Source organism: Bifidobacterium sp. LH_426 (assembly GCF_056356875.1).
This window is the reverse complement of record NZ_JBKEVB010000001.1, coordinates 230,687-288,357: the sequence shown is the minus strand read 5'-3', so window position 1 is coordinate 288,357 and position 57,671 is coordinate 230,687. Positions and strand designations below refer to the sequence as shown.

At 67.7% G+C, this 57,671-nt stretch carries 47 protein-coding genes and 1 other RNA gene (2 of these 48 running past the window's edge); 17 read left to right on the top strand and 31 right to left on the bottom strand.

From position 1 onward, the window contains the following. From AC1AYD_RS01175 to AC1AYD_RS01165, 3 genes are all read left to right on the top strand, one after another. Window positions 1-124 carry the 3' portion of a hypothetical protein gene (locus tag AC1AYD_RS01175; protein ID WP_476501861.1) on the top strand. 5 nt of this gene lie to the left of the window's left edge, so the window shows 124 of its 129 coding nt (coding positions 6-129); its start codon lies off the left edge, out of view; the stop codon is at window positions 122-124. A 195-nt stretch (window positions 125-319) separates the two neighbouring features. Next, entirely contained in the window at window positions 320-1,465 is a 1,146-nt protein-coding gene (locus AC1AYD_RS01170; RefSeq protein ID WP_476501862.1) for a 4-hydroxybutyrate dehydrogenase, read from the top strand. Window positions 1,466-1,467: 2 nt separating this feature from the next. Continuing rightward, complete coding sequence (locus AC1AYD_RS01165; RefSeq protein ID WP_476501863.1) at window positions 1,468-1,896, top strand: hypothetical protein; 429 nt, start codon at window positions 1,468-1,470, stop codon at window positions 1,894-1,896. 15 nt (window positions 1,897-1,911) lie between these two features. Here the strand turns inward: AC1AYD_RS01165 and AC1AYD_RS01160 are convergent, their stop codons facing one another. From AC1AYD_RS01160 to AC1AYD_RS01150, 3 genes are all read right to left on the bottom strand, one after another. Further along, complete coding sequence (locus AC1AYD_RS01160; RefSeq protein WP_476501864.1) at window positions 1,912-6,765, bottom strand: DEAD/DEAH box helicase; 4,854 nt, start codon at window positions 6,763-6,765, stop codon at window positions 1,912-1,914. 74 nt (window positions 6,766-6,839) lie between these two features. Further along, window positions 6,840-7,046 (bottom strand): helix-turn-helix domain-containing protein, encoded by a 207-nt coding sequence (locus AC1AYD_RS01155; RefSeq protein ID WP_476501865.1) that lies wholly within the window; start codon window positions 7,044-7,046, stop codon window positions 6,840-6,842. Continuing rightward, entirely contained in the window at window positions 7,047-7,625 is a 579-nt protein-coding gene (locus AC1AYD_RS01150) for a DUF2975 domain-containing protein (RefSeq protein ID WP_476501866.1), read from the bottom strand. It lies immediately after the preceding gene. Between the two features lie 222 nt (window positions 7,626-7,847). Between AC1AYD_RS01150 and AC1AYD_RS01145 the strand changes: the two genes are divergently transcribed. Further along, the gene (locus tag AC1AYD_RS01145) at window positions 7,848-9,245 is read left to right on the top strand and encodes a DUF4153 domain-containing protein (RefSeq protein ID WP_476544549.1); all 1,398 of its coding nucleotides are present in this window, start codon (window positions 7,848-7,850) and stop codon (window positions 9,243-9,245) included. Window positions 9,246-9,248: 3 nt separating this feature from the next. On the opposite strand, the gene AC1AYD_RS01140 is transcribed toward AC1AYD_RS01145, so the two are convergent. The 5 genes from AC1AYD_RS01140 to AC1AYD_RS01120 all read right to left on the bottom strand — a co-directional run bounded on the left by AC1AYD_RS01140 (window position 9,249) and on the right by AC1AYD_RS01120 (window position 16,837). After that, window positions 9,249-10,478 carry an MFS transporter gene (locus AC1AYD_RS01140; protein WP_476501868.1) on the bottom strand — a complete coding sequence of 410 codons (1,230 nt, stop codon included), beginning with the start codon at window positions 10,476-10,478 and terminating at the stop codon, window positions 9,249-9,251. Window positions 10,479-10,617: 139 nt separating this feature from the next. Beyond that, window positions 10,618-11,592, bottom strand: coding sequence for a ribokinase (locus tag AC1AYD_RS01135; protein WP_476502025.1), 975 nt, complete (start codon window positions 11,590-11,592; stop codon window positions 10,618-10,620). A gap of 637 nt (window positions 11,593-12,229) precedes the next feature. Continuing rightward, window positions 12,230-14,518 carry a DNA gyrase/topoisomerase IV subunit B gene (locus AC1AYD_RS01130; protein WP_476501869.1) on the bottom strand — a complete coding sequence of 763 codons (2,289 nt, stop codon included), beginning with the start codon at window positions 14,516-14,518 and terminating at the stop codon, window positions 12,230-12,232. Window positions 14,519-14,559: 41 nt separating this feature from the next. Beyond that, window positions 14,560-15,978, bottom strand: a complete 1,419-nt coding sequence (locus AC1AYD_RS01125) for an RNA polymerase sigma factor (RefSeq protein ID WP_476501870.1) — start codon at window positions 15,976-15,978, stop codon at window positions 14,560-14,562. Between the two features lie 154 nt (window positions 15,979-16,132). Next, window positions 16,133-16,837: a DUF4192 domain-containing protein gene (locus tag AC1AYD_RS01120; protein ID WP_476501871.1), complete on the bottom strand. Its 705-nt coding sequence runs from the start codon at window positions 16,835-16,837 to the stop codon at window positions 16,133-16,135. Between the two features lie 185 nt (window positions 16,838-17,022). Here AC1AYD_RS01120 and AC1AYD_RS01115 point away from each other — a divergent pair, with 185 nt between their 5' ends. Together AC1AYD_RS01115 and AC1AYD_RS01110 are read left to right on the top strand one after the other, a co-directional pair. Next, on the top strand, window positions 17,023-18,120 hold the full coding sequence (locus AC1AYD_RS01115; RefSeq protein WP_476501872.1) for a polyprenyl synthetase family protein: 1,098 nt from the start codon (window positions 17,023-17,025) through the stop codon (window positions 18,118-18,120). A gap of 95 nt (window positions 18,121-18,215) precedes the next feature. Beyond that, window positions 18,216-20,717 (top strand): Stk1 family PASTA domain-containing Ser/Thr kinase, encoded by a 2,502-nt coding sequence (locus AC1AYD_RS01110; RefSeq protein WP_476501873.1) that lies wholly within the window; start codon window positions 18,216-18,218, stop codon window positions 20,715-20,717. Window positions 20,718-20,902: 185 nt separating this feature from the next. Here AC1AYD_RS01110 and AC1AYD_RS01105 read toward each other — a convergent pair whose 3' ends face one another. Then, complete coding sequence (locus AC1AYD_RS01105; RefSeq protein ID WP_476501874.1) at window positions 20,903-21,607, bottom strand: lysophospholipid acyltransferase family protein; 705 nt, start codon at window positions 21,605-21,607, stop codon at window positions 20,903-20,905. Between the two features lie 51 nt (window positions 21,608-21,658). On the opposite strand from AC1AYD_RS01105, the gene AC1AYD_RS01100 reads away from it, so the two are divergent. Continuing rightward, the gene (locus AC1AYD_RS01100; protein ID WP_476501875.1) at window positions 21,659-22,273 is read left to right on the top strand and encodes a hypothetical protein; all 615 of its coding nucleotides are present in this window, start codon (window positions 21,659-21,661) and stop codon (window positions 22,271-22,273) included. 183 nt (window positions 22,274-22,456) lie between these two features. Here the strand turns inward: AC1AYD_RS01100 and trpD are convergent, their stop codons facing one another. The 3 genes from trpD to hpf all read right to left on the bottom strand — a co-directional run bounded on the left by trpD (window position 22,457) and on the right by hpf (window position 27,591). Continuing rightward, window positions 22,457-23,503, bottom strand: a complete 1,047-nt coding sequence (gene trpD, locus AC1AYD_RS01095) for an anthranilate phosphoribosyltransferase (protein WP_476501876.1) — start codon at window positions 23,501-23,503, stop codon at window positions 22,457-22,459. A gap of 200 nt (window positions 23,504-23,703) precedes the next feature. Then, window positions 23,704-26,625: a preprotein translocase subunit SecA gene (gene secA / locus AC1AYD_RS01090; RefSeq protein WP_476501877.1), complete on the bottom strand. Its 2,922-nt coding sequence runs from the start codon at window positions 26,623-26,625 to the stop codon at window positions 23,704-23,706. Window positions 26,626-26,922: 297 nt separating this feature from the next. Next, window positions 26,923-27,591, bottom strand: a complete 669-nt coding sequence (gene hpf / locus AC1AYD_RS01085; protein ID WP_476501878.1) for a ribosome hibernation-promoting factor, HPF/YfiA family — start codon at window positions 27,589-27,591, stop codon at window positions 26,923-26,925. Between the two features lie 268 nt (window positions 27,592-27,859). Here hpf and rnpB point away from each other — a divergent pair. Then, window positions 27,860-28,236: RNase P RNA component class A (rnpB, locus tag AC1AYD_RS01080), an RNA gene on the top strand. A 77-nt stretch (window positions 28,237-28,313) separates the two neighbouring features. Here the strand turns inward: rnpB and AC1AYD_RS01075 are convergent. From AC1AYD_RS01075 to AC1AYD_RS01045, 7 genes are all read right to left on the bottom strand, one after another. Continuing rightward, window positions 28,314-28,889 (bottom strand): regulatory protein RecX, encoded by a 576-nt coding sequence (locus tag AC1AYD_RS01075; RefSeq protein WP_476501879.1) that lies wholly within the window; start codon window positions 28,887-28,889, stop codon window positions 28,314-28,316. Between the two features lies 1 nt (window position 28,890). Beyond that, complete coding sequence (gene recA, locus AC1AYD_RS01070; protein WP_476501880.1) at window positions 28,891-30,102, bottom strand: recombinase RecA; 1,212 nt, start codon at window positions 30,100-30,102, stop codon at window positions 28,891-28,893. Between the two features lie 295 nt (window positions 30,103-30,397). Further along, window positions 30,398-30,631: a DUF3046 domain-containing protein gene (locus AC1AYD_RS01065; RefSeq protein WP_476531868.1), complete on the bottom strand. Its 234-nt coding sequence runs from the start codon at window positions 30,629-30,631 to the stop codon at window positions 30,398-30,400. A gap of 4 nt (window positions 30,632-30,635) precedes the next feature. Then, entirely contained in the window at window positions 30,636-31,151 is a 516-nt protein-coding gene (locus AC1AYD_RS01060) for a helix-turn-helix domain-containing protein (RefSeq protein ID WP_476544548.1), read from the bottom strand. Between the two features lie 93 nt (window positions 31,152-31,244). Then, window positions 31,245-31,841 carry a CinA family protein gene (locus tag AC1AYD_RS01055; RefSeq protein WP_476544547.1) on the bottom strand — a complete coding sequence of 199 codons (597 nt, stop codon included), beginning with the start codon at window positions 31,839-31,841 and terminating at the stop codon, window positions 31,245-31,247. 1 nt (window position 31,842) lies between these two features. Then, entirely contained in the window at window positions 31,843-32,487 is a 645-nt protein-coding gene (gene pgsA / locus AC1AYD_RS01050; RefSeq protein ID WP_476531864.1) for a CDP-diacylglycerol--glycerol-3-phosphate 3-phosphatidyltransferase, read from the bottom strand. A 141-nt stretch (window positions 32,488-32,628) separates the two neighbouring features. Beyond that, window positions 32,629-35,457 (bottom strand): FtsK/SpoIIIE family DNA translocase, encoded by a 2,829-nt coding sequence (locus AC1AYD_RS01045; protein WP_476544546.1) that lies wholly within the window; start codon window positions 35,455-35,457, stop codon window positions 32,629-32,631. A 125-nt stretch (window positions 35,458-35,582) separates the two neighbouring features. On the opposite strand from AC1AYD_RS01045, the gene AC1AYD_RS01040 reads away from it, so the two are divergent. Beyond that, window positions 35,583-36,374 carry a Fic/DOC family protein gene (locus tag AC1AYD_RS01040; RefSeq protein WP_476544545.1) on the top strand — a complete coding sequence of 264 codons (792 nt, stop codon included), beginning with the start codon at window positions 35,583-35,585 and terminating at the stop codon, window positions 36,372-36,374. A gap of 83 nt (window positions 36,375-36,457) precedes the next feature. On the opposite strand, the gene miaA is transcribed toward AC1AYD_RS01040, so the two are convergent. Both miaA and miaB read right to left on the bottom strand, forming a co-directional pair. Then, window positions 36,458-37,498 (bottom strand): tRNA (adenosine(37)-N6)-dimethylallyltransferase MiaA, encoded by a 1,041-nt coding sequence (miaA, locus tag AC1AYD_RS01035; RefSeq protein ID WP_476544544.1) that lies wholly within the window; start codon window positions 37,496-37,498, stop codon window positions 36,458-36,460. Then, window positions 37,485-38,933, bottom strand: coding sequence for a tRNA (N6-isopentenyl adenosine(37)-C2)-methylthiotransferase MiaB (miaB, locus tag AC1AYD_RS01030; RefSeq protein ID WP_476502026.1), 1,449 nt, complete (start codon window positions 38,931-38,933; stop codon window positions 37,485-37,487). Before miaB ends, miaA begins: the two co-directional genes overlap by 14 nt. 168 nt (window positions 38,934-39,101) lie before the next feature. Between miaB and AC1AYD_RS01025 the strand changes: the two genes are divergently transcribed. Further along, entirely contained in the window at window positions 39,102-39,842 is a 741-nt protein-coding gene (locus AC1AYD_RS01025; protein ID WP_476502027.1) for a GTP pyrophosphokinase, read from the top strand. Window positions 39,843-39,867: 25 nt separating this feature from the next. Here the strand turns inward: AC1AYD_RS01025 and AC1AYD_RS01020 are convergent, their stop codons facing one another. From AC1AYD_RS01020 to AC1AYD_RS01010, 3 genes are all read right to left on the bottom strand, one after another. Then, the gene (locus AC1AYD_RS01020) at window positions 39,868-40,812 is read right to left on the bottom strand and encodes a DMT family transporter (RefSeq protein ID WP_476544631.1); all 945 of its coding nucleotides are present in this window, start codon (window positions 40,810-40,812) and stop codon (window positions 39,868-39,870) included. Window positions 40,813-40,992: 180 nt separating this feature from the next. Further along, window positions 40,993-41,907, bottom strand: coding sequence for a Bax inhibitor-1/YccA family protein (locus tag AC1AYD_RS01015; protein WP_476501888.1), 915 nt, complete (start codon window positions 41,905-41,907; stop codon window positions 40,993-40,995). Between the two features lie 96 nt (window positions 41,908-42,003). Further along, window positions 42,004-42,141 carry a hypothetical protein gene (locus AC1AYD_RS01010; protein WP_476501889.1) on the bottom strand — a complete coding sequence of 46 codons (138 nt, stop codon included), beginning with the start codon at window positions 42,139-42,141 and terminating at the stop codon, window positions 42,004-42,006. A gap of 211 nt (window positions 42,142-42,352) precedes the next feature. Between AC1AYD_RS01010 and AC1AYD_RS01005 the strand changes: the two genes are divergently transcribed. Next, on the top strand, window positions 42,353-43,036 hold the full coding sequence (locus tag AC1AYD_RS01005) for a response regulator transcription factor (RefSeq protein WP_476502029.1): 684 nt from the start codon (window positions 42,353-42,355) through the stop codon (window positions 43,034-43,036). A gap of 218 nt (window positions 43,037-43,254) precedes the next feature. Beyond that, complete coding sequence (locus AC1AYD_RS01000) at window positions 43,255-45,363, top strand: GmrSD restriction endonuclease domain-containing protein (RefSeq protein WP_476501890.1); 2,109 nt, start codon at window positions 43,255-43,257, stop codon at window positions 45,361-45,363. A 117-nt stretch (window positions 45,364-45,480) separates the two neighbouring features. Here the strand turns inward: AC1AYD_RS01000 and acnA are convergent, their stop codons facing one another. Continuing rightward, window positions 45,481-48,183, bottom strand: coding sequence for an aconitate hydratase AcnA (acnA, locus tag AC1AYD_RS00995; RefSeq protein ID WP_476501891.1), 2,703 nt, complete (start codon window positions 48,181-48,183; stop codon window positions 45,481-45,483). Between the two features lie 139 nt (window positions 48,184-48,322). Continuing rightward, entirely contained in the window at window positions 48,323-50,935 is a 2,613-nt protein-coding gene (locus tag AC1AYD_RS00990; protein WP_476501892.1) for an HAD-IC family P-type ATPase, read from the bottom strand. 125 nt (window positions 50,936-51,060) lie between these two features. On the opposite strand from AC1AYD_RS00990, the gene AC1AYD_RS00985 reads away from it, so the two are divergent. From AC1AYD_RS00985 to AC1AYD_RS00965, 5 genes are all read left to right on the top strand, one after another. Next, a complete protein-coding gene (locus AC1AYD_RS00985) occupies window positions 51,061-51,888 on the top strand; it encodes an aldo/keto reductase (protein WP_476501893.1) in 828 nt (275 codons plus the stop codon). A gap of 203 nt (window positions 51,889-52,091) precedes the next feature. After that, entirely contained in the window at window positions 52,092-52,700 is a 609-nt protein-coding gene (locus AC1AYD_RS00980; RefSeq protein WP_476501894.1) for a hypothetical protein, read from the top strand. Between the two features lie 151 nt (window positions 52,701-52,851). Beyond that, complete coding sequence (locus AC1AYD_RS00975) at window positions 52,852-53,160, top strand: DUF7724 family protein (RefSeq protein WP_476544543.1); 309 nt, start codon at window positions 52,852-52,854, stop codon at window positions 53,158-53,160. Further along, window positions 53,153-53,386 (top strand): DUF7723 family protein, encoded by a 234-nt coding sequence (locus AC1AYD_RS00970; protein WP_034530146.1) that lies wholly within the window; start codon window positions 53,153-53,155, stop codon window positions 53,384-53,386. Before AC1AYD_RS00975 ends, AC1AYD_RS00970 begins: the two co-directional genes overlap by 8 nt. Then, window positions 53,379-53,660: a DUF4160 domain-containing protein gene (locus AC1AYD_RS00965; RefSeq protein WP_476544542.1), complete on the top strand. Its 282-nt coding sequence runs from the start codon at window positions 53,379-53,381 to the stop codon at window positions 53,658-53,660. The genes AC1AYD_RS00970 and AC1AYD_RS00965 overlap by 8 nt, the downstream gene beginning before the upstream one ends. A gap of 60 nt (window positions 53,661-53,720) precedes the next feature. Here the strand turns inward: AC1AYD_RS00965 and AC1AYD_RS00960 are convergent, their stop codons facing one another. From AC1AYD_RS00960 to AC1AYD_RS00940, 5 genes are all read right to left on the bottom strand, one after another. Beyond that, entirely contained in the window at window positions 53,721-53,981 is a 261-nt protein-coding gene (locus AC1AYD_RS00960) for a hypothetical protein (protein ID WP_476501896.1), read from the bottom strand. A 464-nt stretch (window positions 53,982-54,445) separates the two neighbouring features. Continuing rightward, window positions 54,446-55,099, bottom strand: coding sequence for a type 1 periplasmic-binding domain-containing protein (locus AC1AYD_RS00955; protein WP_476501897.1), 654 nt, complete (start codon window positions 55,097-55,099; stop codon window positions 54,446-54,448). Then, window positions 55,096-56,367: a class I SAM-dependent RNA methyltransferase gene (locus AC1AYD_RS00950; protein WP_476501898.1), complete on the bottom strand. Its 1,272-nt coding sequence runs from the start codon at window positions 56,365-56,367 to the stop codon at window positions 55,096-55,098. Before AC1AYD_RS00950 ends, AC1AYD_RS00955 begins: the two co-directional genes overlap by 4 nt. Window positions 56,368-56,427: 60 nt before the next feature. Beyond that, window positions 56,428-57,156 (bottom strand): DUF3159 domain-containing protein, encoded by a 729-nt coding sequence (locus tag AC1AYD_RS00945; RefSeq protein WP_476501899.1) that lies wholly within the window; start codon window positions 57,154-57,156, stop codon window positions 56,428-56,430. A 13-nt stretch (window positions 57,157-57,169) separates the two neighbouring features. Beyond that, window positions 57,170-57,671, bottom strand: the 3' portion of a protein-coding gene (locus tag AC1AYD_RS00940) for a DUF3710 domain-containing protein (RefSeq protein ID WP_476501900.1). The gene runs 368 nt beyond the window's last position; 502 of the gene's 870 nt are visible here — the last part of the coding sequence; its start codon lies beyond the right edge, outside the window — the gene reads right to left on this strand; its stop codon occupies window positions 57,170-57,172.

Sequence of the window (57,671 nt, the reverse complement as noted above, 5' to 3'; positions counted from 1 at the left end):
GGATCTCACCATGCTGGATTTCGCGGAACCGTGGCTCATCGGCGCGACCGGGCCGACGACCGACGCCTACGATCCGAGCGTCGACGCCTATACCGCCTATGGCGACGCCGACGCCGGCAACTAGCACCGGCACCGGCGTCGACTAGAACCGCGGGGCGTCGTGCCGGAACCGCAATCCGCCCCCGGCACGACGCCCACCGCAACATGGCCGATACGTCACGGCATTACCATCACGCGCCAGCGGGGCGGTTCGCGCAGACCACGACGCACCGGACATAACCGGACACATACGGCACGCAAAGGAAAGGCAGGCACATCCATGAAGATGCTCACCGTAGGCCCGAAGGACATCCACCAGTTCGACACGGTCGAGGAGTTCGCCAAGGAGTTCGGGCTCGGCCCGCGCGACCTGGTCGTCACCATCGGCATGATTCACGACGCGTTCCTCGAGCCCCATCTCAACGGCGCGCACGTGCTGCTCGTCGACAAGTACGGCAACCAGGAGCCGACCGACGTGATGATCGACGCGATCATCGAGGACGCGAAGGCGTTCGATTATGACCGCATCGTCGCGATCGGCGGCGGCGCCGTCATGGACATGTCGAAGATCGTGGCCGTGGCGGGCGGCGCGTCGATCGACGAGGTCATCGACCATCTGCCCGACTTCAAGCGCACGGTGGGTCTCGTGCTCGTGCCCACGACGTGCGGCACGGGCAGCGAGGTCACGGAGATCGCGGCCATCAACCGCACGCGTCTCGGCTGCAAGGCGGGCATCGCCGGCCCGGAGATGTTCGCCGACCATGCGGTGCTCATCCCCGAACTCCTGTACGGTCTGCCCGACCACGTGTTCATGACCAGCTCGCTCGACGCGCTCGTGCATTCGGTCGAATCCACGCTCTCCCCGAACGCGACCCCGTACACGCGCCTGTTCGGCTATGAAGCGATGCGCATGATCGTGGGCGGCTACCAGGCGATCGTCGAGGCCGGCGGCCCGGAGGGCGACGTCGACAAGCGCCGTGTGAAGCGCAACGAGCTGATGACCGACTTCCTCATCGCCTCCGACTACGCGGGCATCAGCTTCGACACGGGCGGCTGCGCGGCCGTGCACGCGCTGAGCTACCAGCTGGGCGGCAAGTACCATGTGCCGCACGGCGAATCGAACTACGCGATGTTCACCGGCGTGCTGCGCAACTACATGGAGATCAAGCCGGACGGCGAGATCGCGAAGCTCAACGGCGTGCTCGCCGGACTGCTCGGCTGCGACGTGGCCGACGTGTACGACGAGCTGGAGAGGCTCATCGACCAGCTGCTGCCGAAGAAGGCGCTGCACGAGTACGGCGTGACCCGCGAGGACCTGCCCGAGTTCACGGACCGCGTGATGACCACGCAGGCCCGCCTCATGCGCAACAACTACGTGCCGCTCGACGCGGCTCGCGTGCGCAAGATCTTCGAGGAGCTGTACTGACGATGACGCCCATCGAACTGACGACGCGCAGGCGGGTCACGGGATTGACTTCGGGCGAGTTCGCCCGCTTGTTCGTGACCATCGAACGCAAGGTTGGCGGCGAGTCCGCGCACTGGGACGCCTCCGACGTGGAGTCGTGGGAGCTGGTCGGCCCGCCCGTGACCGCCGACCAGCATCTCAACGACACGTTCGCCGCCGCGAACGAGTTCGTCGCGACGCTCGCGAAACGCCTGTACCGGATGATCACCCCGGCCGAGGAGGATATGGTCGTCACCGTGTTCGACGACGACGTGACCTTCTGGGCGGAGCAACCCGATCTGGGCGGCATCCCGCACGCCCTGTGGAATATCGCCGCGTTGCAGGCCATCGAATGGGTGCGCCGGGAGACGGGCGTCGTCTGCACGCTCGACGTGCGTCCCGCAATCGGCTGAGCTCGCCCGTCCCGTTCAGTACAATCGCATGCCCTGCGGCACGGGGGTGAAACCGGCCTGGTGGAGGACGTGCGTGTACTGGTTGCGTGCGTTCAACGGCACGCCGTTCACGTCGGCGAACGTGACCGTGCGCGCGGCCACGCCTCCCGCACCATCCGCGCCGCCGCGGCGCAGCGCGTAGGCGAGTTCGGTCAGACCGAGACGCAGCCTCGCGTCGGCCCCGGCGTCCGGCACGCCGCCGGCGAACACCGTCAGATGCTTCGATTTCGGTGTCGCATAGGCGACCGGCCCGCCGGCGGCCAGCACGACGATGCCGCCTTCGCGCCGCACCGGCTTGGATGCGTCCGCCGGCGCGGACGGCCAAGGCAATGCCGAGCCGTACAGGTTCGCCGGGTCAAGCACGGACAACGCCGCCGGCGAGCGCATATGCCCGAACGCCACGCCCGGCTCCCCCGGTCCACCCGACACCTCCGACGCACCAGTTCCACCGCGCCCGTCGTCTCCGGTCCGCCGCAGTTCGTCGACCGTCTCCCGTTCGGCGAATTGGGCGGCACCGAATCCTTCGACGAACATGCCGCGTGCGAGACGCCCGTGCTCCTCCATGCGTTTGAGCAACGGATACAGCGCGGGGAATCCGCCGGGCAGATTCTCCTTGTCGACCAGCGGCTGGGCGATGACGCCATACCTGTCGAGCAGAATCTCCACCAGTTCGAGCGCGCGCCGCTCGTCGCCGGCCGTCGGCGAAGGCTCCACGGTTCCCGTATCGTTCACGTCATCCTCGCCCGCCGCGGCGACCACGGACCACAGTCCGCTCATCGTCATCGGCGTCGCGGGCCGTATGCGGATGCGCCGACGCGACGAGCGCGACGGTGTGCGCACCTTGCGCGCGCCCGCGCCCAATGCGCGCACGGGTGCGAACGAGCTGTTGGTCACCTTCCCCTGCCAGACGAGCGACCACAGCACTTCCTCGAAGCGTGTCATATCCCACTCGGGCAGGAGGATCTCGCCAGTCGCGGCGTCGATGTCCGGCTCGGCGATCGTGGTCCAGACGCGTTTTGCGGCGTCGGCGAGCTGGGTCGCATGGTAGGCGCCGCCGGAGGATAGTGCGGTGAGGATGGCCGCGGCATAAGGATTCTTTCCGGTGGTCTCTCCCCCGGACTCCTGTTCCAGCAGGGGGGAGTCGGCGGGGTGGAAGGCGATGAGGCCGGGATCGGTGGGTTTCGTGCCGCTGGTCTTGGAACCGACCCATACCGCTTCGCCGCCGGCGAGCAGTTCGTCGAGCATGGCCGGCATGTATCCGGCGACGCGCGCCGGGAACACCGATGATTCCCAGACGGCGGCGGGCAGAGCCACGCCTTCGAGTTGTTCGATGACGCGCATCAGTCCGTCCGCGCCCTCGTATGTCTCGCCGCCGACCGGCCCGACGCCCTGCCGTTGCAGCAGGAACGACTGGAACGCCGCAGCCGGCACGGGCCGTATCGCCTCGCGCGCCTTGGCGAGCGACCGTGCGCGGATGCGGCGGAACACATCGCGGTGCAGCCATTGCGTCGGCCTGTTTCCCGCACGCTCCGGCATGTCCGCATCACCGTCGGCGTCCCCGGCATCCCCAGCATCATCCATGAACCGCCCGTGCAGCAGTTCGCCGCGCTGTTCGAGTTCGTCCAGCGCGTGCACGGCTTCGGTCGCGTCGATGCCGAGGTCGGCGATCATCCGGTCCGCGGTGAACGGCCCGTGGGTCTTCGCGTAGCGGGTGACGCGTCCAATCACGTCGTCGGCGGCGAGTTCGTTCCAGAACGTGCGTCCGGCGAGTTCCCGCGAGACGTCGGCGATCACGTCCGGGTCGAGCACGGCGCTCATGTCGGTGTTGCCGAGCAGCCGTTCGAGCACATCGGGGTCCATGGACAGCATGCGCACGCTGCGTTCGGCCTGCGGCACGTCGTACTGGTACATGACGGATCCGACGAAGCCGAACAGCAGGTTCTCGGCGAACGGGGACGGCGTTTCGGTGGCCGTGTCCTTCATGACGATGGTTCCGGCGTCGAGTCCGGTCATCAGGTCGCGCAGCGCCTTGAGGTCGTAGACGTCCTGGAGGCATTCGCGCGCGGTTTCGAGCAGCAGCGGGAAGTTGCGTCGCGTGCGTGCGGCGGCGAGCAGTTGGGCGGCGCGGAGCCTCTGCTGCCACAGCGGCACGCGCCGGCCGGGTTCGGTGCGCGGCAGGTAGAGGGAGCGTGCGGCGCATTCACGGAACCGTGCCGCGTAGAGCACGCTCTCCCCCACCTCGCGTTCGACGATGCGCGTGAGCTCGTCGGGGTCGAACAGGAGCAGGTCGCGTGCGGGGATGTCGCCGACGCCGTCGGGGATGCGGATGACGATGCCGTCGTCGGCCGCGTAGACTTGCCCGTCGAATCCGTAGCGTTGCTTCAGACGCGTGGTGATGGCCATCGACCATGGTTCGTGGACGCGTCTGCCATATGGCGAGTGGATGATGACGCGTTGGTCGCCTTCCTCGTCCGGGCATCGTTCGATGACGATCGTGCGGTCGGAGGGGATGACGCCGGTGGCCGCCTGCTGTTCGGCGAGCAGCCGGGCGAGGTTGCCGACGGCGTTGCGGTCGAGGCCGTCGGCGGCGAGGCGCGCGAGGACGGACGGGGCGAAGGATGGGGACGACGGTGATACCCTCTCAGTCCGCTTTGCGGACAGCTCCCCCTCGAAGGGGGAGCAATGTTGGTCGGTCGTCGTCATTGCTGTCCGCTTCGCGGACAGCTCCCCCTCACGGGGGGAGCGGGAAATGGTGAGGCCGGCGGCGAGGTCGCGGATGAGGCGGCCTTTGGCTTGACCGAAGCCGGCGTCGCGTCCGGATTCCTCGCCGTGCCAGAACGGCAGGCGCGCGGTGCGGCCGGAGGCGGGCGTGACGACGACCCGATCGCGCGTGATCTCCTGGATCTGCCAGGTGGAGGTGCCGAGCGTGATGACGTCGCCGACACGTGATTCGTACACCATCTCCTCGTCGAGTTCGCCGACCCTCCGTCTCCCTTGGTTGCCGTCCGCTTCGGGCAGGACGACCGTGTAGAGGCCGCGGTCCGGGATGGTGCCGCCGGAGGTGACGGCGAGCCGTTGCGCGCCGGGCCGCGCCGAGATGCGGTTCGCCTCGTGGTTCCACATGAGCGGCGGGCGGAACGCGGAGAACTCCTCGGTGTCGTAGGCACCGGTGAGCATGCCCATGACCGCGTCGAACATGCTCCGGTCGAGTTCGGCGAACGGCGCGGCACGGCGTACGGCCGCATACCAGGCGTCCGGATCGAGGTCGTCCATCGCGGCGGCGGCCACGGTCTGCTGGGCGAGGACATCAAGCGGGTTGCGCGGTATGGCCAATGGTTCGAGGCCGCCGGCGCGCATGCGTTCGATGGCGGCGGTGACGCCGATGATCTGTTCGCGCGTCAGCGGGTAGAACAGGGCGTGCGAGACGCCGCCGACGTGGTGGTCGGCGCGACCGACGCGCTGCAGTCCGGATGCGACGGACAGGGGCGGCGCGATCTGGATGACGAGGTCGACCGACCCCATGTCGATGCCGAGTTCGAGGCTGCTCGTCGCGACCACACATTTGAGTTCGCCGCGCTTCAGCCGTTCCTCGATCTGTTTGCGCCGGTCCTTCGACACGGAGCCGTGGTGCGCCATCGCGATTACGTCGTCCGGCTTGTGCGAGCCGACGAGCTGCGTGGTGCCGCCGACGACCGCGTCGTAGTGCGCGGCGAACCGTTCGCGCCCTTCGGGCGATCCCATGTCTGCCGCCGTGGGAGAGGTGACGGAGCCCCCGCTCCCCCGCCGTTCGGCGTACAGGTCGTTCAACCGCGCGGTGAGCTTCTCGGCGAGTCCGCGCGAGTTGACGAACACGAGCGTGGTCCGGTGGGCGAGGATCTCGTCGAGCACGCTCGCCTCGACCACCGGCCAGATCGACCCGCTTGTGCGGTCGCCTGCCGCGCCGATGATTGCCGTGGAGGAATCGCGGCCGGCGAGGCCTTTGCGTTCAGCGAGCCGTTGCATGGCGGGCGTCACGCCGGAGATGCGGGGCGCGTCGGCGCGTGCCGAATCGACGCCGCCGGCGCGGTTCGGCACGTTCGCGGAGGAGAGGTCGCGCATGTCCGTCAATGGTTCGACGACCTTCAGATCCATGTCGGGACGCGAACCGGGGTTCACGATCGTGACGGGCCGGTTTCCGCCGAGGAACCGCGCCGCTTCGGCGGGCGGGTTCACGGTGGCGGACAGGCCGATGCGCTGCACGGGCGCGCCCGCGGCGACGAGGCCGTCGAGCCGTTCGAGGCTCAGGGCGAGATGCGCGCCTCGCTTGGTGCCGGCGAGCGCGTGCACTTCGTCGACGATGACCGTGTCCACGGTCTTGAGGATGCGCCGCGCCTTGGAGGTGAGCAGCAGGTAGAGCGATTCGGGTGTGGTGACGAGGATGTCCGGCGGGTGGGCGGCGATGGCGCGGCGTTCCTTGGGCGTGGTGTCGCCGCTGCGCGTGGCGACGCGGATGCGCGGCGCGGGCAGGCCGAGTGTTTCGCATTCGCGGGCGATGCCGTCGAGCGGTGTTTCGAGGTTCCTGGCTACGTCGACGGCGAGCGCCTTCAGCGGGGAGATGTAGAGGATGCGCACGCCGTGGGCGGCACGTTTCTCGGAGGCTCCCATCAGGCGGTCGATGGCGGAGAGGAAGGCGGCGAGGGTCTTGCCGGAACCGGTAGGGGCGACGACGAGCACGTGCCTGCCGGAACGGATGGCCGGCCATGCCCCGCGCTGGGCTTCGGTCGGCTCGCCGAAGGCGCGCTGGAACCAGACCCTCGTGGGCTCCGAGAACGATTCCAATCCTTCGCACATATGTTCGATTATCGGCTCGGCCGCGGACACGCGACACACGCCCGCCCGGACCTCGGCCCGATGGCTCTGGCCGGTCAGTCCTCCACGTATTCGAGGATGTCGCCGGGCTGGCAGTCGAGGGCCGCGCAGAGCCGGTCGAGCGTGGTGAAGCGTATCGCCTTGGCGCGGCCGTTCTTGAGCACGGATACGTTGACGGGCGTGATGCCGATGCGCTCGGCGAGCTCGCCGACGCTCATCTTGCGTTTGGCGAGCATGACGTCGATATTCACGCGGATCGCCATTCAGATCACCGCCTCGAGTTCGTCGCGTTGCGCGATGGCGGCTTTGAGCAGGGACCTCATGACGAGCATGAGGAGAACGAACGCGGCGATGAGCAGCAATGCGACGACGCACACCGCGCTCATGGCGGCGGCGCCCATCGCGACGTCCGTGGCGACGCCTTGGGCCGGATCGTAGTATTCGGCGTGCGCGAGCAATCCGTAGAGCAGCACGAACAGGACGAGCGCGCCTTCGGCGGCGGCGCATGCGATGATGGCGTCGGCCCACGTGACGGCCTTGCCGGAGAACACGTCGCGCCGTCTGGCGAGCGTGAGCAGCCGCCACAGGGGGATCAGCGCGACCTCGAAGCACAGGATGCCAAGCACGCCGGCGATGGCGTACGGCCATCGGGCGGAGGCGAGCTCCGGGTACGCGGCGACGATGTCGCCGGAGAGTACGACCACGGCGCACTGCCCCCACAGGCAGATCAGTTCGAAGAGGACGATCATCGCCTTGAGCACGGCGATCGCCGTGGGGTGATACTCCTTCCAGAGCCGCACGTCGGGCACATCACTCCCGTCCGATCGATCGACGCCAGCCATATGCCCACCGCCTTCCTTATCGCATGCACCTGAACCCATCCATATGGGCACGGCACATCATTGCAATCGCACGACGATAATAACCTATCGAAATTCGATATGCAAATTCGGTGAAGAATCGTATCTTGATAATCATCTATCGTTTTTCGATAGCTTACGGTGAGGGCGAAGCACGACGAAGCGACGGACGGCCCGCCGCCCGCATCATCGAAGGAGCACGACATGAATCCGCAACCATCGACCACCACGCAACCACCCGTTACGCAACCACCCGCCACGCGGCCAACGACCGCACGGCCGTCACCCGCCGCCGCGAAACCCTCGACGCGGACCATCCTCACGCTCGCCGTCTCACTGCTCGTCGTCGTGGCGTTCGACCGTCTCGTCATCGCGGCGCCGTTCCGATACGCATCCCCGTTCATGCCGATCGCCGTCTTCTGGGCCGTCTGCGTGGCGGCGACGACCCTGCTGCACTGGCGGACGGCCTCCCGCCGCCCGCTGACGTGGTTCGTCGCCGCGGCCGTCGTCGCCTGCGCCGCCTGGACGGCGACGGACATGGCCGGCGCGCTCACGGCGTACGACGTCACCTATCCGCTCACGATGTTCCTGGCCGTGCCCGCGCTGCTCATGCTGCATCTACAGCTCGTGAACGGCCGGTTCGACGCATGGCGTCCCGCCGGCGTCGCGCTGCGCTGGCTGACCGGCTGGGCGGTGCAGCCGTTCTCCGGATTGGGAGCGTTCGGCAGGGCCGTCGCCGGAATCGCCCGCACCACCACCCACACCGTCCCGAACGGCGACCGTCGTCCGACGATGCGACGCGTCGGACTGGCGATGGCCATCGCCGTGCCGATGCTCGTCGTCCTGGGCACGCTGCTGGCGAGCGCCGACATGGTCTTCGCCTACGCCCTCTCCCGCCTCGCCGCGGACGTCGACGTGATGGCGTTCGCCTGGCATGCGGGGTTCGTGCTGACCGCGCTCCCGTTCATGTTCTCGCTGCTCGCGAACCAGGACATGCGCGATGGCGCGGTCGCCGGACTGTACGGCAGGCGGATCTCGTTGTCGTTGGATCCGATGGTGACGGCGATCGTGCTGGGCGCGGTGCACGCCCTGTACGCCGTGTTCTGCGCGGTGCAGTTCGCGTTCCTGTTCGCCGGCGCGGGCCTGCCGGACGGCATGACGTACGCCGAGTATGCGCGTGGAGGGTTCTTCCAGCTGTTGCTGGTCGCCGCGATTGATCTGGGCGTGTTCGGCGTCGTGCTTTCCTACGCGCCGCGCACGCGCACGGTGACGGCGATGCTCGTCGCGCTCGTCGCGGCGACGGGCGTGATGCTGGTCTCGGCGGGCATGCGGCTCGGCCTGTATGTGGGCGCGTACGGGCTCACGTGGCTGAGGTTCGCGTCGTTGACGTTCATCGGCCTGCTGGCCGTGGTGCTTGTGCTGTGTCTCGTGAAGACGGCGACGGTGCGCATGCGCGTGGACCGGCTGCCGTTGGTCGCGACGTGCTTCGTCCTGTTCGTCGTCTGGTACGTCGCGCTCGGATGGTGCGATCCGATGGCGTTGGTCGACGCGTACAACGCGGCCCACGGGTTCGACGCGGCGGGCGCGATGGCGGCGATGTGACCGTCATGCGCGCTTGCGACGCAGGATCTCGTGCATGGCGACCATGAGCAGGAGGAACGCGAACAGATAGAACGGGAACAGGCCGATGCTCACGTACTGGGCGATGAGTCCGAACAGCGGCGGCATGAGCATGGAGCCGACGTAGGCGAACGCCATCTGCACGCCGATGATGGCCTGCGAGTTCTCCTCGCCGAAGTATCCGGGCGTGGAGTGGATGACGCACGGGTAGACGGGCGCGCAGCCGAGGCCGACGATCATGAGGCCGGCAAGCACGCCGATGTGGTCCGGCAGCGGGATGAGCATGGTGACGGCGCCGAGCGCGATGAGCGCCTGTCCGAGGCGGATCATCGCCGGGTCGGACAGCTTCATCGTGATGAAGCCGCTCAGGCCGCGGCCCACGGTGATGCCGATGCAGAACAGGCTGGCCCAGCGGGCGGCGGTGGTCTTGTCGATGCCCTGGCCGAGCACCATGTAGCTGGAGCCCCACAGCATGGCGGTCTGCTCGATGGCGCAATAGCACAGGAACATGATGAGGATCTCGCGCGCGCCGCGGATGGCGAGCACGCCTTTGAGGCCGAGCGGCTTGCGGGGCTCCACGGACGGGGCGCCCTGCGCGCCGTCACCGGAACCGGCGTCGGAATCGGAATCGGCGTCGGGCCCGGAGGGAGCCGGAGCCGCGGCCGCCTTGCGCGACTTCCACAACGGCAGGCTGAGGATGAGGATCGCGGTCAGGCCGATCTGCAGGAACCCGATGTACCGGTAGCCCCATGGCCAACCCTGCCCTCCGGCGAGCGCATGGCCCATCACGTAGGGGCCGATGAGCGCGCCGACGCCCCACATGCAGTGCAGCCAGCTCATATGGCGGCTCTCGTAGTGGATGGCCACATAGTTGTTGAGCGCGGCGTCGACGCCGCCGGCACCCAGCCCGTAGGGGATGGCGATGAGCACCAGCACCCAGTAGTTGGGGGCGACGGAGAAGCCGATCAGGGCGGCGGCGGTGATGGCGACGGATGCGGCGGTGACGCGGCCCGTGCCGAACCGCAGGGTGAGACGGTCGGACAGGAGCGCGGAGCAGATAGTCGCCGCGGAGATGGTCATCGAGATGCCACCCGCCCATGAGACGGGGGCGCCGAGGTCCTGGCTCATCGTCGGCCATGCGGCGCCGAGCAGGGCATCGGGCAGGCCGAGCGATATGAAGGCGACGTAGATGACGGCGAGCAGCAGGCTTGCCATGGTTTCCCTCCACTGTGACGGTCAATCGTTATGTACGTTCGCACATACTAGCGGGCGGCGCATGACAGGACGGCCCCGGGACACGCCGAAGGCGTCCCGGGGCCGTATGCGGCGGAAGACGGCGACCGCGCCGCGGCCATCACGCGGAGAAGTAGGCGAGCACGTCGGCGGCCGAGCCGAACGACGCCTGCGCGCCGAGGCGCGTGGCAGCGTAGCCGGCCACGTAGGAGGCCATCTGCGCGGATTCGAGCAGCGTGTAGCCGGCGGCGAGACCGGAGAGCACGGTGCCCATGAACGCGTCGCCGCAGCCGGTCGTGTCCTTGGCGGGCACCTTCGCCACGTCGACGCGGTACCAGCGGTAGTTCTCGATGACGATGGAACCCTGGTCGCCGAGCGTGACGATCGCGCGCTCGAACCCGTAGTCGGCGATGCGCGAAACCACGTCGTCCCAGTCGCAGCCCGACCAGTCGCCGCCGTCCGGCTCGTCCAGTTCGAGCAGCTGGGCGGCCTCATGCTCGTTGACGAGCAGGATGTCGGTGGACGTGACGAGCTCGTGCGGCAGTTCGGGCAGGAACGGGGATTCGTTGAGCAGCACGGTGACGCCGTCCGCGTGCGCGGCCTCGGCGGCGGCGATCACGGTGGTCATCGGGCTTTCCAGGCACAGGCCGAGCACGCTCGCGGCGGCGAGCGCCTCGCGGTGCGACTGCACGTAGCCGGCGCTCACCTTGCCGTTCGCGCCCGGCGAGTAGACGATCGTGTTCTCGCCGTCGGCGTCCACGGTGATGACCGTGGTGCCGCTGGCGCCTTCGGCGCGCAGGATCTCGCTCGTGTCGACGCCGGCCGCGTCGAGTTCGCCGAGCAGGAAGTCGGCGTTCACGTCGTCGCCGACCGCGCCGTACATGCACACGTTGGCGCCGAGACGCGCGGCGGCGGACGCCTGGTTCGCGCCCTTGCCGCCGGGCAGGATCTTCAACGCCCCTCCCCTGACGGTCTCGCCCGGTTCGGGCAGCCGTCGAGTGGTCACCGTGTAGTCGGCGTTCATCGAGCCGACGACGGCGACCGACCCCTCGGCGCGTTCGAGGCTGATCAGCCGGTCGCGCACCTCCTGCGGCATGACCGGGCGCGCGCCGCCCTCGAGGATGACGGCGGGGATGACGCCGGTCATCATCACCGGCTTCAGGCCGGAGCCGGTGCCGTTGGTGACGACGGCCGGCATGGATTGGGTGACGGACTCCACCACGGCCTTCGCCAGCGACGGTTTGGCGGCCGCCGTCCTGGCGACGACCGGCGGCGTCGTCTGCCGCGCGACCGACGGCACCTTCACGACCGGCTGGGTCTGGGTGGGGGCCTGCACGACGAGCGGCTGCGACTGGGATTGGGTGAGCGGCGATGGCAGACCGGCGGCCGCCGTCTCCTGCTCCACGGTGTGCACGAGGGAGGCGAGCCGCTCCTGCGACTGGATCTTCGACCGTTCGCTCATCGGCGTGACGGGGGGAATCGCCGCGGGCATCGCCGCCGCGTCGGGATGGATCACGGGGATGCGTTCGGTGTCCGCCGGAGGTTCGGACACGAACCCCTCCGTCGGTTCCGCGTCCATGCCGTCGCTTTCTTCTGCGCTCATCTCGGTATTCACATCGGACAAGCATAGTAGCGGTTGCGCACAAACCACACACATATGCGGAGACGCCCGGCCGCGACATCACGCGACCGGGCGTCCCGCGCCTCCCGCATCCCCACGATGGGGAGAACCGTCAGGTGTCGATCTTGGAACGGTCGAAGTCGTCCGCGTTCTCGACGATGAACGCCTTGCGCGGCGGCACGTCGTCGCCCATGAGCAGGCTGAAGATCTCGGCCGCCTGCGCGGCGTCCTCCATGCGGATGCGGCGCAGCATGCGCGTGCGCGGATCCATCGTCGTGTCGGCCAGCTGGTCGGCGTCCATCTCGCCCAGACCCTTGTAGCGTTGGATGTCCGGGTTGTAGGAGATGTGGCGGCGGTCCAGGTCGGCGAGCTTGCCGGCGAGCTCGTCGTCCGAATACGTGTAGATGTACTCGCCCTTGTGCGAACCGGCGAGCGCGATGCGGTGCAGCGGCGGCACGGCCGCGTACACGTGGCCGTGCTCGATGAGCGGGCGCATGTAGCGGTAGAACAGGGTGAGCAGCAGGATGCGGATGTGCGCGCCGTCCACGTCGGCATCGGTCATCATGATGACCTTGTTGTAGCGCGCCTGTTCGATGTCGAAGCTCTGGCCGCTTCCGGCGCCCACCACCTGGATGATGGCCGCGCACTCCTTGTTCGACAGCATCTGCGTGATCGACGCCTTCTGCACGTTGAGGATCTTGCCTCGGATCGGCAGGAGCGCCTGGAACCCGGAGTTGCGGGCCGCCTTCGCGGTGCCGAGCGCGGAGTCGCCCTCGACGATGAACAGTTCGGCCACGTCGTCGTTGCCCGGCTGGCAGTCGGACAGCTTCGACGGCATCGACGCGGATTCGAGCGCGTTCTTGCGGCGCGTGACCTCCTTGGCCTTGCGCGACTGGACGCGGGCGTGCATCTCGCCGACGATCTTCTCGAGCACGCGCGCCGACTGCTCCTTGTAGCCACGCTTGGCGCCGATGATCATCTCGCCGAACTGCTTGTCGGTCATGCGGGTGACGATTGGCTTGACCTGCGCGGTGCCGAGCACGTCCTTGGTCTGGCCCTGGAACTGGGGTTCGGCGATGCGCACGGTGACGACGGCCACGAGTCCGGCCATGATGTCGTCGCGTTCGACGCGCATGTGCTGGTCCTTGAGGTTCACCTTGAGCTTGCGCGCGTTCGCCTCGACGGCCTTGCGCACCTGCCGGGTGATCGAGTTCATCAGTCCGTCGACGTGCATGCCGCCGCCCGGCGTCTCGATGATGTTGACGAAGCTGCGCATCACCGTGTCGTAGCCGTTCACCCACCTGAGGGCGATGTCGACGCCGCAGGTGCGCGTCACGTTCTGGGCGTGCAGTTCGCCGTTCTCGCCGACGGCCTGCGTCTCCTCCTCATAGGTGCCTTCGCCCTGGATGCGCCAGATGTCGGAGATGGGCTCGCCGTGGGAGAGGAAGTCGACGAAGTCCCTGACGCCGCCGGTGTGGAGGAACTCCTCGACGCGGGCGTGCGTGTGCGCGGCGGCGTCGGCCTGCGCCACGGCGACCGCATCGGACGGGGCGGAATCCCCCGACGTGACGGCGACGGATGCGGCGGCATCGGCCTCCGCCTCGGATCCGGTTTCGGCCGCGGCGTCGACCTCGGCTGGCGCGGCCACGTCGACCTCGCGCATCTCGTCGAGCGACGCGTCGCCCGTTTCGGGCACGTTCTCGTCGATGACGGTGATCTTGAGGCCCGGCACGAGGAAGCTGGTCTGGCGCACGCGGTCGATGAGCTGCTCGTAGGAGAACTCGGCGGTGCTGTTGAAGATCTCCTTGTCCGCCCAGTAGCGGATGCGCGTGCCGGTGCGCTTGGCGGGCACCTTGCCGACGATCTCGAGCTCGGTGGGCCGGTTCTTGCGCGTGCGCTTGAACGGCGAGTCCGGCGAGGGATTCGCCGGGTCGGCGTCCGCGTACACGCCCGGATGGCCCTGGTGGAACGACATGTGGTGCGTGAGCCCGTCGCGGTCCACCCACACGTCGAGACGGGAGCTCAACGCGTTGACGACCGACGAGCCGACGCCGTGCAGGCCGCCGACCGCGTTGTACGAGGAGTTGCCGAACTTCGCGCCGGCGTGCAGCTTGGTGAGCACAACCTCCACGCCGGTGAGCTTGGTCTTCGGCTCCTTGTCGACCGGGATGCCGCGGCCGTCGTCCGCCACCTCGATCGACCCGTCGGTGTGCAGCGTCACGACGATGTTCGTGCAGAACCCGGCCAACGCCTCGTCGACGGAATTGTCGATGATCTCCCACAGGCAGTGCATGAGGCCCTGCGAGTCGGTGGTGCCGATGTACATGCCCGGACGCTTGCGCACCGCATCCAGGCCCTCAAGGACGGCCAGGTCCTTGGCGCCGTATTCCTCTTTCGCCATAATCCCCTAGTGTTGAACGATGGTTGGTCGGCGGCCGCCGATCACTGATCCAGGAAGTCGCGCAGCGTCTGCGAACGGGACGGGTGGCGCAGCTTCGACATGGTCTTCGACTCGATCTGGCGGATGCGTTCGCGGGTCACGCCGTACACGCGGCCGATGTCGTCGAGGGTCTTCGGCTGGCCGTCCTCGAGGCCGTAGCGCATCTTGATGACGCCGGACTCGCGCGGCGAAAGGGTCTCAAGCACGCTCTTGAACTGCTCCTGGAGCAGCGAGAACGCGACCGCGTCGGACGGGGCGATGGCGTCGGTGTCCTCGATGAGGTCGCCGAACTCGGAGTCGCCGTCCTCGCCGAGCGGGGTGTGCAGCGAGATCGGCTCGCGGCCGTACTTCTGCACCTCCTGCACCTTCTCGACCGGCATGTCGAGCTCGCGCGCCAGCTCGTCCGGCGTGGGCTCGCGGCCGAGATCCTGCAGCATCTGGCGCTGCACGCGGGAGAGCTTGTTGATGACCTCCACCATGTGCACGGGCACGCGGATGGTGCGCGCCTGGTCGGCCATGGCGCGGGTGATGGCCTGGCGGATCCACCAGGTCGCGTACGTGGAGAACTTGAAGCCCTTCTTCCAGTCGAACTTCTCGACGGCGCGGATCAGGCCCAGGTTGCCCTCCTGGATGAGGTCGAGGAAGAGCATGCCGCGGCCGGTGTAGCGCTTGGCGAGGGAGACGACGAGTCGCAGGTTGGCCTCGAGCAGGTGGTCCTTGGCCTTCTTGCCGTCGTTCGCCGCCCACTTGAGCTCGCGCTTGCGCTTGAAGTCCATCGTGTCGCCCTCGGTGTCCAGCAGGTGCTGGGCGTACAGGCCGGCCTCGATGCGCTCGGACAGGTCGACCTCCTGCTCGGCGTTCAGCAGGTTGACGCGGCCGATCTGCTTGAGGTAGTCCTTGACCGGGTCGGCGGTGGCGCCGGCGGTGATCACGCGGCGCTTCGGGTTGCCGATCTTGCCGCCGCGGCGGCGCGGACGCGGCTCGTAGTCGTCGTCATCGTCGCGCACGACGAAGGCGCCCTTCTGCTTGGGCTCCTCCACCTCGGCGGGCTTGTCGTCCTCGTCGTCGTCCTCGGAGTCGTCGTCATCGTCGAGGTCGTCGTCGGAGTCCTCGTCCTCCGCGTCGTCCGACTCGTCGTCGACGTCGTCGCCGTCCAGGTCCTCGTCGAGATCGTCGAGGTCGTCGACGTCGAGATCGTCCTTCTCGTCGTCCAGCTCGTCGACCTCGTCCGCCTCGACCGGCTTCGCCGGCTCGTCCTTCTTCCTGCGCGGACGCTTCGCGGCGGGCTTGCGTGCCGTGGTCTTCGCGGCCGTCTTCTTCGCGGCCGTCCTGCGCGCGGTGCTGGCTTTCTTGGCGGCGGCGGGCTTCGTGTCCTTGGTGTCCTCGGTCTTGTCGCCGGCCGTCGTGCTCTTGGTAGCCAAACTTATCCTCCTCGCGGTTCCTCGCCCCGCCTCATATACCACATGGGCACACTTCTGGCAAGGGCAAATCGTCAACTATGTGAGTAAACCACCCCATAGGGACGATTATTCCCGTCGCGAAGGAATCCGCGCGCCGCGGGGACGGGCCGCATGCTCACACGCAGCTGCACGCCGGACCGAGCCCGCGTTCGGCCGCGCCCAGCACGATCGCCGCCAGCGTGCACCCCTCGTCGGCCGCGAGCGAGCGCAGCGCGTAGACTGGCGCGCGGCAGTCGCCCAGCCACCACAGCACGTAGGCGATGGCGGCGAACGGCTGCGCCGTCATCGACAGCGGCATCAGGCAGGCCATAGCGGAGAACATCGTCACCCCCGCCCGGCAGCGGTCCATGTCCGGCCCGTCGTCGCCCTCGAACGCCGCGGTCATCAGATCGCGCACCAGGGCGGAGACGGGAGGCGTGCGCGGCCGCGACAGTATGGCCATCAGCGTGTCCCTGTCGCAGGCGGCGCGGTCGACGATCAGCGACAGGATCAGCGCGTCGCGCATCGCCAGCACCTCGTGCATGCCGACGGCGATCGCGGCCATGGTCTCCTCGTCGAGGTCGACGCGGCCGTGGTCGATGTTGTCGAGCCACTCGTCGAGCGGCCCGTCCATCCATTCGTTGTTGCCGGCCTCGGGGCCGCGCTCGCGCCGCTCCTCGCGCAGCTGGCCGACGAGACCGTCGATCACGTCCCCGTCGAGCTCGTCGAGCCCATCGAGGAACTCCCGGCACTCGTCGGGGCTGTCGGCGTGCACGGGGCGATGGGCCCGTCCTTCCGCGCCCGGCGAGGCGTCCTTCCTTCTGCGTCGGTGTCGTGTCATGGCATCCTCCTTGATGTTCGATTGGTCGGCGGCCGCGGGGTCCCGCGGCCGTGATGCCAGTATGACTGCCAGGGCGTGGCCGGCGCACGCCCCGCGGGCAATGTGGATAACACCCCGTCGGGCCTTTGCCGGAGCCGATTCCGCATCCGGTTGTTTTCGGCGGTCATTGTGGATAACTTAGAGGCATGGATTTGAGAGCTCTTGACAGGTCCCTGATCGAACCGCGCATCGCCGCCCTGGTGGCCGAACGGGCCGGCGTGCCCGCCGAGGACGCCGCCGGCGCGGACTCCCCCATCCCCGCCGCCTGCCGGTCGATGATGGACGCGGTCGTGGGCCAGGGCGTGACGTCCAGCGAAGGCGGCAAGCGCCTGCGCGCGCTGCTCGCCCTCGCCGCGTACGACGCGTTCGGCGGCGACCCGGCGGCACGCGACGCGATGGTGGACATGGCGTGCGCGATCGAGGTGTTCCAGACGGCCGCGCTCGTGCACGACGACATCATCGACGACTCCGACCTGCGCCGCGGCAAGCCGAGCGCGCACCGGGCGCTGGAGGACCGGACGGGGGACGCGGCGATCGGCCGCGGCCTGGGGCTCATGCTCGGCGACCTCCTGGCCACCGCATGCGTCGACATCGCCAACAGCGCGGCCGGGCGGCTCGCCGACCCGTCCGCGCTGGTCGCCGCGTTCCTCACCATGCAGCGCGAGGTGGAGATCGGCCAGATCCTCGACCTGGCGGTCGAACAGGCGTCGCTGGACGACCCGCGCGCCCTGGCCGAGGCGTCGCTCGGCGTGTTCCGATGGAAGACGGCGAGCTACACGACGATCGCGCCGCTCGAACTCGCCCTGCTCGCGGCCGGCGCGGAACGCGGCGAGGCGCGCGCCCGGGCGCTTTCCGTGGGCGTGCCGCTGGGACTCGCCTTCCAATTGGAGGACGATCTGATCGACGTGGTCGGGTCGAGCCGGACGAGCGGCAAGCCGGTGGGCGGCGACATCCGCGAGGGCAAGCGCACAGTGCTCCTCGCCGACGCGCTCGAGGCCGGCTCGGACGCGGAGCACGACGAGCTCGCCGCGATGTTCCGCGCGCCGGAACGCGACGAGGCGGACGTGCGCCGCGCCATCGGACTGTTCTCCTCGACCGGCGCCGTGATGCGTTCACGCGAACGCATCACGCGCCTGTGGGAGCGTTCGCTCGCCGCGATCGACGCGCTTGGGCTCGACGGGGACTCCCGCAGGCGCCTCGTGGACGCGTGCGCGCGTTTCGTGCCGGACGTGGCCGAACGCTAGAGTGGGACGGCAGGGGATGGGCCGCGGCGACATGTCGTCCACGGGCGCATCCCGGTGATTTTTCGTGAGTGACGTAAGGACACGGACGCAATCCTATGAGTGAAGCCGCAAACACCCCCGTAGGCCAGGTGATCGAAGGCCGCTACCGCGTCGTGCGCCAGATCGCGCAGGGCGGCATGGCGACGGTGTACGAGGCGCAGGACGAACGGCTCGGACGCACGGTGGCCATCAAGATGATGCACACGCAGCTCGCGCAGGGACCGCACCGCGACCAGTTCCTCGAACGCTTCCGCCGCGAGGCGAGATCCGCCGCGCGCATCGCCAACCCGCACGTCGTGCAGGTGTATGACGCCGGCGAATCCGATGGGCGCGCCTATCTGGTCATGGAGTACGTGCACGGCGTGAACCTGCGCCATGAGATGAACGGCCAGGGCGTGTTCAGCGTGCGCCAGACGCTGCGCATCGTCGCCGAGACGCTCGACGGCCTGTCGAGCGCGCATCAGGTGAACGTGGTGCACCGCGACATCAAGCCGGAGAACATCATGCTCAACGACCGCGGCCGCGTGCAGATCACCGACTTCGGTCTGGCGAAGGCCACCTCGCAGGCGACACTCTCCTCCACCGGCATGCTGCTCGGCACCGCCGCCTACCTGCCGCCGGAGACGATCGAACGCAACGAGGCGACGCCGCAGGGGGACCTGTACGCGGTGGGCATCATGGCGTGGGAGATGCTCGTCGGCCAGGTGCCGTTCATCTCCGACAATCCCGTCACCCTCGTCTTCAAGCACGTCCACGAGGACGTGCCGTCCCTCACCGTGCCGTGCCCGGGCATCGATCCGTCCGTGGCGCGGTTCGTCGCGCATCTGACCGCGCGCTCGATCGACGCGCGTCCCGCCGACGCGACGGCCGCGGCGGCGGAACTGCGCGACGTGATGCGCGGTCTCACGGTGGAGGCATGGCAGTACCGTCGCCCCGACGCGGAACCGGCCGGCGACGCGACGTCCAGTGAGGCGACGGTTCCCGTCGCGGGTCGCGCGGCCGCCGGCGCCGCCGCGGTCGGCGCGCGGCTCGCCGGCGCGGGACTGCCGCCCGCTCCCCCGGTCGCGCCGTCGCCGCAACCGCCGATGCCGCCGATGCCGCCCGAACATGACGTGACGGACGAGACGACGCACGACGACGCGCACGGCGAGACGGAACCGCAGCCGACGCGTGCCCTGCCGCAGACCCTGCAACCGGCGGCGGAGGCCACCGTGACGCTGCCGCCCGCGACCACCATGGAGCCGGCAGCGACGCAGGTGCTCGCCCCCGTGGCCGAACCGAAGGAGACGCAGGCGCTCAGCCTGTTCGATTTCGAGGACAAGCCCGCCGCGCCGCGCACCACGGCCGCCGACGCGCAGGCGACGGCGAACGCCGAGACCGTCGCGCTGCAGCCGGTGGCAGACGACGCGCAGGGCACGACGCCGGTGCCGCGTGCCGTCACGCCGCTCGCCGGCACGGACGGCGCGGCCGCGACCGTCGCGGACCAGCCGGCGGCCCCACGCGTCGGCACGACCGCCATGCCCCCGGCCGATCCCGCCGACGCGACGGCTGCCGGCACGAGGAAAGGCCACGGCAAGGCCATCGTCATCACGCTCGTCACGCTGCTCGTCGTGGCGCTCGCGGCGGGCGGAGGCGGCGCATGGTGGTACTACCGCGGACCGGGAAGCTACTGGGAGCTGCCGAAGCCGGACGACGTGACCTGCGAGGAGAACCGGGCGTGCACGCTGGAAGGCGCCGCATGGAAGACGTACGAGGGCACGCTCAAGGTGCTGGGCATCCCCTACAAGACGTCGACCGCATACAGCGACACCATCGAGGAAGGGCACATCATCCTCGCGACGCTGCACGGGAAGGACGCCGAGGTGAACACGCACGTGAGCAAGCGCGACACCCCCACGATGAGGGTGGTCGTGTCCCGCGGCGTGAGGATGGCGACCATCCCCGACGACATCCTCGACCCGAACTCGGCGAACGGCAAGGCCCCGCTCGACGCATTGAGCAAGGCCGGATTCACGAACGTGAAACACGACCAGTCGAAGGACGTGTACTCGGAGACGCTGCCCGAAGGCGCGACCCTGAGCATCTCCCCCGACCCGGGCACCACGCTCAAGCACAACGCGGAGATCGACGTGGCCCTGTCGAAGGGCCCGATGCCCGTCACCATGCCCGACATCGTCGGACGCACGAAGGACGAGGCCGCCACCGCGCTCGACGACCTCAAGCTCAAGGCGAACTGGAGCGAGGAGTACAGCGACACGATCGACTCCGGCAAGGTGATCTCCTCGTCCGTCGCGAAGGACACGCAGCTGCACTGGGGCGACTCGGTGGACGTGGTCGTCTCGAAGGGACCGGAGATGGTGACCATCCCGGACGTGCGCGGCAAGACCTACGACGAGGCATCCAAGACGCTGGAGGCGCTCGGCCTCGAGGTGAAGAAGTCGGCGCCGCTCGGCGACGTGACGCACACGGTGCGCCTGCAGAGCCCCGACCCGGGCCAGCAGGTGCGAGTGCGCGACGAGAAGGGCAACAAGACGGTCGTCACGCTCACCGTGGTGTGAGCGATACGTGGTGCGCGGGCAGTGCGCGGGCGTGGTGTGAACGCGGTACGCGAAACCCCCTCAGTCCGGCTTCGCCGGCCAGCTCCCCCTGAAGGGGGCGCAGGATTGTGTCTCCTTGCGCCCCCTTCAGGGGGAGCTGTCGTCCTACGGACGACTGAGGGGGTTCTTGGCGGAGACGGACTCCGTCACGCGGCGGCCGCTTCGGCCTCCTTCTTGGCCTTGAGCTCGGCCTTGACCTTCTGCGCGTATTCGGGCACGTACTCCTGACCGCTGAGCTTCTGGATCTCGGCGGTCAGATGGTCGGTCAGGGAACGCAGGTCGTCGTGCGTGATCTCGTCGGCGGGCTTCCTCTCCACGTGGATCGGCTTGCCGTAGATCACCTGCGTCCTGCCCTTCTTCGGAATCGACGTGCCGATCGGCTGGAGCTTGTCGGAGCCGATGAGCGCGGTCGGCACGATCGGGCAGCCGGTCTCAAGCGCGAGGCGGGCCACGCCCGTGTGCCCCTTGTACAGGCGGCCGTCGGGACTGCGCGTGCCCTCGATGTGGATGCCGAACAGGTGGCCGTCCTCGATGATCTCGCGCGCATGCTCGAGCGCGCCCAGCGACTTGTTGCCGCCGGAACGGTCGACAGGGAACACGCCCACGGACGTGAACCACCACTTCTTGAACTTGCCCTTGATCCCCTTGCCCTCGAAATACTCGGCCTTGCCCATGAAATGCACCATGCGCGGGCAGGTGATCGGGATGAGCGCGTCGTCGATGACGGCCAGATGGTTGGCCGCGATGATCGCCCCGCCCTTGCGCGGGATGTTCTCCAGTCCCTTGGCCGTGGGGCCGAGGCGACGGCGAGCGATGGGACCGAACACTTTGACGAAGAACCAGTAGAGCACTTGGCGTTTCCCTCCCCGCGCAGGCCATGGCCGCGCATTAGAGTGGTATATATGACTGACCTCAACAATACCAATGCGGGCGACGAGCGGCCAACCCCCACGCCGGATGGCGACGACCGCAAGGGAGACTCGGCGGCGAAGCCGGACCTCGGCAATCTCGACGCGGCGTGGGCGGCATTCGAGGCGGAGCACAAGGACGAGCTCAAGTCGGTAGCGTCGTCGCGCAACGCGAAACGCTTCGAGAAGCACGCGGAACGCCGCGAGAAGGAACGGCTCATCGACATCGACGACCTGGCTCCCGACGCGTTCTCGCGCACGGGAGCCAGCCATGGGCCGCGCGATTTCACCGGTTCCAGCTGGCTCGACACGGACAGGGTGATGGACTCCTACGATGACGGCGGCTTCACTCCCCCGAACCCCGAGATCGGCCCGGTGAGGCGTTCGACGCTCGTATGCTGGATCCTGCTCGTCGTCGGACTCGTCGGCTCGGTCGCCACGATGTTCATCCCCGGCATCGGCTCGGTGCCGATTCTGGGATGGCTGCTGAGCTTCGTGTTCAGCATGTGCACGATCATCGGCCTCGGCGGGCTCATCGGCAAGATCCTGAACCGCAAGCGGCAGACCGGCGACCGCGGCGGCTATTTCGACGACGGCGCGCGTGTGTGACACTCTCGACGCGGACTTGTCCACGTAGGTCATCGTTGTCTTGGGCGTCTCGCCGGCGAGCGTCGGGATGGGCCGGGGCGCCGAAGACGCCTCGGGGATGACGATGCCCCGGCCGCCGGGTGGCGGTCGGGGCATCGGGAACGAGTGCGTCCGGGAACGGCTTGGGCCGTGCCGGCAATCAGGTCAGGCCTTGGCCTGCGCGACGGCGATCCACTTGTCGAACAGCGCCGAGGCCTTGCCGGAGTCGACGGTCTTCTCGGCGAGCGCGTACGCCTCGCGGAAGCGCTCGGCGAGCGTGCCGTCGGAGACCAGATGGCCGTCGGCGACGATGGCGGACGCGGCGTTGAGCAGCGCGGTGGTGCGGGCGGGAATGTCCTTGCCGGCGAGGAAGTCGCGGAACGCCTGGGCGTTGACCTCGGGCTCACCGCCCTTGAGCGTCGTGACGTCGATCTTCTCCAGTCCCAGTTCGACGGTCGGGTCGAACTCGGTCTCAGTGACCTTGCCGTCGCGGATCTCCCACACGGAGACCGGACCGGTGGGCGCGAGCTCGTCGAGGCCCTCATGGGAGGTGTACACCATGCCGGACTGGCCGTTGGCGGCGTACACGGCGGCCATGATCGGGCTCACCTCGCGCTTGGCGCAGCCGATGGCCACGTGCGAGGGCTTGGCCGGGTTGGTGAGGGGGCCGAGCACGTTGAACACGCACGGGATGCCGAGCGCGGCGCGGATCGGGCCGACGAAGCGCATGGCCGGGTGGAAGGTGCGGGCGAACGCGAAGGTGATGCCCACCTCGTCGCCGACCTCGGCGACCGCCTCGGGCTTCAGCTCAAGCGGCAGGCCGAGCTTCTCGAGCACGTCGGCGGCACCGCACTTCGAAGAGGCGGCGCGGTTGCCGTGCTTGACGATCTTCACGCCCGCCGCCGCGGCCACGACCGAACCCATCGTGGACAGGTTCACGGTGGAGAAGCCGTCGCCACCGGTGCCGACGATGTCGGTGGTCTCGCCGGAGACGTTCAGCGGTACCGCATGCGACACCATGGCCTTGGCCGCACCGGACACCTCCTCGGGGGTGAGCCCCAGCTGCTGCTGCATAGCGAGCGCGGCGCCCACGGCGGCCGGGTTCGCGTTGCCCTTCATCAGATCATCGACGAACCATTCGGACTCCCCGGCACTCAGATGGTCTCCCCCGACCAGCTTGGTGAGAATCGACTTCCATGTGATCTCTGCCATTGTTCCTCCTTGGCGCGCGTGCAGCGCGACCGATTCACCAGTAACGCCGCTCATTGTAGTGGCCTCGGGTTTCCTCCCGCCGGAACTTCCATATAGCAGAACGCACGGCGGCACATACGGCACGCGTATACGGAAGCGGCGGCTCCCGCCCGAAGGCAGGAACCGCCGCTCATCGAAGGACGGACGTCACATCATGGACGTCACTTCTCGTTCTGGCCGTGGCACATCTTGTACTTGCGGCCCGAACCGCACGGGCACGGGGCGTTGCGGCCGGTGCCCGGGAACGTGCGGCCGTCGGCCCACGGGGTCTTCAGCTCCTCGCTCTTCGGACGCTTGTTGGCCGGGACCTTGCCCTCGGCGTGGCTGATCGGCGCGGGGCCGGAGATGGCGGACGTGGTCTCGCCGGCCTCGGACGCCTTCGCGGCCTCGGCGATGGCCTCCTTCTCGGTCTCGTCCTGCTCGGACTCCTCCTCGACCTCGCCTTCGGCGGCCTCGGCCTCGGTCTCGCCGTCCTCGTCGGGGCCGGCGGCCTCGGTGGCGGTGGTGATGCCGAGCTCGCTTTCGGTGGCGTCGACTGCCGCGTCCTCATCGGATTCGGTGGTCGTGTCCTCGGTGCGGGCGACCTCGCGGATGTCCACGTGGAAGAGCAGCTGGACGGACTCCTCCTTGATGGCCTCGACCATCGAGTTGTACATCTGGTAGCCTTCGCGCTGGTATTCGACCAGCGGGTCGCGCTGGCCCATGCCGCGCAGGCCGATGCCGTCCTTGAGGTAGTCCATCTCGTACAGGTGCTCGCGCCACTTGCGGTCGAGCACGGCGAGCACGACGCGGCGCTCGAGCTGGCGCAGGCCCTCGGCCCCGAGCGTCTCCTCGAACTCGGCGTACTTGGCCTTCGCGTCGGCGACGATCACGTCGCGCACCGCCTCGACGGCCTTCTCGCCCTTCTTGCCTTCGGCGGCCTCCTTGACCTCGTCGACGGTCACCTCGGTCGGAATCACGGTGTTGAGCGCCTTGAACAGGCCCTCCCAATCCCAGTCCTTCGGCTTGTCGGAGCCGTTGTTGGCACCCTTGACGTAGCTGGTGACGGTGTCGGAGATGAAGCGCAGGATGTCCTCGTGGATATCCTCGCCCTTGAGCACGGCCTGGCGCTCGGAGTAGATGACGGTGCGCTGCTTGTTCATCACGTCGTCGTACTTGAGCACGTTCTTACGGATCTCGAAGTTCTGCGACTCGCGCGCCTTCTGCGCAGTGCGCACGCCCTTGGAGACGCTCTTCGCGTGGATCGGCTCGCCCTCCGGCAGGCCCTTGGCCATGACGCGGGCGACGAGCTGCGTGTTGAACAGGCGCATCAGGTCGTCCTCGAGGGACAGGTAGAAGCGGGACTCGCCCGGATCGCCCTGACGGCCGGAACGGCCGCGCAGCTGGTTGTCGATGCGGCGGGACTCGTGGCGTTCGGTGCCGAGCACGTACAGGCCGCCGAGCTTCTTGACCTCCTCATGCTCGTCCTTGACCTGCGCCTTGACCTCGGCGAGGGTGCCCGGCCAACGCTTCTCGTACTCCTCCGGGGTGTCCTCCGGGGAGTAGCCCTCGGACTTGAGCTTGGCGTCGGCGAGGAACTCGACGTTGCCGCCGAGCATGATGTCGGTACCACGGCCGGCCATGTTGGTGGCCACGGTGACGGCGCCCTTGCGGCCGGCGACCGCGACGACCGCGGCCTCCTTCTCATGCTGCTTCGCGTTGAGCACCTGGTGCGGGATCTTGGCGACGTCGAGCAGCGTGGAGACGACCTCGGAGCTCTCGACGGAGGCGGTGCCGAGCAGCACCGGCTGGCCCTTGGCGTGACGGGCGGCCACGTCCTTGACGATGGCGGCGAGCTTCTCCTTCTTGGTGCGGAAGATGAAGTCGTCCTTGTCCTGGCGGATCATCGGGCGGTTCGTCGGAATCGGCAGCACGCCCAGCTTGTAGGTGCTCATGAACTCGGCTGCCTCGGTCTCGGCGGTACCGGTCATGCCGGCGAGCTTGTCGTACATGCGGAAGTAGTTCTGCAGCGTGATGGTCGCGAACGTCTGGTTCTCGGCCTTGACCTCGACGCCCTCCTTCGCCTCGATGGCCTGGTGCAGGCCCTCGTTGTAGCGACGGCCGGGCAGGATGCGGCCCGTGTGCTCGTCGACGATGAGCACCTCGCCGTGGGTGACGACGTAGTCGCGGTCGCGCAGGAACAGCTCCTTCGCCTTGATCGCGTTGTTGAGGTAGCCGATGAGCGCGGTGTTGCTCGGCTCGTAGAGGTTGTCGATGCCGAGGAAGTCCTCGACCTTGGTGATGCCCGGATCCTTGATGCCGACGACCTTCTTCTTCTCGTCGACCTCGTAGTCCTCGTCGCGGGTGAGCTTGAGGACCAGCTTGGCGAAGGTGCGGTACCAGCGGGTCACGTCGCCTTCGGCCGGGCCGGAGATGATGAGCGGGGTGCGGGCCTCGTCGATGAGGATGGAGTCGACCTCGTCGACGATGGCGTAGTGGTGGCCGCGCTGCACCAGCTCGCTCTTCTCCCACGCCATGTTGTCGCGCAGATAGTCGAAGCCGAACTCGTTGTTCGTGCCGTAGGTGATGTCCGCGTTGTACTGCTTGCGGCGTTCGGCCGGCTTCTGCTCGGTGATGATGCAGCCGACGTTGAGGCCCAGGAAGCGGTAGATGCGTCCCATGAGCTCGCTCTGGTAGCTGGCGAGGTAGTCGTTGACGGTGACCACGTGCACGCCCTTGCCCTCGAGCGCGTTGAGGTAGCTCGGCAGCGTGGCGACGAGGGTCTTGCCTTCACCGGTCTTCATCTCGGCGATGTTGCCCCAGTGCAGGGCGGCGCCGCCCATGAGCTGCACGTCGAAGTGGCGCTGGCCGAGGGTGCGCTTCGAGACCTCGCGCACGGTGGCGAACGCCTCGGGCATGATGTCGTCGAGCTTCTTGCCGTTGTCCAGCTGCTGCTTGAACTTCGGGGTCTGCGCCTTGAGCTCCTCGTCGGAGAGCGCCGAGATTTCGTCCTCGAGCGCGTTCACGGCCTTCGCGACGTTCTCGAGTTTCTTGATCTGCCGGCCCTCGCCCATGCGCAGTGCCTTGTCAACGATATCTACCACTGTTCGCTCCTGTGTCGTTACCTTGGACCGCCCATCCGACGCGGCCCGCGCGGCCTGGACCGCACGTCCGTGTCGCGCCTGCGCGGACACACTGCCGATTATCTTACGCGATAATCGCGATAAGCCCGCACATTTTCCTCATATTCGGCGGCCTTTTTCGCCGACGGCCGGCGGGAGGACGCCAACGAAACCGTTTTCCGTCCCGCACGCATCGGGCCGCGCATACGATGAGGGGGCCGCGCCACCATGGGCGCGGCCCCCTCATCGGTCAATCGTGTCGGATGCGTCGAATCGACGTCACTCGGCGGCCTTCACGTTCTCCGGGGTGTCGATCTCGAACACACCGTAGCTCCAGCCGTGACGGTGGTAGACGACGGACGGACGGCCGGTCTCCTTGTTGACGAACAGGAAGAAGTCGTGTCCGATCAGCTCCATCTCGTACAGCGCCTCGTCGATGCTCATCGGCTCGGCGATGTGAAGCTTGCGACGGATGACGATCGGGGTGTCGCCCACCTGGACCTCGACGGACTCGCCGGGGCCGAGATCCGAGGCGACGGCCGCGGCCGGGCTGTTGTTCGGCTCCTCCTCCGGAGCCTCCTCCTCGACGACCGGCGGCTCGACGACGCCCATGTCCACCGGGACGGGGTTCGTGTAGCCGCGGCGGTGGTCCTTGCGGCGGTCGCGCGTGCGGCGCAGACGCAGCGTCAGCTTGTCCATCGCCAGGTCGAGCGCGCTGAACTCGTCGGCGCTCGATGCCTCGGCGCGCACCACGGTGCGGCCGGCGATGATGGTGATCTCCACGCGCTTGGCGGTATCCGCCTGACGCGGGTTGCCCTCATGCGACAGCACCACCTGGGCGCGCTGCGCATCGGGCGCGATAGCGGTCACACGATTCATCTTGTTCTCTACGACATCACGGAACCTGGGCTTGACCTGCGTGTGACGTCCGGTAACGACGATTTCCATGTGGACCTCCCTTAACTCAAGCGGTTGCCCGCTATTTGCGTTCCGTACGGCGTCTTCACCGTCCGGGTACGCCCCATTCTAGACGAACCGGGCGTTAACGGCGGGAGAACTCGCGGAAAGAATACCGGTTCTTCGTCATTTCCCCGACGCATGCGTGCAACATCCGCGTGATTGCATGGATTCCGCATGGACGGGAGCCGACGCGCCCCGCGTGTCTTCCAGCGTCCGTCGAGGCGACGTGTCGGACGGTCGTGTATAGTTGTGCGGTCGAGACCCCTTGATGGCCGCGGCCCAGGTCCCGCATGGGACTCGGGCTGAGGAACTTCCGGGCTCCGCAGAGCACGATGGCGGATAACGTCCGCCCAGGGCGACCTGAGAGATAGCGCAGCAGAGAACAGACCGCCCGTCCTCGACGGGTAAGGGTGAAACGGCGGTGTAAGAGACCACCGGACCCCTGGCAACAGCGGGCCGCATGGCAAGCCTCATCGGGAGCAAGGCCAAGCAGATGGCGGTAAGGGCTGCTCGCCCGTGCCATCGGGTAGGCTGCTAGAGCCTGGCGGCGACGTCAGGTCGAGATGGATGGCCATCCGTGCCGCGCGTTCGCGCACGGCACGACAGAACCCGGGGTATAAGGGGTCTCACCTCAATTCCTGATTCCCGCTCGCGGTTCCGACGGATACGACGGAACGATGGGCCATGATGGCCCCGGGCGGAGCGACGGTTCACCGGAACAGTTCCGACGCGACGCGACGCAGCGTCTCCGCGTCATGTCCCTTGCGCCCGCCTGCCGACCAGAACCGGCGCATGCGCACCTGACGGTCGAGCCCTTCGGTCTTGCGGGCGACCTTGCGTCCCAGCTCCCATGCGGCGTCCTCGAAGGCGCCGTCGGCGTCGGCCTCGCCGGCGACCTCCTCGGCCATCGACCGCGCGACGCCCTTGCGCGTCAGTTCCGCGACGGCGCCGCGCCGGCCCATCATCCTGCCCACGCAGTAGCGCATCGCGCTTTCGGCGTATTCACGATCGTCGAGCAGACGCACCTGGATCAGACGGTCGATGACGCCGTCGACCACATCCTCCTCGTAGCCTTTGCCCAGCAGACGGTCGCGAAGCGCGCCGGATGCGCGCGGGGCCGCATCGAGCAGGCGCAACGCCGCCTCGCGGCAGGCGTCGAAATCCGCGGCCCCGTCGCGAGCGGTGTCACCGGGGGAGGTGTCACCGGATGTTCCGGGCACATCGTCCCGCGCCGCGGGGATGGGAGGCTTCCCCATCCCCGCGAGAAACGACTCGGCGCTGATCACGTCAGGCCTTGGCCGTCGTCTTGGCGTCCGCCGACGGCTTCGCCGAGGTCTTCGCCGGCGCCTTCGCGGACTCGTTGGATTCGCTGGCGGCCACCGACTCGGTGTTCGCGTCGGCCTCGGAGGCGGCCTTGGTGGCGTCGTCCTCGGCGAACTGGTCGGTCGGCTGGATGAGGCCGAACTCGGCCTTGACCTTGTTCTCGATCTCCTCGGTGATGGCCGGATTGTCCTTGAGGAACTGGCGCACCTTCTCGCGGCCCTGGCCGAGCTGGTCGCCGTCGTAGGTGAACCAGGAACCGGACTTCTTGACGACGCCGACCTGGATGGCCATGTCGAGCGCGGAACCCTCGCGCGAGATGCCCTCGCCGTAGAGCATGTCGAATTCGGCGGACTTGAAGGGCGGGGCCATCTTGTTCTTGACGACCTTGACGCGCGTGCGGTTGCCGATGGCCTCCTCGCCGTTCTTGATGGTCTGGATGCGGCGGATGTCGAGACGCACCGAGGAGTAGAACTTCAGCGCCTTGCCGCCGGTGGTGGTCTCCGGGCTACCGAAGAACACGCCGATCTTCTCGCGCAGCTGGTTGATGAAGATGGCGGTGGTGCCCGCCTGGGCGAGCGCGCCGGTCATCTTGCGCAGCGCCTGGCTCATCAGCCTGGCCTGCAGGCCCACGTGGCTGTCGCCCATGTCGCCGTCGATTTCGGCCTTGGGCACGAGGGCGGCGACCGAATCGACGACGATCACGTCGAGCGCGCCGGAACGGATGAGCATGTCGGCGATCTCCAGCGCCTGCTCGCCGTTGTCCGGCTGGGAGACGATGAGGGAGTCGGTGTCGACGCCGAGCTTGCGGGCGTACACCGGGTCGAGCGCGTGCTCCGCGTCGATGAACGCGGCCACGCCGCCCTTGCGCTGCGCGTTGGCGACCACGTGCAGCGCAAGTGTGGTCTTGCCCGACGATTCGGGGCCGTAGATCTCGATGACGCGCCCCTTGGGCAGGCCGCCGATGCCGAGGGCCATGTCGAGGGCGAGCGAGCCGGTGGGGATGACCTCCACGTTCTGTTCGGGACGGTCGCCGAGCCTCATCGCCGATCCCTTGCCGAAGCTCTTCTCCACCTGCGCCAGCGCGGTGTCGAGCGCGGCCTTGCGGCGCGCGTCGAGATCGTCCTTGCCGCCGGCCGTCTGCCCTTTGCCCGATGCGGCGCCCGTCTTCTGTGCCATGATGTCCTCCTTCGCGGTTGCGGCGGATCTGCCGTTCCCACGGTATGGGACCGACCCGGGCCACGGCAAGACGGGACCGCCCCTGTGGTCGGAGCCCCTCCCCCGCCCGCATCTCATACGACGCGGGGAAGACGGCGAACCCAATCGGGACAACGGTTCCGGCCCGCAACGCGGCAACGCCACGCGCAACGCAGTTGGTTATCGCTGTGGATAACTATAGCGCACAGGCACGAACATTTGTTCGACTTCACGACATGCACACAAATCGGCGCGGCGCGATACGCGACCGCCGGTCTCACCGCGCGGGCATCGGCGGCGCGTTATGATCACGTCCCCAACGTTCGGAGTCGGGAACCCCCATCTGGTCGCACAGCACGTTCCACACCACACGGGGCTCCTCCCCCGCGTCCAACGCCTCGACGACGGTCATGTTCGCCAACCGCGGCAGCTGCTGGTCATGGGAGAGCGCCCGGCCGTAGCTCCGGCCGAACACCTCCTCGAGCAGCTGCCAGAACTCGCGTTCCCTCACCGGCTCAGGCTCCGATCATGTCGAGGCGGTCGGCGACCATGCGCAGCAGCTGCGCGGTGCTCACGCCGAGCGCCTCGGCGATGGAGCTGAGCAGCTCGGAGCTGGCCTCCTTCTGGCCGCGCTCCACCTCGGACAGGTAGCCGAGCGACACGCCGGCCTTCTCGCTGACCTCGCGCAGCGTCTTGTGGTCGCGCGTGCGCAGGTCGCGCAGCACACGGCCGATGGCCTCGCGCAACGTCAGCTCGGCCGGTTCACGTTCGGCTTCGCGCCTGGCGTCGGCCTGGACCGCGGCGCGAGCCGGGCGCTCCTCGCCGTCGGCCTCCTCCCACATGCGGCGGCGGGCCTCCTCGGCCTCGGCCTTGGCCTTCTTCGCGGCGCGCGCCTGGATCATCTGCTGCTGGGCGAACATGACGGCGCGGCGCTGCGCGGGCGTGAGCTCGCGCATGCGGGCGGCGCCGGGGCGGACCATCGCCGCGGTGGGGTTCATCGTCGTCTGTTCGGTTCGCGTCATCGTCTCCATGTTCCCATCCCTTTCCTACGGGGTCTCATATCGCTCGATATCACTTCCAACAGCCCGACGGCACGGACTATTCCCAGAGCGAAGCGGGAAACTTCAGAAAGTTGATGTGAACTGGCTCACGTTTTGCAGGACGCGCAGCACGGTACGCTCCCGAATCTGCTGCCTGGTGCCGTCGAGCCGCAGTTCGACGGCGACGGTGCGGCGGCCGTGGTCGTCGGTCGCGTCGAGACGGACCGTGCCGATCGGCGTTTCCGCCCCGATCCACGTCTCCCGCGGATCCGGCGCGAGAGCCGCCGCCGTCGCCGGGAGCGACACGCCGATGTAGACGAGGCCGGCGGGCTTGTCGCCGTCCGGACCGGGCCCGGCGACGCCGGTGGTGGCGAGACCGATCACCGTGTCGCCGTCCTCCGGCTGCGCGTACAGACGCGCCGTGGCGAGGGCCATCTGGCGCGCGACCTCCGGGTGCACGGCGCCTTCACGGGCGAGCAACGCACGGTCGACGCCGAGGATGGACGCCTTCGCACGGATGTCGTAGGTGACCGCCGAGCCGAGGAAGACGGCGGAGGCGCCGGGGATGCGCACGAACGCGTCGGCGAGCAGCCCGGCGGTCAGCGATTCGGCGCATGCGATCCTCAGGCCGCGCGTCTCGCAGGTCCTGAGGATCGCCGCGGCGAACGTGTCGCGCTGCACGTCAGCGCTTCCTCGATCCGATGAACGTGTTGTAGAGGTACACGCCGCCGGAGTAGAGGCACAGGACGAGGGCCACGTAGAGCAGCGCGTAGGTGAGGAAGTAGTAGGCGCTCAACCACATCGGCATGGCCTGCCCCTCGTCGAACACCCACAGCGGCAGCAGCAGCATGGCCAGGCCGATGCACTGGAAGAGGGTCTTGAGCTTGCCGGGCCATGCGGCGGCGATCACCTTGCCGCCGGGGCGTTCCATCACGAAGAAGCGCATCACGGTGATGCCGATCTCGCGCACGAGGAACAGGATGGTAGCCCACCACGGGAATTCGGCGAACACGGAGGCGACGACGAGTGTGCCGCAGGTGAGCAGCTTGTCGGCGATCGGATCCATGAGCTTGCCGAGCTCGGTCACCTGGTCGTACTTCCTGGCCATCCATCCGTCGAGCTTATCGGTGGAGGCGGCGATGATGAAGATGATCGCCGCGGCCCAGCGCAGGGTCTGGTCGTCGCCGCCCCACGGGCCGGCCTTCACGTACAGCACAAGGAACACCACGACAAGCACGATGCGCGAGTAGGTGACGAGGTTCGGCGGGGCGTTCCATCCGTCCAGCAGTGACGGCTTCTTGTTTTCTACGATCTGTTCGTCGGTCATGGTCTTCACGTTACCCTCACTGCTCTACCTCGGGAAGGGAACGGTCTGACGGATTCCTGTAGGAATCCCAAGAGGCCGTCCCGTTCTTCCATCTTCCCGTCTTCCCGTCGCGTCGCGCCCGCGCCCGCGCCGGCGGAACCGTCACGCCTGAGTCGCGCCCGCCGATTGCGGTGCGGGGCCATCGCCGCGGATGAACGCGAGCACCGTCTGCAGGTCCTGCGGCTGGACGAGCACCTGACGCGCCTTCGAGCCTTCGGAGGGTCCGACCACGCCACGCGACTCGAGCAGGTCCATGAGACGTCCGGCCTTCGCGAAGCCGACGCGGAGCTTGCGCTGGAGCATCGACGTGGAGCCGAACTGCGTGGTGACGACGAGCTCGGCGGCCTGCAGCAGCACGTCCATGTCGTCGCCGATCTCCTCGTCCGGCTCGTTGCCCTTCTTCTCCGCCTCCTTGGCCATCTGCTCGATGTCCTCGCGGTATTTCGGCTTGCGCTGGGTGCGCACGAACTCGACGGCCTTGCGGATCTCCGATTCGGACACCCACGAGCCCTGCACGCGCTTCGGCTTCGCCTCGCCCATCGGCAGGAACAGGGCGTCGCCCTGGCCGATCAGCGTCTCGGCGCCGGTCGTGTCGAGGATGACGCGCGAATCGGTGGCCGAGGAGGTGGCGAACGCGAGCCGGGACGGGATGTTCGCCTTGATGAGGCCGGTGACCACGTCGACGGACGGGCGCTGCGTGGCGAGCACGAGGTGCACGCCGGCGGCTCGCGCCAGCTGCGTGATGCGCTGGATCGAGCTTTCCACGTCGTTCTTGGCGACCATCATCAGATCGGCCATCTCGTCGACGACCACGAGGATGTACGGGTAGGGCGCGACCTTGCGGTTCGAGCCGGCGGGCGCGTGCACCTGTCCGGCGCGCACCGCCTTGTTGAAGTCCTTGACGTGGCGGAATCCGAAGTATTCGAGGTCCGAGTAGCGGGCGTCCATCTCCTTGACGACCCATTCGAGCGCCTGCGCGGCCTTCTTCGGATCGGTGATGATCGGCGTGAGCAGGTGCGGGATGCCCGCGTACGCGGACAGTTCCACGCGTTTCGGGTCGACCATGATGAGCCGCACCTGATCGGGCGTCGCGCGCATGATGATCGACGTGAGCATCGAGTTGATGAAGCTCGACTTGCCGGAGCCGGTGGCGCCGGCGACCAGCAGGTGCGGCATCTTCGTGAGGTCAGCGGTGACGAACTTGCCCTCCACGTCCTTGCCGATGCCGGTGAGCATCGGATTCGGGTCGGCGAGCGCGCCCTGCGAGCGCAGCACGTCGCCCAGGTGCACGATCTCGCGGTCCTCGTTCGGGATCTCGATGCCGATGGCGGATTTGCCGGGGATCGGCGAGAGGATGCGCACGTCGGAGCTGGCGACCGCGTAGGCGATGTTGCGCTGGAGGTTGGTGACCTTCTCGACCTTGACGCCCGGCGAGAGCTCCACCTCGTACTGGGTGACGGACGGGCCGCGCAGGAAGCCGACGACCTTCGCATCGACCTTGAACTGCTGGAACGTGGAGGTCAGGGCCCGGATCACGCGGTCGTTGGCGGGGGTGCGGGCCGCATGCGGCTTGCCTTTGACGAGCAGGTCGAGGTCCGGCAGGCGGTACGGCGGCTCGGCCGTTTCGACCGCCTCTCCGGCCCCGGTCCCGGCTCCCCCGTTCGCGTCGCCGGTGTCGACGATCTCGCCGGAGACCGGATCGACGTGCGGTTCGGACGGGACGGAGGCCTTGGGAACGGCGGGGGTCACGTCCTGTTCGCCGGTGTCGGCGCCGTAGGCGCCCGTGCCGGCTCCCATCGCCACGGTGGCGGGCTGCGCCGTATGCGCGGGCACCACGTCGGCCGCGGGCGCGCCGGCGGGCAGGTCCGCGGCGGCACCCATCACGGTGGTCGCGTCGTCGGCGGCGGAGGCGATCGGTGCCCACGGGTCGGCGTAGGTGGGCGAGACGGCGGGCAGGTCGAGCGAATCCGGTGCGATGACGGTGGTCTCGGCGGCGTCGCCGTGATGCTTCGCGGCGACGCGGAACGGATCGTCGGCGTCGTACCGGTCGAGCGACGGGTCGTCGCCGGAACGACGTCGCGAGAACAGGCGCGACAGCCATCCGAACGCGCCGGAGCCGCCGCGCGACGCGGCGTCGTCCGTCCCGTCCTCGCCGTCGTGCGCGGGCACGCCGTCGGCGAACGCGATGGTGCCGTCGCCGACGCGCACCTCGTTCGGGAAGTCGTCGTCGCGTTTCTCGTCGTCGGCGGAACGCCCCTGGACGCGCGCGACGATGCGGCGGCACAGTCCGGGCAGATCGGTGACATGCAGACCCGAGATGAGCAGGAGCGAGAACAGGCCGACGATGACGAACACGACGATGGCGAACGCCCGAGAAAGGCCCCAGGCGAGCGGCGACCCCAGCGCGTAGCCGATGAGGCCGCCCGCGTTCTGGATCGCGGTCCAGTCGAATCCGGGCGTGCCGGCGGCGAGCGCTACGTCGATGATCGAGCAGACCGACCACAGAAGCATCACCCATCCGGTCATGACGCGCGGATTGCCGGACCCCCGGCCGGAGTTGCGCATCAGCCGGAACGCCACGAGGAACAGCAGGATGGGCAGCATGACGCTCATCACGCCGAACACGCCAGACGCGAGGGCATGCAGGAGACGGCCGAACGGCCCCTGGACGCGGAACCATTCCGACGCGCAGAACAGCACGCCGAACACGAGCAGCGCGAAGCACAGACCGTCACGGCGGTATGCGGGGTCGAACTCGCCCACGCCGGACACGGAACGGACCGCGGAGCCCAGCGCGCGCGGCACGGCGAGCATCGCGCGCCGCCACCACGGTTCGTCCATGTAGTCCCCCTCGTTCACCGGATCCATGCGACGGGTCCGCCCGTCGTTCGCGCCGGAACCGGCGCCTCTGCTTCCTCGTGTCTTTGCCATAGCGCACTCCAATGTAGCGAATCGCTCGTACCGTGGCGCGCATGCCGCGCGAATCATCGTCAATTCCCCATAACGGCGGACGAGGGAACGCCCCGGCGCATGCGTCGTGGTTTATCATGGGTTGCATGACTCCAGCCGAACGTGCGAGCGCAGTCGCATTTGCACTGAAGAACTGCGCGTTGGATTCGATGAAGCCGGGCGATGCGACGATGCGCGCCGCGGCCGACTATGAGGCGGGCCGAATCGACGTGGGCGCCCTCATCGACGCGGCGGACGGCGAGACGTCCCATGTGGTGGGCGCCTCGCGGCTTGCGGACGGTTCGCTCGACGACCATGCGCGCGACCATGCGGCATCCGTGTTCGCCCGCACCGTGCTGCTGGTCGAGCGCCCGTGGCGGCCGACCGGCGACCTCGACGAGCTGACCGCCATCCACAAAGGGCTGTTCGAGGGCGTGTTCGACGACGCGGGCCGTCTGCGCACGTCGGACACGTCGCGTGGCGTGACGAACGACACGGCGCTCGCCCGCAACCCGGAGGCGTTCTTCCCGGCCGGTCTGATCGAGACGGGGGCGCTCAACATCGCCACCGAGCTGGCGGAGCGGCGCAACCTGCAGGCGTTGGACCGCGGCGAGTTCACGCATCGTCTCGCCCACGTGTACGACGAGCTCGGCTACCTGCACCCGTTCCGCGGCGGCAACGCGATGACGCTGCGCATGTTCGCCTCGCGTCTCGCACACGACGCCGGTTGGGACCTCGACTGGGGCCCGGTGACGCGCGAGGCGTACAAGGCGACGAAGCATGCGGCCTACCGCGGCGACACGTCCGGCTTCGAGCGCATGTTCGCCGCGATCGTGCGTCCGGCGAATCCGACGCGCGTGTTCCTCATCGCCGGGTTCGAGCAGGGCCCCGCGCACTGACGGCTTCCGGCGGGCCGACCCGCATCGACGAGGCCCCGGAACGTCCGCACGGGGGGCGTTCCGGGGCCTCGTCGCGTCCGCGGTCAGGCGATGTCGCCGAGATGATGCTGGACGTATTCGTCGGCGTGCGCGTCGATCGCGTCGTAGTCGCCGGCGTCGGCGTGCGCGATGACCGCCATCGCGTTGTCGACGAGCCGCGGGTTCAGCGCCTCGAGCCAGTGGATGCGCGGGTCACGGCCGAACCATCCCATCTGCTTGCGGGCGAGACGGCGCGTCTTCTGCGCGATGTCCGCCCAGGCGTCCTCCTCCTCGTCCCACATGCCGTCGAGCAGGTCGATCATCTGCTGGTAGCCGAGCGCGCGGCCGGCGGTGAAGCCCAGATGCGGGCGCAGGCGGCGCACCTCGTCGAGGAAGCCGTCCTCGCGCATCCTCGCGGTGCGGATGCCGATGCGCCGATCGAGTTCGCGACGGTCCAAGTCGAGGCCGATCTGCACGGACGGGATCACGTAGCGGTAGCGCGGCAGGCTCGCCGAATACGGCCTGCCGGTCAGTTCGATGACCTCGAGCGCGCGGATCGTGCGGCGCGGGTTACGCGGGTCCATGCGCGCGGCGGCCTGCGGATCCTTCGCCTTGAGCTCCTCGAACAGCGCGGTCGCGCCCTCCGTCCTCTCGCGCTCCTCGAGTCGTGCGCGAATCGCCGGATCGGTGCCGGGGAACGAGATGTCGTCGATGGCGGCGCGCGCGTAGAGGCCGGAGCCACCGACGAGGATCGGGCGCACGCCGCGCGCCTTGAGGTCGGCGATCGTGTCGCGCGCGAGCTTCTGGAAGCGCGCGACGGTCATCGTGTCATCCGGGTCGATGATGTCGATGAGATGGTGCGGCACGCGCGCCTGCTCCTCCTTCGTCGCCTTCGCGGTGCCGACGTCCATGCCGCGGTACATCTGGTAGGCGTCCGCGTTGACGATTTCGGCCTTCTGCCCCGCCGCGGCGAGGCGTTCGGCGATGGCGATGCCGAGGCCGGTCTTGCCGGAGGCGGTGGGACCGACGATCGAGACGACGCGCGGCTCGGCGGCCGGCGTTCCGTTCCCGGCGGAGGAGGCCGAAGACGCTTCAGTGGCGGACATGGTAGGTCTGCCCCTTCCTCGGATCCGGGTCGGCGATGAGGTTGTGGCGTCCCGCATGCGTGACGGTCGCGGTCACGAAGTCGCCGATCCGCGGCGTCGGCTCGCCCTCCGGCACGCCGATGTGGACGAGCACGCCGGTCTTCTCGCGTCCGGTGACGCGGTGCGTGTCCGAATCCTTCTTGCCCTGCTGACCGGTGACCATCACCTCGACGTCGCGTCCCTCGAACGTGGCGAGGTTCTCCTCGGTGATCTGCTCCTGCAGCGCGACGAGACGCTCGAACCGCTCCTGGACGACGTCGTGCGGCAGCTGCTCCATGGCTGCGGCCGGCGTGCCCGGGCGCGGCGAGTAGATGAACATGAACGCGGACGAGAAACGGGCCTCGCGCATCACGTCGAGCGTGGCCTGGAAGTCCTCCTCCGTCTCGCCGGGGAAGCCGACGATCACGTCGGTGGAGATCTGCGCGTCGGGCATGGCGGCGCGGATGCGGCCGAGGATGTCGAGGAACCTGGCGGAACGGTAGGATCGGCGCATCGCCTTGAGGATGCGGTCGGAGCCGGACTGGAGCGGGAAGTGCAGCTGGTGCATCACGTTCGGGGTCTCGGCCATCGCGGCGATCACATCGTCGGTGAACGCGGCCGGGTGGGGCGAGGTGAAGCGCACGCGCTCCAATCCCTCGATCTCGCCGCAGGCGCGCAGCAGCTTGCTGAACGCGTACCGGTCGCCGATGCCATAGCCGAACGAGTTCACGTTCTGACCGAGCAGCGTGATCTCCTTCGCGCCGCCGGCGACGCAACGGCGGATCTCGTCGAGGATGTCGCCGGGGCGGCGGTCGCGCTCCCTGCCGCGCGTGGTGGGCACGATGCAGAACGTGCACGTGTTGTTGCAGCCGACGGAGATCGCCACCCACGAGCTCACGCGGGAGGCGCGGGCGGCGGGCAGGTCGCTCGGCATGTGCTCGAGCGCGTCGGTCACCTCGACCTGCGGCTTGCCGGTGGCGCGGTTCTGGTCGAGCAGGCGCGGCAGCGAGTCGAGGTTCTTCGTGCCGAACACGGCGGACACCCACGGGGCCTTGTCGGCGATCTTCCGCCTGTCGATTTGCGCCATGCAGCCGCCGACCGCGATCTGCAGATTCGGACGGTGGAGTTTGACGCGGTTGTACCGGCCGACCGTGCCGTACATCTTCTCGGTGGCGTTCTCACGCACCGCGCACGTGTTGAGCACGATCAGGTCGAGGTCGCGCGAGGCGACCTGCTCCTCGGTGGCGGGCACGTAGCCGTCCGCCTCGAGCACGCCGGCGATGCGCTCCGAATCGTGCACGTTCATCTGGCAGCCGAGCGTGTCGATATGGAACACGCCCTTGCCGCGCCGGCCGGCGATGGCGGCCGCGTCGGCGGTCTCGACGTCGTACGAGGCGCGCTCCGCCTCGGTCATCATGTCTTCATTCACAGCGTTCCATTCTATGGGACGGCCGGGTCACGGCATGTCCCGTACGTGGTATGCGACGCGGCGGGAGCGCGGGGCGGCACGGCGGATGGTGCCGGAGGGACGTTCGTGAGGAGATTTCCTGCAGACGTCCAGGTCGGCGCGGCACCCGCGACTATAATCATTCGCGTGATACTTGACCGTCATTCCCGATTGAGCACCTCCGACCTCAAAGCCCGGTTGAAGGGACTGAACCTGTCGGACAGCGTCTTCGACGCCGACCAGATCACCGAATTCGTCGATCTCATGCAGGTGTACGAAGGCGCGATGTACGAGATCTCGACGAAACTGGAGATCCTCGACAACGAGTTCCAGGTGCGGTTCGCGCACGATCCGATCCACCACATGGAACGGCGCCTCAAATCGGTGGGATCGATCATCGGCAAACTGGAACGCAAGGGACTGCCGATCGCCGTCGATTCAATCAAGGACAACCTGTTCGACGTTGCCGGCATCCGCGTGATCTGCAACTACCGTGACGACGTGTATTCGGTGTCGAACTACCTGTCCGCCCAGTCGGACATCCAGGTGCTGCGCGTCAAGGACTACATCAAACGTCCCAAGCAGAACGGCTACCGTTCCCTGCACGTGATCTACGCGGTGCCCGTGTTCCTCTCGTCGGGCGCGCACTACACGCCGGTGGAGGTGCAGTTCCGCACCATCGCCATGGACTATTGGGCGAGCCTCGAACACGCGCTGCGCTACAAGGCGGACCTGCCGGACGCGAAACTCAGCGAACATTCGCAAACGCTGCTCGACTGCGCGCGGTCCCTCCAGAACATCGAGGTGCAGATGCAGAACATCCACCGCGACATCAACGGCGCGCCGGTGGTCGAGCAGACGCCGAAGACCTCGGACTGAGTCGGGCGGGACCGGATGTCGCGGGCTAGCCGCGACGCATCCACTTCGGCAGTCTCGCGGGCGTCTGGGCGAACATGGTGCCGAGGAAGATGAGCGCGCAGCCGAGGTAGCCGCGTGGGGTCATCACCTCGCCGAGGAAGATCACCCCGCCCACGGCGGAGAAGAACGATTCGAGGCTCATGAGCAGGCTGGCTTGCGTGGGCGGCACCCACTGCTGGCCGATGACCTGCAGCGTGTAGGCGATGCCCACCGAGCCGATGCCCGCGTAGACGATCGGCTCCCATGCGGCCGCGGCTCCCGCCCAGTCGATGGAGCCTTCCGCGGCGGAGCCGATCCAGCTGAGCACGGCGGTCGTGCAGAACTGGATGAACGACAGGTCGATCGCGTCGACCTTGGCGCCGAGTTCGTCGATGACGAGGATGTGCGCGGCGAACAGGAGCGCGGTGAACAGGAGCAGCAGGTCGGCGAGGCCAATCGAACCGAACCCGTCGGTGATGCACAGGCAGTAGAATCCGGCGACGGCGAGCATAACGGCCACGCCGACGAGGACGCCGATGCGGCGGCGGAGGAACACGAAGGCGAGCAGCGGCACCATCACGATGTACAGGGCCGTGAGGAATCCGGCGCGGCCGGCGGATTTGCCGTAGAGGATGCCGTACTGCTGGAGGGTGCTCGCGGTGAACAGCACGACACCACAGATGGCGCCGACGATGAGCGGGGTGGCGAGCGCGCGGCGGAACGGCGGCTTCGCCGTCCGAGACGCTTGGGAATCCGGTCCGGCATCGACGTCGGCTGTCTCAGCGGTCCTGCCTCTACGCCCATGCCGCACGAGCAGGATGGGGACGAGGGAGACCGCGCCGAGCGTGAAGCGCGTGGCGTTGAAGAACAGCGGGGTGACCGCGTCCATGCCCTGCACCTGCGCGACGAACGCGAGCCCCCAGATGAGCGCGCATGCGGTCAGGCACAGCATGCCGATGATGTCCTGTCGTCCCTGTGTTCCCGTTCTTCCCATAGGGATTCAACCTACCGTGCGCGTGCACGGATATGGGAAGGCCCGACCACATGATGGTCGGGCCTTCCGATGATTCGTGATGCCGCCCTTGCGGCCGATCGGCGGCGGCCTGGGCGGGTGGTTCCCCGCGTTTTCCTATCAGTCCCTGCTGCCGAACAGCTGGAGGATGTAGAGGAACATGTTCACGAAGTCGAGGTACAGGTTGAGGGCGCACAGGATGGAGATCTTCTTGATCATCTCCGGCCCCTGCGCCTCATACGCCTTGAACAGGGCCCTCGTGGACTGCGCGTCGTACATGGTCATGCCGGCGAAGATGACGAGGCCGATGGCGCACACGAGCCGGGTCATGCCGCTCACGCCGGGGATGAACGCGAGCACCAGCTGGGTGATGATGAGGACGACGAGCGCCACCATGAGAATCGGCCCGAACTTGAGCATGTCGAACTTCGTGGTGAGGCTGAACATGGTCAGGGCGAGGAAGAACGCGGCGGTGACGCCGAGCGCGACGCCGATCTGGCCGAGGTCGTACACCCAGAAGATGGAGCTCAGGGTGAAGCCCATGAGCGCGGCGTACACGTAGAACATGGCGCGGGCTCCACCGACGCTCATCTTCGTGATGCGCATGCCGAGCACGACGGCCATGCCGACCTGGACGACGCACAGGCCGATCAGGCCGATCACGCCGGTGGCGGCGAGGAAGTAGTAGTAGGCGCCGGTGATCTGCGCGAGCACGGCGACCAGGGCGGTCACGACGAGGCCGATGGTCATCTCGCCGTACGCCTTGGTGACGGAGACGCGTTCCGCCTGTTCATAGGAGTAGGCGACCTGGCCGTTGACGGTGGCCGCGGCGCCGCCCTGCCCCGCGTACGCGTACTGGGGCTGGCCGTACTGCGACTGACCGTACTGGGGCGGCATCTGCTGGCTGTACTGGTTGTATCCGGCGTTCTGCTGGCCCGCGTACTGATACTGCGGCGCGCCGTAGCCGGTGTTCAACGTGTTGTTGCCCTGCGGCTCGTAGTTGGGATTGGGCTGGGGCTGCTGACCGAATGTCATGTTCGCTCCTTCTCGTTATCGACGGTTCCCATCCTACGCGGCCAACTTGGCGTTGTCTGGGAATTTCAGCCCACAGCCCGACCCGGCCCATCCGCGTCAGAACAGCGGCACGGTGCAGAAGGCGCTGCCGGCGGCCCCGGTCGCCTCCTTGGCGTCCTTCTCCTCGCCGTTGACGATGACCTTGCAGGTGACCTTCTGGTCGTTGCCGCCCATGACGTCGCCTGTGACGCTCACACCGGTGAGGTCCTTGGTCTCGTCGCCGGTGAAGGTCTTCGACCAGGAGCCGGAGAACTGCTCGGTGTTGCTCGATCCGCTCTTCGTCCAGATGACGGTGCCGTCGCCGGTGGCGGTGGCCTGCAGCTCGATGGTCTTCCCGGCCTTTCGCTCCGACGACGCGTCGCCGTCCGTCTTCGCGGAGTCCCCGCTCTGCGTCCTCCGGCTTGTCGTGGTCGACGACGCGGAATCTCCGGCGCGGGTAATCGTCGTGGACGACGATTCGATGATCTGTCAGGCGATGTCGCTGATCCTCACCGACTATTCCGACGGCCGCATCATCATGTCGTCCACGGCGACGAGCGGCGCCGACGCGGTGCGGCAGGCGGCCGAGGAACATCCGGACGTGGTGCTCATGGACATCGCCATGCCCGACATGGACGGCATCGAGGCCACGCGTCGGCTCCGGGCGCTCCCCCGGCCGCCCCACGTGCTGATGCTCACTTCGCTGAGCCCGTCGAACACCGTTGAACGCGCCGTGGAGGCCGGCGCGGAGGGGTTCGTGTCGAAGACGGACTCCCCCGGCGACATCATCCGGCGCGTGCTCGGCGTATGCGCCGACGCGCCGCAGTTCAACCCGGCGAGCCAACGTCAGCTCATCAGCGGACTGCACGCCCAGCGGCCGACGTCCCGGCGCGACGAGGCCCGCGCCATGCTCGACGCGCTGCCCGAACGCGAGCGCGAGGCGGTGGTCCTCGCCGCCGAGGGGTTCACGAACGCGCAGATCGCCGCACGCATGTTCATCTCGGAACGCACCGCGAAGGCGCACCTGTCGAACGCCGCGGACAAGCTCTCGATGGGGCGCGTGCAGATGGCGCGTCTCGTGGAACGCGCCGACCTGCCGGTGCGCCCGTAGCCGCCCGCGGCCACCGACCATGGCCACATCCCGGCGGATCACCCGGCGGATCATGCGGGGCAAGTCGGATCATGTGAGGCAAGTCGCAACATCCCCGGCTCGCGATGGCCGCCGGACACGCCGCACACTGCTAGGCTGTTACGTGACAAAAACGCATAGGGTCGTCACGCTCCGCTGCGGTTCGCGGGGCCGGCCGAAGACGCCGGAAGGAACATGACATGGGTATCAACGCCAAGGAACTGCCGCTGGGTGATGTGTTCACGCCGGACTACCGGTTGTTCATACCCTCGTTCCAGCGCGCCTACATCTGGAAGCCCGAGAACATCCTGCAGCTGGTGAACGATCTGCTGGAGGCGTGCAAGACGCCGGAGACGCCCTACTTCCTCGGCTCGCTCATCCTGGTGCGCGAGGGCGGCCCCCGCTACGAGGTGATCGACGGCCAGCAGCGTCTCGTCTCCCTGTCGATCATCATCGCCGCGCTGCGCGACCTGGAACGCGACCCCGAGTGGATGACCCTGCTCGACCATCTCATCGTCGATCCGGGCGACAAGCTGCGCGGCATCGTCAACGAGCCGCGGCTCACGCTGCGCGAACGGGATGCCGCGTTCTTCCGCGAATACGTGCAGGAAGGCAATCTGGAGGCGCTGTTCGATCTGGGCGACGAGGACTGGACGACCGCGGCGCAACGCAACATCACGCGCAACACGAAACGCGTCTACGACGAGCTGTCCTCACTGGGCGAGGAGGAGCGTCGCGCGTTCGCCTCGTACATGGTCAAGATGGTCACGCTGGTCATCGTCACCACCGACGACCTGGACGGCGCGCACCGCATCTTCGACGTGATGAACATGCGCGGACTGCCGCTCACCGCGTCCGACGTGTTCAAGGCGCGCGCCACGTCCGCGCTGAAGCCGGCGGAGATGGACGCGTACGCCGCGCGTTGGGACGACATCATGGACCCGCTCGGCGACGACCCGCAGTCCACCGAGGAGTTCTTCGCGACGCTGCACATGGTCCTCACGCACAAGCATTCCACCGACAAGCTCATCGAGGAGTTCCTCGCCGACGTGCTGCAGCCGCGCATCGACGCGGGCGACGTGCCCGCGTTCATCGACGGGACGCTCGCCCCCTATGCGGCTGCATGGCAGGTCATCGCCCACGCGCCCGACACCGTGCTGCCCGACGAGGTGAAATCACGGCTCGAGGCGTTGAACGACTACCGCAATCATGAGTGGAAGGCCGTCGCCATGTGGACGCTCGTCCACTCGTATCGCCATCTCGGCTCCCCCGACGTGTCGCCGTTCGCGTCGCGCGCCGGCCGCGCGGCACGAGCGAACGCGACGGTGAAGACGCTCGGCGGCCATGATGCGCACCGCCTCAATGAAGTGCTCGCCGCGCTGGAACGCATCACCGGCGTCGACACGTTGAACCGCGTGGACTCGTTCACGCGTCGCGGCCACATGACGGCCGCGATCCGCGACCTCGACAAGGGGTATCCGACGAATCTGGTGCGCGGTCTGGCCGTCAGGGCCGACGACCGCACCGGCGCGCTGATCCGGCTGCACAGCGAGATGCAGGGCGACGACGAGCTGATTCGCCTGCTGCTCATCCGCGCGAACGAGCAGGCCGCGGGCGCGCACCTGACGCGCCCGCGCCGTCTGAGCGCGCTGGCGGTCATGCCGTTGGACATCGAACGCTCCGCGTCGTTCGCGAACTGGTCGCAGGACGACCACGATTACTGGATGTACCGTCTCGGCAACATGGCGCTCGCCCAGGGCGCTCCCGACCAGCTCGACCGCATGGGCGAGTACATGCAGCGCCGCGACCGGATCCTCATGCGCGCCGACTCGCGCAGGTTCCCGCTGACCGACGGGCTGAAGGACTTCAACGAGTGCACGCCGGCGATGCTCAAACACCGTCAGGAGGAGACGATCCGCCTCATCGCCGACTACTGGCAGATCCGCTACGACGAGAACCACACGGATCTGACCAGCCAGGACAACGACGCGCTCGCCCAGGCCACGGCGGCCAAGCCGTCGCACGGATCGCGGCGGGTGACCATCCGTCAGGTCGTCAAGGCCGGGCTGCTCATCCCCGGCGAGAGGCTCGTCTGGGAGCGTCCGCGCAAGGGCGAACGCTGGTATGCGACCGTGACCGAGACCGGCAAATTCCGTCTCGACGACGGTTCCGAGCACGCCTCCCCCACGGCTGCGGCGAAGGCGGCGGCAGGCGGCAAGGCGAGCGGCGGCCTGGACGTGTGGAAGCGCACGTCGGACGGCATGAAACTGTCGGAGATCTGGAAGAAGTACCGCCAGCAGGCCGGCTGACGCGCGGCACGCGCCGGGAAACGGTCAGTCGGGTAGTGCGATACGAGAGAAGGGGTCTGGAACACAACCGTTCCAGACCCCTTCTCTCGTTCCGCCTTGCGGCCGGCCATGCACCGACTACTTGCGCATGAGGTTCCTCAGCACGTACTGGAGGATGCCGCCGTTGCGGTAGTAGTCGGCCTCGCCGGGCGTGTCGATGCGCACGACCGCGTCGAATCCGACCGTCGAACCGTCGGCCTTCGTGGCGGTCACGTGCACGGTCTTCGGCGTGACGCCGGAGTTGAGCTCATCGACGCCGGCGATGTCGTAGGTCTCGGTGCCGTCGAGGCCGAGCGACGCGTAGGACTCGCCTTCGGGGAACTGGAGCGGCAGCACGCCCATACCGATGAGGTTCGAACGGTGGATGCGTTCGAAGCTTTCGGTGATGACGGCCTTCACGCCGAGCATCAGCGTGCCCTTCGCGGCCCAGTCGCGCGAGGAACCGGTGCCGTACTCCTTGCCGGCGAGCACGACGAGCGGCGTGCCCTCGGCCTTGTAGTTGAGGGACGCGTCGAAGATCGTGGACGGCTTGCCGGTGGTGAAGTCGTAGGTGTAGCCGCCGGGCGTGACCTCATTGCCCGTGGAGGCGAGCAGAAGGTTGCGCAGGCGGATGTTGCCGAACGTGCCGCGCACCATGATCTCGTGGTTGCCGCGGCGCGAACCGTAGGAGTTGAAGTTCTTCGGCTCCACGCCACGCTCGGTCAGGTACTTGCCGGCGGGGCTGGACGCCTTGAACGCGCCAGCCGGGGAGATGTGGTCGGTGGTGACGGAGTCGCCGAGCAGGGCGAGCACGCGCGCGCCGTGGATGTCGGACACGGGGGCGGGCTCGGCGCTCATGCCGTCGAAGAACGTCTGGCGACGCACGTACGTGGACTTCGGGTCCCATTGGAACAGTTCGCCCTCGGGCACGTCGAGGCCCTTCCAGCGATGGTCGCCCTCGAACACGGAGGCGTAGTCCTTGAGGAACATCTCGCGGCTGACCGTGCCGTTGACCACGGCGGCGACCTCCTCGTTGGTCGGCCAGATGTCCTTCAGATACACGTCGTCGCCGTCCGCGTCCTGGCCGAGCGGCTGCGACTCGAAGTCGAAGTCCATCGTGCCGGCGAGCGCATAGGCGATGACGAGCGGCGGCGAGGCGAGGTAGTTCATCTTGACGTCCGGGCTGATGCGGCCTTCGAAGTTGCGGTTGCCGGACAGCATGGCGGTGACGGTCATGTCGTTCGCGTTGATGGCCTCGCTGATCTCGGGCAGCAGCGGGCCGGAGTTGCCGATGCAGGTGGCGCAGCCGAAGCCGACGAGCTCGTAGCCGAGCGCGTCGAGGTCGTCCTGGAGGCCGGCGGCCTTCAGATAGTCGGCGACGACCTGCGAGCCGGGCGCGAGCGAGGTCTTCACCCACGGCTTCGGCTTCAGACCCTTGAGGTGCGCGTTGCGGGCGATGAGGCCGGCGGCGACCATGACGGACGGGTTGGAGGTGTTCGTGCAGCTGGTGATCGAGGCGATGGCCACGTCGCCGTTGCTGAGCTTGAAGTCGCCGCGGAAGTCGGTGGAGACGGGCACCGGCTCCTTGATGGTCTTCTCGGTCTCGTAGGCGGGCAGCGTCCTCTCGAACGTCTCCTTCGCCTCGGACAGGACGATGCGGTCCTGCGGGCGCTTCGGGCCGGCGATGGACGGCACGACGGTCCCGAGGTCGAGCTCCATGTATTCGGAGTACTTCGGCTCGACGTAGTCGGGGTCCTTGGCGTCGCCCCACAGCTTGTTGGCCTTCGCGTAGGCCTCGACGAGCGCGACCTGCTCGTCGGAACGGCCGGTCAGGCGCAGGTAGTCGAGCGTGACGTCGTCGATGGGGAAGATGCCGCAGGTGGAGCCGAATTCGGGGCTCATGTTGCCGATGGTGGCGCGGTTGGCGAGCGGCACTGAGGCGATGCCCTCTCCGTAGAATTCGACGAACTTGCCGACGACGCCGTGCTTGCGCAGCATGTCGGTGATGGTGAGCACCACGTCGGTGGCGGTCACGCCCTCGGGGATGGAGCCGGTGAGCTTGAAGCCGACGACGCGCGGCACGAGCATGGAGATCGGCTGGCCGAGCATGGCGGCCTCGGCCTCGATGCCGCCGACGCCCCAGCCGAGCACGCCGAGGCCGTTTTCGGTGGTGGTGTGCGAGTCGGTGCCGACGCACGAGTCGAGGTAGGCGAGCTCGCGGCCGCGCTCCCCCGCCTTGGTCATGACGACCTTGGCGAGGTATTCGATGTTGACCTGGTGGATGATGCCGGTTCCCGGCGGCACGACGCGGAAGTTGCGGAACGCCTGCTGGCCCCAGCGCAGGAACTGGTAGCGTTCGCCGTTGCGCTGGTATTCGATGTCCATGTTGAGTTCGACGGCGTTGGGCAGCGCGTACTTGTCGATCTGCACGGAATGGTCGATGACCATGTCGGACTGGACCTGCGGGTTGATGACCTCCGGGTCGCCGCCGAGGTTCTTCACGGCGTCGCGCATGGTGGCGAGGTCGACGATGCACGGCACGCCGGTGAAGTCCTGCATGACGACGCGGGAGGGGGTGAACTGGATCTCGTGGCTGGGTTCGGCGTCCGGATCCCAGTCGAGGAGCGCCTTGACGTGGTCGTCGGTGATGTTGGCGCCGTCGATGTTGCGCACCAGGTTCTCCACGAGCACCTTCAGCGAGTAGGGCAGGTGGTCGACGCCGTCGAGGTCGGCGATCTTGTAGTAGTCGAAATCCTTGCCGGCGGCGTGGAGCGTCGCCAGTTGGTCGTCACGTAGGGACATGCTTCCTCCGAATCATTGGACCGGCTTGATGTCGCCGATTATCCACTCGAAATGGTACGGGAACGTAACTTTCCCTCTGGCGTGTCGGCTTGAAACGTGAGACAATACGCCGCCCGCCGCGCACGTGCGGAGGGAACGCTCACTTTCCGTCGCGACGGTCCGCGCGACCGACGGGACGCGCGTCCGCCCGGTCTCCGGCGGCGCGTCCGAACAGCCTGCCGAGTGCCGTGCGCGACGCCCACGGCACCGCGGCGAGGCATACGGCGAACACGGCGGTCGCGCCGGCGAGCGCGATCAGCGTGGGCGCGACGAGCGCGCCGGTGGGGACGACGAGCGCGAAGAAGCGCGCGACGAACGGGATGAGCATGCCGATGACGCCGGCTGCGGCGAACACGGCGACGAGCGCGCCGCGCCAGCCGTTCAGGGGGCGTGCGACGCGGGCGAGCACGAACACGCCCATGACGAACAGGACGATCGCCTCGGTGGCGCGCAACGAGGCGAGGTCCGCCGCCGAGCCGGCCACGTCCCAGCCCATGATGCGCGGCAGCGTCCATGCGGTGATGAGCACGGACAGGGCGGTGGCGATGCCGCCGGGCAGCGCGAATCCGACGACGCGCTTCAGGAAGCCGGGGATGTAGCGGCGCGTGTTCGGCGCGAGCGCGAGGATGAAGGCCGGCATGCCGATGGTGAGCGCGCCGATGTAGGTGATGTGGCGCGGCAGGTACGGGTATGGGATCTGCGTGAGCACCACGCCGAGCGAGATGAGCGCCGAGTACACGGTCTTGACGAGGAACAGGCCGGCGACGCGTTCCATGTTGGCCATGACCTGCCGTCCGCGGGCGACCACGTCGGGCAGGTGGGAGAACTTCGAGTCGACGAGCACGACCTGGGCGACGGCCTTGGTGGCAGGCGCGGCGTTGCCCATCGCGATGCCGAGGTCCGCCTCCTTCAGGGCGAGCGCGTCGTTGACGCCGTCGCCGGTCATCGCGACCGTGTAGCCGCGCGCATGCAGCGCGTCGACGATGAACTTCTTCTGGTCGGGCAGAACGCGGCCGACCACGTCCACGTTTTCGAGGACGCGGCCGAGTTCGGCCGGATCGTCGGGCAGCAGACGCGCGTCCATGATGCGTGGATCCCGGTCGCCGGCGAGCCGCACCTTACGCGCGATCGCGCCGACGGTGACGGGATTGTCGCCGGAGATGACGCGGCATCGCACGCCCTGTTCGCGGAACCAGGCGAGCGTCGCTGCCGCGTCATCGCGCACCCGCTCCGAGCACACCACCAGCGCCACCGGCACCGCGCGCCGGTCGAGCGCGATTGCATCTTGGCTCCCTCTGACGAGGGAGCTGTCGGCGCCAGCCGACTGAGGGAGAGATCCCGGCAAGTCCCCGGACGCCGCGCCTTGGCCGTCTGCACGCGCCCGCGCGACGAGCAGCACGCGGCTGCCCTCCTTCGCGATCGTCTCGACCCGTTCCAGCAGCGCCGCGTGGTCGCCGTCCAACGCCGCCAACAGCACCTCCGGCGCCCCCAGATACCATGTCGCACCGCCCGCGACCGTCACCGCGCTCCACTTGCGCGACGACGAGAACGGCACACGTGCGACGACCTCGCCCGGCGCGTACCCACGCGCCCCAAGCCCGTCGAGCACGGCGCGGCCGGTCGCATTCGGCTGCTCCTCGTTCGCGAGATCGTAGAGCGCCTGCGTCGTCTCCTGCTCCCCGGACGTCGCATCGCCGCCATCGCCGCCCCGCAGCATGACCACCCGGTCGAGCGCGATGCCGCCGTCGGTGATCGTGCCGGTCTTGTCGAGGTTCAGGCAGTCGACGCGCGCCAGCGTCTCCACGGATTCCAGCTCCTGCACGAGCGTCTCGTGCCGTGCGAGGCGTATCGCGGCGACGGCGAAGTTGAGCGAGGTGAGCAGCACGAGTCCTTCGGGGATCATGCCGACGACACCGGCGACGGCGGAGACGACCGCCTGCCGCCACTGTCCGGTGGCGAACGCGACCGACCATCCGCCGACCGTGTGGATCTGGGAGATGATGAGCAGCACGCACAACGGCACGACGAGGAACGTCATGAACTTGAGGATCGTGTTGATGCCCCTGTTGAGGTCGGAGACGGTCTTCTTGTACACCTTGGCCTTCGCGGTGAGCGTGGCCGCATACGACCGCGCGCCGACGGCGGTGACGCGCGCGAGCGCCATTCCGGAGACGGCGGTGGAGCCGGAGTAGACGTCGTCGCCCTCATGCTTGCGGACGGTGCGCGATTCGCCGGTGAGCATCGACTCGTCGAGCTCCAATCCCCAGTCGCGGACGATCTCGGCGTCGGCGGGCACCTGTTCGCCGGAACGCACCCAGAGCAGGTCGTCCATGACGATGCCGTCATGCGGCACGGTCACGTCGCGTCCGTCACGGCGCACGAGATAGTCGGAAGCGACGAGGATGGAGAGCCTGTCGAGCGTGCGTTTCGCGCGCAGTTCGGTGACGATGCCGATGCCCGTGTTGATGATGATGACGAAGCCGAAGACCGCGTCCTTCCACGATCCGGTGGCGAGCACGAGAATCATCGCCGCGAGGATGATCCCGTTGAACAGCGTGAACACGTTGGCGCGCACGATGTCCTTCACCGAACGCGACGTGGAGTCCTTCACCCTGTTGACTGCCCCGGCCGTGACGCGTTCGCGTACCTCCGCGGCCGTGAGACCGGTCTCGTCCACGTCGTCGCCCACGCCAATCGCTGAATTCGCACTCATGCCCACTACCCTACCGTGCGTCGCTCCGTAGAATGGTTGCGTCAGCATCATTGCGGCATCATTGCGGCATCATTGCGGCATCATTGCGGCACCATTGCGGCATCATTGCGCGAGAAGGGAGCGTCATGGCTATCCAGTCGACGATCACATTGAACAACGGCACGGTCATCCCGCAGGTGGGATTGGGCGTGTTCCAGACGCCGGACGGCGACACGACGGTGAACGCGGTCACCGCGGCGCTCGAGGCCGGCTACCGTCACATCGACACGGCGAGGATCTACGGCAACGAGGAGTCCGTGGGCGAGGGCATCCGCCGTTCCGGCGTGCCGCGCGGGGACATCTTCCTCACGACGAAGCTGTGGAACGACGACATCCGCGCGCACCGCGCGAAGGACGCGTTCGCCGAGAGCCTCGACCGTCTCGGCGTCGACTACGTCGACCTGTATCTCATCCACTGGCCGGCCGACGGCTGGCGACAGGCGTGGAGCGACATGCAGGAGATCTACGCCTCCGGACGCGCGAAGGCGATCGGCGTGAGCAACTTCCAGCGCCATCATCTCGAGGAGCTGCTGGAGGACAGCGACGTGACGCCCGCGGCCGACCAGATCGAATCGTCTCCGCAGTTCGCGAACCAAGAGCTCGTCGACTTCGCGCACGGCCTCGGCATCGCGGTCGAGGCGTGGAGCCCGCTCGGCGGCACCGGCGGCACGCTGCTCGTCGACCCGCGTCTGGCCGAAATCGGCGCGAAGTACGGCAAGTCGCCGGCGCAGGTCGTCATCCGCTGGCACATCCAGCGCGGCGTGGTCGTCCTGCCGAAGTCCACGCACGCCGAACGCATCCGCCAGAACTTCGACGTGTTCGACTTCAACCTGACCGCCGCCGACATGGCCGCCGTCAGCGCCCTGGAGACCGGCCGCCGCAACGGCGCCGACCCGGATAATTTCGATTTCTGATTTAGGCTGAGTGGCATCTAAGCAATAAGCATCGGAATCGTCTTGCTTCCATCGTCCCGCGGAAACAAGACGATTCCAGCAAGCAACCGACACGTCCATCCCCACACATGTGACATTACCGAAACCGCTTTCTTCCGGTGGAATGGACATGGCGGCGACTCTGCCTGACTTCCGCCTTCGGACTCGCGCGCAATAATGGGCGTATGGAATCGGAATGGATTGACGGCGGCCGGGAACCGGCGCGGTCGGTGTGGGGCGGCGAGCAGTCGCATGGTGGTATGGCGGGCATGGCGATGTTCTTCGTCTGCCTTCTCGCCGTGGCGTTCGTCCCCGGATCGGGCGTCGGCATATGGATGGCGCGTATCGGCATCGTCATCATCGTTCCCGCGCTCGTCGCCGTCGTCTGGAACCGTATCGAACAACCGGAGACTCGCACGCCGGACATCCTCGTAGGAGTGGACGCGTCGACATTGCGCATCACCCTGTTCGCCACAGCGAAGAACCCGAACGACGAATACAGCCGGGACACGCATGCATTGACGAAACCGTCGACGATCCTGTGGACGCGCGGCACCCACGGTTCGTTCGATTGGCCCCTGCTCGATGGCAGTTCGCTGGCCATAGGCCGATTCGAGGTGGACGACACGCGCATACGTCTCACAGGAACCAGGCCCGTCGCGGACGACATCGCGACGTGTCTCGCACGGCGCGCGGATCTGTTCGACCAATTGTTCCCCCATCCGGCGGTCGCGATGGATCCGGACGGCCAATGGATCGCATTCGACCCCGATGGCAGGCTCCTTCGAGGTTGATGGGTCTCAGTTCAACGCGTTCCACGCGCACGCTTTTCCGTGGCAGCCCCCTTCACGTCCCAGGCAGAAAACGGCACAAGCCTACGCCGCCTATAATCGAAAACGACACGGAACCGCTTTCGCGGCAGGTACCGGAAGGAGGAAATCGACCATGTGCGCACCACCTGCATGCAATCTGGAACCGGGAAACGATACGGCGTATCTCAGTACGGAGAACGGCTTCACCGTGTTCGAATATGGCGGTCACCGCATACGCTTCCGGGCCCCCTACTCACTGGAACGATACACGGATATCAAACAATGGGATGATGACGGATATCTGGTCGTAGAAGCGAAATACAAGCACAATGCCCTGCCCGAGGAAGAATACATCGATTTGGGGCCTATCCTTACGAATCTTTACATCGACGCCGCCCGTTTTCTCAAGCCGATCAAGAAAGTGAGGATATCCCATGCCTGATATCGCGGCAATCGCCAGCACTGCGGGAATGATCGTCAATGGCTATGCATTCACCAACGCCGAAGACGGACATGTCAAAGTCCTGAACCTCAACAGCCCCGACTCGGCCATCGTACTCGATCGTGGCGGCAACATACTCGAAACCAGTATGGACGACATGGAAGCAGGCATCGTCCAGGAGTATTACCGGAACAACCGGGAATTCCTAGAGGAGGAACATGCCTAAGTACTTCCAATTCATGGTCGCCGGATACTATCTGTACTTCACTTCATTCTGTGTTATCGAATGCATGCATGTACACGCCAGCGACACCAAACTTACCGAATCCGGTTCAGCGAAGTTCTTCGTAAAAGCCAACGGCGACACCACTTTGGAACGCCAAGGCAGACTCACCGCGAAAGAGATCTCCATCATTCAGAAGTTCATCAAGAAGAACTATCGGGAGATGTATCTCAAGTGGAAGGAGTACAGCACCGAGGACTTCTATGGACGTTCCTGAGTTCCATAGCCAAGTATTCGGGGCGTATTCCGTTTTCATTCTTTCCTTTATGCAGGAGCTCTACCAACGTTCCAGCATGTGCTGCATGACGCCGTTCTTCACGGCGTCTTTGAAATGGCCGATGTGAGCTCCCCGCAGCACGTACGCCTCATCGTCGGAGCCGTCGTCGTAACGCTCCAGCTCCTCCTGCATGACGGTGCCGATCACCTCGGCGAATTCGACGAACGTCATGGCCTGATCCAAATCAATGCCGAGCGCGGCGTACGCGCGAATCACATCAGGGTCGACGCCCGCATCGAACATCCTCGCGGCGACACTCATAACGCACTCCTCCTATCGGCTTGCGACCGACATCACACCGTCATCACCCTCACCCTGGCACACCCGAAAGAACACGGAGATGCGCACACAAGTCGGACCCATCATATCGATGTGATGTCTGCGTCGTCGATGTGCCATTGGTGTCGCTTGGGAGCGGTGCTTGGCACGGAAACGACGCTCGGGAGGCCGCTGGCGTCGGAAGCGCGCCAAGGATGGCACAACCCTGACTCTGACGGGGCATGAGCGTTGGCGGCCTGCCAAACTTGGCGCGGAAACGACGCTGGAAGAGCTCTTAGCGTCGGGAGTGCGCTATGGGTGGCACGGAAACGACGCTTGGAGGATGCCCGGCGCCGGTTCCGCGCCAAGCATGGCACGGAACCGACGTGGAATGGCAAGAGCCAAGAGGAATGGCAGTCGGGCGGCACGCATGTGATGCGCAGCCTGGCCGTCCGACTCCCCTACCCCTACCGAACCGTGCTGACGGTGATCCGGCGGGCGTGGGGTTCGTCGTTGAGGATGGTCATGGCGGCATCGTCGATCGGGATGGCGTCGGCGGCGCGGTCGTTGATGGTGAGCGTGGCGGCGTAGAGACGCTCGTCGGCGGGCGCATGCACGGGCGAGAGCAACGCGACGGGGATGCCGGCGTCGCGGGCGTCGCGCAACGCGGAGTTCCAGCCGTCCGCGTCGGCCGTGACGTCGATGTCGGCGATGATGATGAGGTTCACGACGCGCGAGACCATGTCGCGCACGCCCTGCTGGGCGCGGGCGGCGGCCGCCGCGGAATCATCGGAACCGGACCCAGCGGAGGAACTGGAAGACCCAGAGGAATCCCCGGAATCCTTCACCGACACGTACACGGCCTCCAATCCGGCGTCGGCGAACGCGTCCAACACCACCGAATCGGCGGCGGCCGTGGCGGAGCCGACGACGCCGATCACCGCGTCGTCGCGTACCGTGCCGACGTGCGCGATGGACGGCGTGTGGCCCTGCGTGTCGCCGACCGCGGTGCCGCGAGGCGCGCACGCGGCCGGCACCAGCAGCGCCACGGCGCACAACGAGCATACGACGGCACGAACCGTCTGGATCACCGTATGCCGCAAGGCGGCACCCCCCGTCACGCGGCGTCCCCTCCGCGGCGGAACAGTGCCACGGTCTCGACGTGGTGGGTCATCGGGTAGATGTCGTAGGCGCGCACGTCGGCGAGCTCGTAGCCGAGGCCGCGCAGCGTGCCCGTGTCGCGCGCGAGCGACGTCGGATCGCATGCGATGTAGATGATGGAGCGTGCGCCCGCCTCGGCCATCTGACGACACACCTTGGCGCGGGCGCCGGCGCGCGGCGGGTCGAGCACGATGAAGTCGGGCTTCGCGAGATGCGCGGGCACGTGCGCGAGCGTGCGCGCGACGTCGCCGCAACGCGCATCCACGTCCGCGAGGTCCATGCGGCGCAGGTTGCGCTGCTGGCTTTTGACCGCGTCGCGGCCGCCTTCGACGCTGAACATGCGCGTGCGCGGGGTGACGAGCGTCGCCAGCGGCAGCGTGAACAGTCCGGAGCCGGAGTAGAGGTCCCAGATGACGGCGTCGTCGCGACCGTCGAGTTCGCGGCGCGCCAGGTCGATCACATGGTTCGCAAGCGCGACGGGCGCCTCGCGGTGCACCTGCCAGAATCCGTTCGCGTCGACCTCGTAGGTGAACGTGGTGCCGGCGACCGTGACCTGCTCGTTGAGCACACGCGAACCGGCGGTCAGTTCGCCGTCGACGAGGATCGCGTGATTGTCGCGGATGGCGACGCCTCCGCGCGGTTCGGGCACGGCGAGTCGGATCTGCGAGCCGGGTTCGAAGCCGCCGTCCCACACGTGCCGCCCGGCGGCCACGTCGAGCAGGGTCGTCGTGGCGAGGGGCATCGTGTCGAGGGGGACGCGCACGTGCGTGCCGCGGCGGCGCATCGACGGACGGCCATCCTCGTCGGCGATCATCTCGATGCGCGTGCGCCAGTGGAAGCCGCCGAGCGCCTCGTCGCCGTCCTCACGTTCGATGGGCACGGCCACGTCGATATGGCCGAGCCGGCTCAGCTGTTCGGAGACGGTGACCGCCTTCCACGTGAGCTGGCCGGGCAGGGAGACGTGCACGAGGTCGGCGCCGCCGACGCCGCCGCCCATGGCGAGCGGGCCGGCGAGCGGCCATGCGGGCGGGACGCGGTCGTCGCTCGGTTCGATGACCTCGACGACCTCGCCGGTCCAGAACCGGTCGTCGCGGTCGTGCGGCTCGTCGAGCGCGATGCGGACATGCTCGCCGGGCAGGGCGAAACGGACGAACACGACGCGTCCGTCGATGTGGGCGACGCAGCGGCCCTGGTCGGCGTAGCGTTCGATGCGGACTTCGGCTTCCATGGGTTCCTTTTCGGTGTGTCTTCTTCGGCTGTGTCTTCGGTTTTTCGATACCTATTCGGTCTATTCGGTCGCCTCGCGGGCGCGTGCGGCCGCCTTGTGGCGGTGCAGGGGCGTCGCGATGACGAGGTAGCTCACCCAGATGGCGAGCGCCCAGAACGGGATGCCCATGAGGAGACGGGTCACGCCGAGCGCTGCCACATGATCGGTCATGTAGAGCGGCACCTGCACGGCGAGGCGCAGGGCGAACAGGCCCAGCCACAGGGCGGTGATGATCATGTACGCGCGTTTCAGCGCCTTGTCGTCCATCCAGTCGTGGAACCATGCGCGGAACCGTTCGGTGGGCATCTGGCGGATGAATTCGATGACGAGGCCGAGGCCGGGCACGCGCGCGGCGAGCGAGACGGCGAGCAGCGCCGCGTACACGCCGTTCGTGAGGAAGCCCAGCATGTAGTAGTTGCGGGCCTCGTGGCTCTTCCACGCCCAGACGAGGCAGATGCCCACGGCGATGAGGCCGCTCAGCGCGCCCATCACCGATTGGCGTTGGATGAGACGCGCGAGCACCTGGATGACGGCCAGCGCGGCGGACACGCCGATGGTGAGGTTCAGGTCGTTCGTCGCGATGAACAGGACGACGAACACGACGCCGGGCAGCATCGATTCGACGACGCCGCGCGGGCCGCCAATCGCCTCGATGACGGAGAAGTCCTCCCCCGCGCCGTCGCCGGCACGGTCACCGGCCCCGGCGAGTGCGCCGAGACCGGTGCGCTTCCTCTGATTCGGATCGGCCACGTTCGCGCCCACGTCAGCGGACTTCGGAGAACATCGGGCCGCGCGAGAGCGTGGTCTTGACCTCCGTCTGCTGGTCCTGGCTCAGCGGGCCGTCCGGACGGGTGGGGACGTCCTTCAGGTGATCCTTGCCCTGCGCTTCGGTCTCGCCTTCGGCGGCGGCCTTCGCGGCCCGGCGCTCGGACGGGCTGACCGGCGGGTGCATGGGGATGAGGTCGCGCGGGGCGAGCGGCTCGTCGCCGCGCTCGACGACGATGTCGGAGAAGAAGCGGTTCAGCGCCTCGGTCTCCTCGGCGTCCGGATCGGTGGCGGCCACGCCGGAGAAGATGCCGCGCAGCATCCAGCGGGGGCCGTCCACGCCGACGATGCGCGTGGTGAGGGTCTTGCCGCCCTTGATCTCGACGGGCAGGCGCAGCTCGGTACCGAACACGCCTTCGACGGCGGAGGCCTTCTTGTTGGCGGCGAGGAAGTCGTCGCGCCAATCCTCCCACAGGCCGAGAGTCTTCGGCGCGGCGTAC

Bases quoted from the DNA above. Each gene is read 5' to 3' on its own strand.
- AC1AYD_RS01120 (WP_476501871.1), bottom strand. From the start codon at position 16,837: ATGACACGACACCGACGCAGAAGGAAGGACGCCTCGCCGGGCGCGGAA.
- recA (WP_476501880.1), bottom strand. From the start codon at position 30,102: ATGGCACAGAAGACGGGCGCCGCATCGGGCAAAGGGCAGACGGCCGGC.
- pgsA (WP_476531864.1), bottom strand. From the start codon at position 32,487: ATGACCGACGAACAGATCGTAGAAAACAAGAAGCCGTCACTGCTGGAC.
- trpD (WP_476501876.1), bottom strand. From the start codon at position 23,503: ATGGCAGAGATCACATGGAAGTCGATTCTCACCAAGCTGGTCGGGGGA.
- AC1AYD_RS00965 (WP_476544542.1), top strand. From the start codon at position 53,379: ATGCCTAAGTACTTCCAATTCATGGTCGCCGGATACTATCTGTACTTC.
- AC1AYD_RS01155 (WP_476501865.1), bottom strand. From the start codon at position 7,046: ATGGCGATCCGCGTGAATATCGACGTCATGCTCGCCAAACGCAAGATG.
- AC1AYD_RS01060 (WP_476544548.1), bottom strand. From the start codon at position 31,151: ATGGAGACGATGACGCGAACCGAACAGACGACGATGAACCCCACCGCG.
- AC1AYD_RS00975 (WP_476544543.1), top strand. From the start codon at position 52,852: ATGTGCGCACCACCTGCATGCAATCTGGAACCGGGAAACGATACGGCG.
- AC1AYD_RS01045 (WP_476544546.1), bottom strand. From the start codon at position 35,457: ATGGCAAAGACACGAGGAAGCAGAGGCGCCGGTTCCGGCGCGAACGAC.
- miaB (WP_476502026.1), bottom strand. From the start codon at position 38,933: ATGATGACCGAGGCGGAGCGCGCCTCGTACGACGTCGAGACCGCCGAC.
- AC1AYD_RS01100 (WP_476501875.1), top strand. From the start codon at position 21,659: ATGACTGACCTCAACAATACCAATGCGGGCGACGAGCGGCCAACCCCC.
- AC1AYD_RS01130 (WP_476501869.1), bottom strand. From the start codon at position 14,518: ATGGCGAAAGAGGAATACGGCGCCAAGGACCTGGCCGTCCTTGAGGGC.
- AC1AYD_RS00950 (WP_476501898.1), bottom strand. From the start codon at position 56,367: ATGGAAGCCGAAGTCCGCATCGAACGCTACGCCGACCAGGGCCGCTGC.
- hpf (WP_476501878.1), bottom strand. From the start codon at position 27,591: ATGGAAATCGTCGTTACCGGACGTCACACGCAGGTCAAGCCCAGGTTC.
- AC1AYD_RS01015 (WP_476501888.1), bottom strand. From the start codon at position 41,907: ATGACATTCGGTCAGCAGCCCCAGCCCAATCCCAACTACGAGCCGCAG.
- AC1AYD_RS01115 (WP_476501872.1), top strand. From the start codon at position 17,023: ATGGATTTGAGAGCTCTTGACAGGTCCCTGATCGAACCGCGCATCGCC.
- AC1AYD_RS01160 (WP_476501864.1), bottom strand. From the start codon at position 6,765: ATGTGCGAAGGATTGGAATCGTTCTCGGAGCCCACGAGGGTCTGGTTC.
- AC1AYD_RS01170 (WP_476501862.1), top strand. From the start codon at position 320: ATGAAGATGCTCACCGTAGGCCCGAAGGACATCCACCAGTTCGACACG.
- AC1AYD_RS01000 (WP_476501890.1), top strand. From the start codon at position 43,255: ATGGGTATCAACGCCAAGGAACTGCCGCTGGGTGATGTGTTCACGCCG.
- AC1AYD_RS01020 (WP_476544631.1), bottom strand. From the start codon at position 40,812: ATGCTGTGCCTGACCGCATGCGCGCTCATCTGGGGGCTCGCGTTCGTC.
- AC1AYD_RS01110 (WP_476501873.1), top strand. From the start codon at position 18,216: ATGAGTGAAGCCGCAAACACCCCCGTAGGCCAGGTGATCGAAGGCCGC.
- AC1AYD_RS00970 (WP_034530146.1), top strand. From the start codon at position 53,153: ATGCCTGATATCGCGGCAATCGCCAGCACTGCGGGAATGATCGTCAAT.
- miaA (WP_476544544.1), bottom strand. From the start codon at position 37,498: ATGTCCGCCACTGAAGCGTCTTCGGCCTCCTCCGCCGGGAACGGAACG.
- AC1AYD_RS00960 (WP_476501896.1), bottom strand. From the start codon at position 53,981: ATGAGTGTCGCCGCGAGGATGTTCGATGCGGGCGTCGACCCTGATGTG.
- AC1AYD_RS01040 (WP_476544545.1), top strand. From the start codon at position 35,583: ATGACTCCAGCCGAACGTGCGAGCGCAGTCGCATTTGCACTGAAGAAC.
- AC1AYD_RS01140 (WP_476501868.1), bottom strand. From the start codon at position 10,478: ATGGCAAGCCTGCTGCTCGCCGTCATCTACGTCGCCTTCATATCGCTC.
- AC1AYD_RS01135 (WP_476502025.1), bottom strand. From the start codon at position 11,592: ATGCCGCAGGAGGTGCGCGACCGGCTGATCAGCCTCGAACGCGCCGAG.
- AC1AYD_RS01150 (WP_476501866.1), bottom strand. From the start codon at position 7,625: ATGGCTGGCGTCGATCGATCGGACGGGAGTGATGTGCCCGACGTGCGG.
- AC1AYD_RS00985 (WP_476501893.1), top strand. From the start codon at position 51,061: ATGGCTATCCAGTCGACGATCACATTGAACAACGGCACGGTCATCCCG.
- AC1AYD_RS01145 (WP_476544549.1), top strand. From the start codon at position 7,848: ATGAATCCGCAACCATCGACCACCACGCAACCACCCGTTACGCAACCA.
- acnA (WP_476501891.1), bottom strand. From the start codon at position 48,183: ATGTCCCTACGTGACGACCAACTGGCGACGCTCCACGCCGCCGGCAAG.
- AC1AYD_RS00980 (WP_476501894.1), top strand. From the start codon at position 52,092: ATGGAATCGGAATGGATTGACGGCGGCCGGGAACCGGCGCGGTCGGTG.
- AC1AYD_RS00990 (WP_476501892.1), bottom strand. From the start codon at position 50,935: ATGAGTGCGAATTCAGCGATTGGCGTGGGCGACGACGTGGACGAGACC.
- AC1AYD_RS01165 (WP_476501863.1), top strand. From the start codon at position 1,468: ATGACGCCCATCGAACTGACGACGCGCAGGCGGGTCACGGGATTGACT.